This is a genomic window from Anoxybacteroides rupiense (genome assembly GCF_014196195.1).
Classification (GTDB): domain Bacteria; phylum Bacillota; class Bacilli; order Bacillales; family Anoxybacillaceae; genus Anoxybacteroides; species Anoxybacteroides rupiense.
Window position 1 is genome coordinate 115,343 of the sequence record NZ_JACIDF010000008.1, and the last position, 57,671, is coordinate 173,013.

Annotated in this window: 54 protein-coding genes and 1 tRNA gene (1 of these 55 cut by a window edge); 24 read left to right on the top strand and 31 right to left on the bottom strand. The window is 42.3% G+C overall.

Translation table 11 applies throughout. The features are described 5' to 3' along the window. Positions 1 to 1,531 precede the first annotated feature (1,531 nt). From GGQ95_RS13605 to GGQ95_RS13655, 11 genes are all read left to right on the top strand, one after another. Entirely contained in the window at positions 1,532 to 1,741 is a 210-nt protein-coding gene (locus tag GGQ95_RS13605) for a helix-turn-helix domain-containing protein (protein WP_183186948.1), read from the top strand. Between the two features lie 199 nt (positions 1,742 to 1,940). Beyond that, positions 1,941 to 2,774 (top strand): winged helix-turn-helix domain-containing protein, encoded by an 834-nt coding sequence (locus GGQ95_RS13610; protein WP_183186949.1) that lies wholly within the window; start codon positions 1,941 to 1,943, stop codon positions 2,772 to 2,774. An 87-nt stretch (positions 2,775 to 2,861) separates the two neighbouring features. Continuing rightward, positions 2,862 to 3,236 (top strand): hypothetical protein, encoded by a 375-nt coding sequence (locus GGQ95_RS13615; protein ID WP_183186950.1) that lies wholly within the window; start codon positions 2,862 to 2,864, stop codon positions 3,234 to 3,236. A 94-nt stretch (positions 3,237 to 3,330) separates the two neighbouring features. After that, complete coding sequence (locus GGQ95_RS18885; RefSeq protein WP_376768714.1) at positions 3,331 to 3,429, top strand: HNH endonuclease; 99 nt, start codon at positions 3,331 to 3,333, stop codon at positions 3,427 to 3,429. Positions 3,430 to 3,713: 284 nt separating this feature from the next. Continuing rightward, positions 3,714 to 4,355 (top strand): hypothetical protein, encoded by a 642-nt coding sequence (locus tag GGQ95_RS13625; protein WP_183186951.1) that lies wholly within the window; start codon positions 3,714 to 3,716, stop codon positions 4,353 to 4,355. Positions 4,356 to 4,488: 133 nt separating this feature from the next. After that, positions 4,489 to 5,082: a hypothetical protein gene (locus GGQ95_RS13630; protein ID WP_183186952.1), complete on the top strand. Its 594-nt coding sequence runs from the start codon at positions 4,489 to 4,491 to the stop codon at positions 5,080 to 5,082. A gap of 73 nt (positions 5,083 to 5,155) precedes the next feature. After that, the gene (locus tag GGQ95_RS13635) at positions 5,156 to 5,323 is read left to right on the top strand and encodes a hypothetical protein (RefSeq protein WP_183186953.1); all 168 of its coding nucleotides are present in this window, start codon (positions 5,156 to 5,158) and stop codon (positions 5,321 to 5,323) included. Positions 5,324 to 5,345: 22 nt separating this feature from the next. After that, positions 5,346 to 5,735: a hypothetical protein gene (locus GGQ95_RS13640; RefSeq protein WP_183186954.1), complete on the top strand. Its 390-nt coding sequence runs from the start codon at positions 5,346 to 5,348 to the stop codon at positions 5,733 to 5,735. Between the two features lie 14 nt (positions 5,736 to 5,749). Beyond that, entirely contained in the window at positions 5,750 to 5,995 is a 246-nt protein-coding gene (locus GGQ95_RS13645) for a hypothetical protein (protein ID WP_183186955.1), read from the top strand. Further along, on the top strand, positions 5,995 to 6,702 hold the full coding sequence (locus GGQ95_RS13650) for a hypothetical protein (RefSeq protein WP_183186956.1): 708 nt from the start codon (positions 5,995 to 5,997) through the stop codon (positions 6,700 to 6,702). The genes GGQ95_RS13645 and GGQ95_RS13650 overlap by 1 nt, the downstream gene beginning before the upstream one ends. Before the next feature lie 399 nt (positions 6,703 to 7,101). Beyond that, a tRNA-Ala gene (locus tag GGQ95_RS13655) sits at positions 7,102 to 7,174 on the top strand. A gap of 333 nt (positions 7,175 to 7,507) precedes the next feature. Here GGQ95_RS13655 and GGQ95_RS13660 read toward each other — a convergent pair. From GGQ95_RS13660 to ilvD, 4 genes are all read right to left on the bottom strand, one after another. Further along, the gene (locus GGQ95_RS13660) at positions 7,508 to 8,353 is read right to left on the bottom strand and encodes a 5'-3' exonuclease (protein WP_066148554.1); all 846 of its coding nucleotides are present in this window, start codon (positions 8,351 to 8,353) and stop codon (positions 7,508 to 7,510) included. A 159-nt stretch (positions 8,354 to 8,512) separates the two neighbouring features. Continuing rightward, complete coding sequence (locus tag GGQ95_RS13665; protein ID WP_183186957.1) at positions 8,513 to 9,385, bottom strand: Cof-type HAD-IIB family hydrolase; 873 nt, start codon at positions 9,383 to 9,385, stop codon at positions 8,513 to 8,515. 376 nt (positions 9,386 to 9,761) lie between these two features. Then, entirely contained in the window at positions 9,762 to 11,678 is a 1,917-nt protein-coding gene (locus tag GGQ95_RS13670) for a FapA family protein (protein ID WP_183186958.1), read from the bottom strand. Positions 11,679 to 11,875: 197 nt separating this feature from the next. Then, positions 11,876 to 13,552, bottom strand: a complete 1,677-nt coding sequence (gene ilvD / locus GGQ95_RS13675; RefSeq protein ID WP_183186959.1) for a dihydroxy-acid dehydratase — start codon at positions 13,550 to 13,552, stop codon at positions 11,876 to 11,878. 349 nt (positions 13,553 to 13,901) lie between these two features. Here ilvD and GGQ95_RS13680 point away from each other — a divergent pair, with 349 nt between their 5' ends. Both GGQ95_RS13680 and GGQ95_RS13685 read left to right on the top strand, forming a co-directional pair. Further along, a complete protein-coding gene (locus GGQ95_RS13680; RefSeq protein ID WP_080862543.1) occupies positions 13,902 to 14,579 on the top strand; it encodes a DUF421 domain-containing protein in 678 nt (225 codons plus the stop codon). Positions 14,580 to 14,763: 184 nt separating this feature from the next. Then, complete coding sequence (locus tag GGQ95_RS13685; RefSeq protein WP_183186960.1) at positions 14,764 to 15,516, top strand: TatD family hydrolase; 753 nt, start codon at positions 14,764 to 14,766, stop codon at positions 15,514 to 15,516. Positions 15,517 to 15,752: 236 nt separating this feature from the next. Here the strand turns inward: GGQ95_RS13685 and GGQ95_RS13690 are convergent, their stop codons facing one another. The 6 genes from GGQ95_RS13690 to shc all read right to left on the bottom strand — a co-directional run bounded on the left by GGQ95_RS13690 (position 15,753) and on the right by shc (position 25,570). Then, a complete protein-coding gene (locus GGQ95_RS13690; protein WP_080862545.1) occupies positions 15,753 to 16,907 on the bottom strand; it encodes a mannitol-1-phosphate 5-dehydrogenase in 1,155 nt (384 codons plus the stop codon). A gap of 1 nt (position 16,908) precedes the next feature. Continuing rightward, positions 16,909 to 17,346: a PTS mannitol transporter subunit IIA gene (locus GGQ95_RS13695; RefSeq protein WP_183186961.1), complete on the bottom strand. Its 438-nt coding sequence runs from the start codon at positions 17,344 to 17,346 to the stop codon at positions 16,909 to 16,911. After that, entirely contained in the window at positions 17,347 to 19,425 is a 2,079-nt protein-coding gene (locus tag GGQ95_RS13700; RefSeq protein WP_183186962.1) for a BglG family transcription antiterminator, read from the bottom strand. A gap of 176 nt (positions 19,426 to 19,601) precedes the next feature. Then, positions 19,602 to 21,014 carry a PTS mannitol transporter subunit IIBC gene (locus GGQ95_RS13705; RefSeq protein ID WP_080862548.1) on the bottom strand — a complete coding sequence of 471 codons (1,413 nt, stop codon included), beginning with the start codon at positions 21,012 to 21,014 and terminating at the stop codon, positions 19,602 to 19,604. A 1,028-nt stretch (positions 21,015 to 22,042) separates the two neighbouring features. Next, complete coding sequence (locus GGQ95_RS13710; protein ID WP_159719962.1) at positions 22,043 to 23,017, bottom strand: aldo/keto reductase; 975 nt, start codon at positions 23,015 to 23,017, stop codon at positions 22,043 to 22,045. A gap of 678 nt (positions 23,018 to 23,695) precedes the next feature. Continuing rightward, positions 23,696 to 25,570 (bottom strand): squalene--hopene cyclase, encoded by a 1,875-nt coding sequence (gene shc, locus GGQ95_RS13715; protein ID WP_183186963.1) that lies wholly within the window; start codon positions 25,568 to 25,570, stop codon positions 23,696 to 23,698. 93 nt (positions 25,571 to 25,663) lie between these two features. On the opposite strand from shc, the gene GGQ95_RS13720 reads away from it, so the two are divergent. Together GGQ95_RS13720 and GGQ95_RS13725 are read left to right on the top strand one after the other, a co-directional pair. Then, complete coding sequence (locus GGQ95_RS13720; RefSeq protein WP_183186964.1) at positions 25,664 to 26,803, top strand: DUF2515 domain-containing protein; 1,140 nt, start codon at positions 25,664 to 25,666, stop codon at positions 26,801 to 26,803. After that, entirely contained in the window at positions 26,739 to 27,197 is a 459-nt protein-coding gene (locus tag GGQ95_RS13725; protein ID WP_172798629.1) for a CBO0543 family protein, read from the top strand. Before GGQ95_RS13720 ends, GGQ95_RS13725 begins: the two co-directional genes overlap by 65 nt. Positions 27,198 to 27,320: 123 nt before the next feature. Here the strand turns inward: GGQ95_RS13725 and GGQ95_RS13730 are convergent, their stop codons facing one another. Together GGQ95_RS13730 and GGQ95_RS18620 are read right to left on the bottom strand one after the other, a co-directional pair. Next, complete coding sequence (locus GGQ95_RS13730; RefSeq protein ID WP_044746386.1) at positions 27,321 to 27,521, bottom strand: hypothetical protein; 201 nt, start codon at positions 27,519 to 27,521, stop codon at positions 27,321 to 27,323. Between the two features lie 26 nt (positions 27,522 to 27,547). Then, entirely contained in the window at positions 27,548 to 27,679 is a 132-nt protein-coding gene (locus GGQ95_RS18620; RefSeq protein WP_255458134.1) for a hypothetical protein, read from the bottom strand. 773 nt (positions 27,680 to 28,452) lie between these two features. Here GGQ95_RS18620 and GGQ95_RS13735 point away from each other — a divergent pair. Beyond that, the gene (locus tag GGQ95_RS13735) at positions 28,453 to 28,965 is read left to right on the top strand and encodes a DoxX family protein (RefSeq protein WP_159719964.1); all 513 of its coding nucleotides are present in this window, start codon (positions 28,453 to 28,455) and stop codon (positions 28,963 to 28,965) included. A gap of 275 nt (positions 28,966 to 29,240) precedes the next feature. Here GGQ95_RS13735 and GGQ95_RS13740 read toward each other — a convergent pair whose 3' ends face one another. The 4 genes from GGQ95_RS13740 to GGQ95_RS13755 all read right to left on the bottom strand — a co-directional run bounded on the left by GGQ95_RS13740 (position 29,241) and on the right by GGQ95_RS13755 (position 32,870). After that, positions 29,241 to 30,155 (bottom strand): pseudouridine-5'-phosphate glycosidase, encoded by a 915-nt coding sequence (locus tag GGQ95_RS13740; protein WP_044746384.1) that lies wholly within the window; start codon positions 30,153 to 30,155, stop codon positions 29,241 to 29,243. Positions 30,156 to 30,167: 12 nt separating this feature from the next. Beyond that, complete coding sequence (locus GGQ95_RS13745; RefSeq protein ID WP_183186965.1) at positions 30,168 to 31,256, bottom strand: carbohydrate kinase; 1,089 nt, start codon at positions 31,254 to 31,256, stop codon at positions 30,168 to 30,170. 342 nt (positions 31,257 to 31,598) lie between these two features. Then, complete coding sequence (locus tag GGQ95_RS13750; RefSeq protein ID WP_236546264.1) at positions 31,599 to 32,132, bottom strand: PilZ domain-containing protein; 534 nt, start codon at positions 32,130 to 32,132, stop codon at positions 31,599 to 31,601. A 21-nt stretch (positions 32,133 to 32,153) separates the two neighbouring features. Continuing rightward, positions 32,154 to 32,870, bottom strand: a complete 717-nt coding sequence (locus GGQ95_RS13755) for an EAL domain-containing protein (RefSeq protein ID WP_066148520.1) — start codon at positions 32,868 to 32,870, stop codon at positions 32,154 to 32,156. A gap of 222 nt (positions 32,871 to 33,092) precedes the next feature. Between GGQ95_RS13755 and GGQ95_RS13760 the strand changes: the two genes are divergently transcribed. Together GGQ95_RS13760 and GGQ95_RS13765 are read left to right on the top strand one after the other, a co-directional pair. Then, positions 33,093 to 33,431, top strand: a complete 339-nt coding sequence (locus tag GGQ95_RS13760) for a helix-turn-helix domain-containing protein (RefSeq protein ID WP_044746378.1) — start codon at positions 33,093 to 33,095, stop codon at positions 33,429 to 33,431. A 352-nt stretch (positions 33,432 to 33,783) separates the two neighbouring features. After that, entirely contained in the window at positions 33,784 to 34,542 is a 759-nt protein-coding gene (locus tag GGQ95_RS13765; RefSeq protein ID WP_044746376.1) for an SDR family oxidoreductase, read from the top strand. Between the two features lie 167 nt (positions 34,543 to 34,709). On the opposite strand, the gene GGQ95_RS13770 is transcribed toward GGQ95_RS13765, so the two are convergent. The 7 genes from GGQ95_RS13770 to GGQ95_RS13800 all read right to left on the bottom strand — a co-directional run bounded on the left by GGQ95_RS13770 (position 34,710) and on the right by GGQ95_RS13800 (position 42,275). After that, the gene (locus tag GGQ95_RS13770; protein ID WP_183186966.1) at positions 34,710 to 35,915 is read right to left on the bottom strand and encodes a trans-sulfuration enzyme family protein; all 1,206 of its coding nucleotides are present in this window, start codon (positions 35,913 to 35,915) and stop codon (positions 34,710 to 34,712) included. 675 nt (positions 35,916 to 36,590) lie between these two features. Next, entirely contained in the window at positions 36,591 to 37,871 is a 1,281-nt protein-coding gene (locus GGQ95_RS13775) for a TRAP transporter large permease (RefSeq protein ID WP_044746374.1), read from the bottom strand. Continuing rightward, positions 37,868 to 38,374 (bottom strand): TRAP transporter small permease, encoded by a 507-nt coding sequence (locus tag GGQ95_RS13780; protein WP_044746373.1) that lies wholly within the window; start codon positions 38,372 to 38,374, stop codon positions 37,868 to 37,870. The genes GGQ95_RS13775 and GGQ95_RS13780 overlap by 4 nt, the downstream gene beginning before the upstream one ends. A 68-nt stretch (positions 38,375 to 38,442) precedes the next feature. After that, positions 38,443 to 39,480, bottom strand: a complete 1,038-nt coding sequence (locus tag GGQ95_RS13785; protein ID WP_044746372.1) for a TRAP transporter substrate-binding protein — start codon at positions 39,478 to 39,480, stop codon at positions 38,443 to 38,445. Between the two features lie 2 nt (positions 39,481 to 39,482). Beyond that, positions 39,483 to 40,388 (bottom strand): hydroxymethylglutaryl-CoA lyase, encoded by a 906-nt coding sequence (locus GGQ95_RS13790; RefSeq protein WP_139788141.1) that lies wholly within the window; start codon positions 40,386 to 40,388, stop codon positions 39,483 to 39,485. 1 nt (position 40,389) lies between these two features. Beyond that, positions 40,390 to 41,592, bottom strand: a complete 1,203-nt coding sequence (locus GGQ95_RS13795) for a CaiB/BaiF CoA transferase family protein (RefSeq protein ID WP_080862563.1) — start codon at positions 41,590 to 41,592, stop codon at positions 40,390 to 40,392. A gap of 8 nt (positions 41,593 to 41,600) precedes the next feature. Continuing rightward, on the bottom strand, positions 41,601 to 42,275 hold the full coding sequence (locus GGQ95_RS13800; RefSeq protein ID WP_312856947.1) for a GntR family transcriptional regulator: 675 nt from the start codon (positions 42,273 to 42,275) through the stop codon (positions 41,601 to 41,603). 513 nt (positions 42,276 to 42,788) lie between these two features. On the opposite strand from GGQ95_RS13800, the gene GGQ95_RS18735 reads away from it, so the two are divergent. Further along, a complete protein-coding gene (locus GGQ95_RS18735) occupies positions 42,789 to 43,991 on the top strand; it encodes a GGDEF domain-containing protein (protein ID WP_183186968.1) in 1,203 nt (400 codons plus the stop codon). Positions 43,992 to 44,304: 313 nt separating this feature from the next. Continuing rightward, positions 44,305 to 45,204, top strand: coding sequence for an SDR family oxidoreductase (locus GGQ95_RS13810; protein ID WP_183186969.1), 900 nt, complete (start codon positions 44,305 to 44,307; stop codon positions 45,202 to 45,204). A 291-nt stretch (positions 45,205 to 45,495) separates the two neighbouring features. Here GGQ95_RS13810 and GGQ95_RS13815 read toward each other — a convergent pair whose 3' ends face one another. Continuing rightward, positions 45,496 to 45,855 (bottom strand): hypothetical protein, encoded by a 360-nt coding sequence (locus GGQ95_RS13815; RefSeq protein ID WP_080862566.1) that lies wholly within the window; start codon positions 45,853 to 45,855, stop codon positions 45,496 to 45,498. Then, positions 45,852 to 46,061 carry a hypothetical protein gene (locus GGQ95_RS13820; RefSeq protein ID WP_080862567.1) on the bottom strand — a complete coding sequence of 70 codons (210 nt, stop codon included), beginning with the start codon at positions 46,059 to 46,061 and terminating at the stop codon, positions 45,852 to 45,854. Before GGQ95_RS13820 ends, GGQ95_RS13815 begins: the two co-directional genes overlap by 4 nt. Before the next feature lie 270 nt (positions 46,062 to 46,331). Between GGQ95_RS13820 and mscL the strand changes: the two genes are divergently transcribed. Next, positions 46,332 to 46,724, top strand: a complete 393-nt coding sequence (gene mscL, locus GGQ95_RS13825) for a large conductance mechanosensitive channel protein MscL (RefSeq protein WP_183186970.1) — start codon at positions 46,332 to 46,334, stop codon at positions 46,722 to 46,724. Positions 46,725 to 46,831: 107 nt separating this feature from the next. Here the strand turns inward: mscL and GGQ95_RS13830 are convergent, their stop codons facing one another. Beyond that, complete coding sequence (locus GGQ95_RS13830; protein ID WP_183186971.1) at positions 46,832 to 46,969, bottom strand: hypothetical protein; 138 nt, start codon at positions 46,967 to 46,969, stop codon at positions 46,832 to 46,834. 219 nt (positions 46,970 to 47,188) lie between these two features. Next, complete coding sequence (hutG, locus tag GGQ95_RS13835; protein WP_080862569.1) at positions 47,189 to 48,175, bottom strand: formimidoylglutamase; 987 nt, start codon at positions 48,173 to 48,175, stop codon at positions 47,189 to 47,191. 597 nt (positions 48,176 to 48,772) lie between these two features. On the opposite strand from hutG, the gene trhA reads away from it, so the two are divergent. From trhA to GGQ95_RS13850, 3 genes are all read left to right on the top strand, one after another. Then, positions 48,773 to 49,417 carry a PAQR family membrane homeostasis protein TrhA gene (gene trhA / locus GGQ95_RS13840; RefSeq protein ID WP_080862570.1) on the top strand — a complete coding sequence of 215 codons (645 nt, stop codon included), beginning with the start codon at positions 48,773 to 48,775 and terminating at the stop codon, positions 49,415 to 49,417. 103 nt (positions 49,418 to 49,520) lie between these two features. Then, the gene (locus GGQ95_RS13845) at positions 49,521 to 50,348 is read left to right on the top strand and encodes an aldo/keto reductase (RefSeq protein WP_080862571.1); all 828 of its coding nucleotides are present in this window, start codon (positions 49,521 to 49,523) and stop codon (positions 50,346 to 50,348) included. A gap of 937 nt (positions 50,349 to 51,285) precedes the next feature. Continuing rightward, entirely contained in the window at positions 51,286 to 52,062 is a 777-nt protein-coding gene (locus tag GGQ95_RS13850; RefSeq protein WP_044746358.1) for a DeoR/GlpR family DNA-binding transcription regulator, read from the top strand. A gap of 217 nt (positions 52,063 to 52,279) precedes the next feature. Here the strand turns inward: GGQ95_RS13850 and rhaA are convergent, their stop codons facing one another. The 4 genes from rhaA to GGQ95_RS13870 all read right to left on the bottom strand — a co-directional run. Beyond that, a complete protein-coding gene (rhaA, locus tag GGQ95_RS13855) occupies positions 52,280 to 53,530 on the bottom strand; it encodes an L-rhamnose isomerase (protein ID WP_183186972.1) in 1,251 nt (416 codons plus the stop codon). Then, on the bottom strand, positions 53,511 to 54,950 hold the full coding sequence (gene rhaB, locus GGQ95_RS13860) for a rhamnulokinase (protein WP_080862573.1): 1,440 nt from the start codon (positions 54,948 to 54,950) through the stop codon (positions 53,511 to 53,513). Before rhaB ends, rhaA begins: the two co-directional genes overlap by 20 nt. Before the next feature lie 83 nt (positions 54,951 to 55,033). Then, on the bottom strand, positions 55,034 to 57,103 hold the full coding sequence (locus GGQ95_RS13865) for a bifunctional aldolase/short-chain dehydrogenase (RefSeq protein ID WP_080862574.1): 2,070 nt from the start codon (positions 57,101 to 57,103) through the stop codon (positions 55,034 to 55,036). Between the two features lie 305 nt (positions 57,104 to 57,408). Next, positions 57,409 to 57,671, bottom strand: partial view of an autoinducer 2 ABC transporter substrate-binding protein gene (locus GGQ95_RS13870; RefSeq protein WP_080862575.1) — the 3' portion only. It continues 787 nt past the right edge of the window; the window shows 263 of its 1,050 coding nt (coding positions 788–1,050); its start codon lies beyond the right edge, outside the window; it ends in the stop codon at positions 57,409 to 57,411.

A 57,671-nucleotide genomic window follows, 5' to 3' on the forward strand; every position in this document is an offset into this window, starting at 1 on the left:
ACCTCCAGAGATTCACTCCCTCACACCCCCCCCTTTGAGTTGAACTGATAGGGGTTCTTCTTTTTTTGCCACCTCACTAATTTTTAAAAAATTTTTTCTCCAGAACCCGCTTTTGAGAGACCACCTCCAAAACTCCACCTTCTTGCTTTTAATCTTTTTCAAGTGAGTGCTTGTAGCAGTTCTCGCAGATTGCAATTTCTCGTTCTTCCCAAGTTCTCAAGACAGCGTTACATTTCATGCAACGGTCTAAGTGATTCGCTTTCTCGTTTTGTTTAATTAGTTCATCTTTAGCTCTACCCAATGATGTGACCTCCTTTAAGTGATAATCTTTCTAAAAGTTCTACCTTTTAGGTCAAAACTCCTGCAAGAACATCTTTTCATGGTGTCTTTAAAATCGTCTTTCAAATGTCCCCTTTTAAAACAGCCTTCACGCTTACTCCCTCAAGGGATTCATCCATTTTTAACGAGAAGCATTATCTTTACTCTTGTACACTTGAGAGTTACCAGCTCAAAGGGTCACTACCGCTTACTAGCGTGTACTTCAAAATGACGGTTTTAAAATGGAGTTGAGCCTTAGAGTCACAATGGTTTGAGCCACTTCAAGGGTGATTTAATTGTCTTTACTCTTACGCTAACAAAAGAGTGCTGGCTCGTGAGAGTCAGCTTCTTTTCTCCTCCTCAGTTACAATCCATTTTTTCTTTTTGTCCCCTAATCATGATTGAAACAAAAACAAGAAGAAAGTGTCATTTACTTGGTTGTCTGTTAGTGGTCTCCTCTGAGAAGGTAACTCTTTTTTTACTCATGGTTAAAACAAAAACAAAAAAAAATAAGTTGCATTAATGAGGTGGCAATTCATTTCTTTTATGATGTGGATTAAAAAAAGAGATTGTCACCAAGAGATTGAAACCTAAAAACACGCAAGATAGTTAGATAATAAATAAGAAAGTTGCTGGTTTTTAAGTTTCCCCTTGATAAACCACTCTCCAAAGCCCACCTCAACTACTCCTTTTCATAGAACGTCACACCTCAATCACATTGTTGATGAGGAAACTTTTCAAGAAACCCCCAAGTGGTTCTCTAATCTGTTTCACGATATAGCAAGCTCTCCAAAAAATTAATCTCAAAAAAAGTTTAAAAAAAAATTTTCACCCTAGAGCCCCAAGGGGTTTGAGCTCTTTAGCGTCCCCTGAGATAGCAAAAAAAACTGAAGTGTACCCTCCAGAGGGTAAACACAAAGCTGATATATATTAGTGTACAGGGAAAAAAGGTTTAATCATCTCACACCCTCCAAGGTGTGCTCTCTCTTGCTGAACTCTACACTCTTGCCAAGACTTCCTTCATAGGAACGAGCGAGAGGAGAGTTCAGCTTCTAATTAAGTTTTCTCTGTTAATTTTAATCGTGCTTCCATTTCTTGATTTAGTAAAACACTCCTCTTTGAACAGCTTCTCAATGAAGCTTTTTCTTTTGGATTGATTTTACTAACTTCTTAGAAATTGAAGCAATTAACAAAAAGTAAAGGAGGTTAAAACATGATTGGCTACAAGTTAGACTTTTCACTTCAACAAAAACAAAAAGGATGGTCAGATAGTGAGTTGGCTAAAAGATTAAATGTAAGTCGTTCTTCAATTGGCTACCTCAAGGTTAGAAATGGAATTGACTTTGAGACTTTGGCTAAACTTTGTGAAGTCCTTGAGGTTGAACCAAAAGACATTTTAGTGAAGTACGAAATTAAACACTGAGGTGGCTCTCTTTAATGTACAAGAAAGAAGATAATGAAATGACCTTAAAAGTCGCTCAATCCCTTGGGGGAGTAAGCGTTAAGTCACTTTTAATACCCTCGGTTTCGAGGGCTGAGAAGGGTCAATACCCTCGGTTTGGAGTGCTGAAACAAAATTAAACTAACTAAAAAGCTCTAGCTGGAGCAGGGGGAAAAGGACAGTGATTAGAAGCGCTAGAGATTTAACGCCAGAGACGAAGGTTGGTGATTTAGAAGGTTGGCAGTTCATTTCACCAGACCAACAGGAAGCAAGAAAAAAGTTTGGTGAGCAGGAACGCAAGAAACACAAAGAAAAGGAGTTTGTGTTCATGAAGAAGGAGTTTTTCAGTCAAGCAAAACAAGGCTTGAATTTGGGTGAAGTCGGCTTACTACTCTTCTTGGCACGTTACATGAGGTACGGTGATGGAGGAAAGCTCACTCACCAAAAACAGAGATTGACAGTTACTGAGGTTGGAAAACTCATTGGAAGAAAACCAACAGCTGTTAGGAAAGCTCTTGATGAATTGGAAAAACGAAGTTTGATTTACAAGGTCAAAGAAGGAAGAAACGTTTACGTTGAACTTTCAGATGACTTGTTTGTTTGCGGTTCATTGAATTGTGAAAAAGTTGAAACCGTCAAGATTTTCAAAGTCAAGCTTGCTGAGATTGCAAAAAAGCTTTCCCTTAATGAACTTGGACTCTTCATGTTAATGCTGGAAAACATGCACTGGAAAACACACATTCTTTGTGACAACCCAGAGGAGAACGACACCACCAAATTAATTCTCTGGAAGCGTAAGGATTTGTGTGAAGCCACTGGACTTGGTAGGAACTTTGTTAATGCTACCTTGAGAAAGCTGATGGATTTTAGAGCCATTGGAGAAGTGAGAACAGTAAATGAAGGAATTGTCCTTCACCCTAGCATTGTTAGTCGTCAAAGAAGAACTCCTACTTGGGATGAAATTGTTGACGCAATTGACAACGGACTTACAAAAGACAATTACAAGAAGCACTAATTTGGACAAAAAACAATGAGCACTAACACCCCTACTTCACACGAGGAGGGTTTTTAAGCGTGCTCTTAGAAAGGAGGGTTTTGCTAAATGAGGAAACGGAAGAAGCGGAAACTTAAAAGACTTGAGACCATAGAGGGAGCCCAAGAGATTACCCTCCCTCACCTTACAATGATTCTTGACTCTGGCAAGTTACCAGAGAAGCTTAAACTCCAAGGCTGGACTCTGGAGGACATGAAGGAGCTTCAACCGCTCCTAGAACAATTCAGTGTTTGCTCAAGAGTAGATGAGGAGCTTGAGGACTTCTTTCTTGACCTCACAAGAGACCAAGATTGGAGAGAAAACACTGAGAGGGTTAAAGCCTTCAAGGAAAAAGAAAAAGCCAGAGAAGCTAACAACAGAGCCTACAGAGCGGTGTTTAACAAGCTAATGAGTTTTTACTACAAAAAGGAGCTAGTCAAATGACTTACGAGGAAAAAAGGACAGAATTTGCAAAGTTAAAACCTTACTTTTGGAGACAGCTTCCTAAAAAATGTTCTAACTGTGGGGAGTCCAAAGGATTACACCTCCACCACTTGTACCTCTCTCAAGAGGAGGAAATAACGTACTAACAAACATTACTCCTCTTTGCGAAGAGTGTCATTCAAAAGTACATTAACACAAAGCTAAGAGAATTTGGCATTAGTAAGAGTTTAAGTAAACCAGCAAAGGTGAAGTTCGCCAACTGGCTTCATGAGTTTGCTAAGAAGGAGTCTAGCTCATGGGTAAAAGCTAAAGATGTTTACACCAATGAGTTGGAAATTAGTTCAAGAAGTTGGACTGACGTAAAGAAAGACCCAGAGGTTCTAGCTCTAATGTCTGTTCTTGGAATTAGCTTCAAGGGTCAAAAGATTGTTCGTGAAGAAAATTAAAAGCTGTAAGTTCAGCAGGAGAGAAAGGAAAGTGGAAGGCATAAATACTTTGCGCTTAACTCGCTTTATTGTCGTTGATGAAGGTAAAAAGCGCTGTCTCATGATTGTGCAGACTCTTCACCGTGAGAAGCCTTGGAGTAGAGTTGAACCAATGAAAATGCTTTACAAAGTGAAGAAATTCAACAGCTGGATTGATGAGTTGATTGACAAGAAGCTGGTCACCCCAGAGTTTTTCAATGGAAAAGCTGTTATGGTAGCTGACGAGTTCGCTCCATTCAGTTACAAGCAACAAGAGAAAGCCAGAGAGCTAATTTACAAACGACAAGCTGAGCAGGACTGGGAGGAATTTAAGTTCTTGAATTTCTCGAAGGTCGTGTTGTTAGATTACCGCTTTTACCGTGAGTCTGGAAGAGAACTAAAAAAGGAACGTCTCACTCAACTGGTAAAACTGGAGAAGAAAACTGACAGCTACGACTTTAACACACTACTTGTTCTTGAGAAATTCCGTGATGGAAAGATTCAGCTTCCAGAAGTCCCAAAAGGAGTGCATGAGTTGGAGATTACTCTCAAGCTTGAATTTGCTCCAGACTCCAACAAGAACTACGGTCAAGAGATTCCGCTTGAGGACATTTTACTGGCTCAAGAGGGAGTCATTAACGCTAACATTGTTTAAGCTCAGATTTAATTCTGAGACGTTCTTGCATTACTGAAAAGAATTAAACCCCACAGCAAGCCTTGTGAGGTGGCTCAGAAGGTTCTTTGTCGTGGTTAAAAACTAAAACAAAAACATGGAGAGTGATTGAATTATGTTGAACAAAATTTTTGGAACTAAGAAAAAGGATGAATTAACGAAAGTACAAGAGGAGCTTCAGATTGTGAATGGAGCAATTGCAGAAGAGACTCAGACCAAGAACCGACTTGCTGAAGTTACTCGCTTGATTCAGATTGAATTGGAGATTGGTACAGACAATGAACTTGAAAGACGAGCAAAACGGATTCAAACTGCTTCAGAGCAGAACGCTCAGAGAATTGCTGAGTTGCAAACTCGCAAGGCTGAGCTTGAGAACCAGATTCAAGAGCTTAACACCCTCAAACGGAAAGCAGAAATTGAGGAGTTGGCTCAGAAGGACGCTGAAGCCATTCTCAAGCACTACAAAGCTAGAGTGTTGTTAGAGAAGCTTGAAAGAATGAAGTCCACTATTGAGGCAATTGCTACTAATGCTAACCTAGTAAGTCCACTACGCTTGCTCAGACACGCTGGTACAAATTCTCTTGACAAGAACAACCCAGCTCACAGAGAGTTACTTGAGATTCTTGAGAACCTTACTGAGCCAGCTAAGAAGCAAGCTCAGAAGGAAGTTGATGAGCTGTTTGAAGAAATGAAGAAATTCATGGACTAATTCACTTGGGGAGCTGGTCTCCCCTACTTGATTTAATTGAGAGATAGCACACCAAAGCATGGAGGGATGTGGGATGAAAGTAAGAAACCAAAAAGCTGACTACCTGAAGAGAGAACTTTCAGAGTTGAAAACAATGGTAGAACGTGAGAACCACTTCAGAAACAAAATGCTTGAGCTCTCCTTCAAACAGATGGAACTTGACAACAAACTCAGAGAGCTACGCTTTTTAAACGATAAATAACAACTCTAAGAGGTGATGTTAAATGACTGAAAAGCAAAAGAAACGAATTGATGAACTGGCAAACAAAGCTTTGAACGGTGGACTTGAAAAAAAGGAAATTGATGAGCTTCACTCACTCCTCAAGAAAAGTAAAGAGGAGCAAGACAAGGAGAAGAGCTCAAGAGAAAAGCTCAGTGAGAAAATTACCATTGTTCTTGCTGAAGAAGCTCTGAAGGTAGCTCAAAGAAAGTACCATGAGAGCCTTCCTCTGAAGGAACGAGCTAAAATGTTGAACAAGAAATTTGATGAAGCCAACAAGTTCTTTGAGAGAGCCACTAAAGAGTTGGAAGCTGAAGCTGACCGTCTCAAGAAGAAACGTGAGGAGCGGGAGTTTTACGAGAAACACGCTAAGAAGTACGGAAAAACACTTTAACGGAGGAATTTTAAATGAACAACGAATTGAAAATGAAAATTGCTGAAACAATGCAGAAGCTTGAGAAGGCTGTCTTTGAGAAACAGCTCTCTCTGGTGTTCCAACATGAAAAAGAACTAGCTCAGCTAACTTCTCCTGAGATGTCAATTGAAATGCTGTACGACATTGCGAAAGAGAACATTGGAAAAGGAAACCTTGTCATTGACACTTACCTTGTTCCAGTGTTCCAAGAAGCTGGACTAATTGGAGGTGAAAAGTAATGCCACGTTTTAGAGAATTAAGTGATGAGCTTCAACTGAAAGTAAGACAAATGGAACAGATTGCAAACTCAGAAGGTAAAGACTCTCCAGAGTGCAAGAAGCTTTGGAGGGAGCTTGGTAAGAGTGAAGTTGCTTGTTTTGCTCTGTCTCAGAAAGATGGGGTCTACAAGGCTTGCTTACGAGCACCAACAGAGAACAGCTTAGAAATTCACAAGTCCCCTAGATGTGCCACTCATGGTGGTTTGGCTCCTTCTCACGATTCAATTCCAGAGGAGTCAAAGCTTGCTAAGATTAAACACTTGAGACCAAATGCTAACATGATTCATGGATTGTACGCTGAAGAGTCCAATTTCATTCAGTCACTTACTGAAGGTGAGATTCAATTCATGGCTTGGCTTGAAAGTAAAGTCAGAGAGAACTACGAGGTTGAGGAAGGTCTTGGAGACGTTGTTCTTGAAGGTTTGCTCCATGACGCTGTTCTTCACTTCCGCTTGTTGAACACTGGTAGACTTGAACGAGGAAGTAAGCACACAGCTAAGCCACTCATGGACTTGATGAAAGCTTGTAAGGAAATGGGATGGACTAAGAAAGAACAAACTTCTCAGAACCAGACTCAGAGTGTTCTCGACAAGTGGCTTAAGAAGCTTGACACAATGCCAACAAGCAATGAAGAGGACAATGACGAGGAGGACAACTTTTTAAACTAAGCTGAAGAGTGAACCCTTCTTGGCTGGCTCAAACAAAGTGCTGAAAGCCTACTAGCTGGAGCTTTGAGAGTCAGACTCAAATGGTTTACTCTTTTTACTTTTCTTGGAGGTGGTACTTTGAAAGTAACAAGCTCATTTTCACTGGCTCACAAATTAATTGTTTTCATTGACACTGAGGTGAACCCTTCCCCTGCTCTAAGAGCTCTAATCAGGGGTGAACAAAAAAAGTACAAACAAGGCTTCTCTGAGGTTGTTGTCATGGGAGCCAAAAACTCAGTAGTGACGTACCGCACAGCGTAAAACTTGTGAGTTGACAACCTTCTGATGGACACTGTACAATTAAGACTGAAAATTAAACCTGTACGGAGTCCAAAAGAGGTTCGAGCCTTGTAGTTGTACGGGGCATTAGCTCAGTTGGGAGAGCGTCGTGCTGGCAGCGAAGAGGTCATCGGTTCGAATCCGATATGCTCCATATTTAATGATCAAAAAAGCGGTTTATAGGCCGCTTTTTTATTTTTGTGAAACAGCTTTTCATGGTATCGCGAATTTGATCCGTCAGCCACTCCCGATCAAAAGAGAGAGCGAGCGCCGACAACCATCCCGCTTACAGACAAATGGATGATCTGTAAGTGGGATGGTTCGATCACTCAACCGTCAAAATTAAGTTCTCGATCTACCCATTGCCAACGTCCCGACATACAAAAACACGAATCTACTTCATATCGCCAGATGATTACGCCTTCCCTACGTATTAACATCTCTAACGCAGAAAAGAAAATGGTCGCTTCATCATTAAACCTGCTACTTATGCTAACATTTGCTTTACTTTCTCCAAGCCAACAAAATCCCCTGTCCATTTCGCTTCTTCAAGACGCAAAGACAGCGGAATCTCGCAATAGATGGTGGCCAGCTTGCGCGATAAATAAAGCATTTCTAAATTCTCGCTAATCTTTTTCTGCTGAGCTTTCGTCAACTGCTCAAGATTTTCGACTAATCCTTCAATAGAACCATATTGTTGGATTAATTTAAACGCCGTTTTTTCTCCGATGCCGCGCACTCCCGGATAATTGTCGCTTGAATCCCCCATAAGCGCTTTGACATCCACAAGCTGCTGCGGTAAAAGGCCCTTCTCTTCATAAAACCGGTCATCCGTATATACTTCATAATGACCGATGCCTTTAGCCAGCAAATAAACGGACACATTCGGAGAAAGAAGCTGAAATAAATCACGATCTCCAGTCAAAATCGAAATGTTCAGCAAACTCCCGTATTGCTTGACAATCGTGCCAATACAATCATCCGCTTCGGCTCCTAATACTCCGATGTTGGGAATTTCGAGCGCAGCGACGGCTTCTTTCGCCAAATCAAATTGCGGCACAAGCTCCGGCGGCGGGTCGCCACGATTCGCTTTATAGTCGGGAAACCATTCAGTGCGAAAGGTGGTGCTCCCCATATCCCAGCAGCACACGACATGCGTTGGCCGAATGGTTTGCAGTGCTGCTGATAAGTGCCTGATCAGCCCATGAACCGCATTTGTCGGCACACCGCGGCTGTTTCGCATCCACTGTCCACTCGGAGCAGTCGCATAAAAAGAGCGAAACAATAGAGCCATACCGTCGACTAATAATAAATGTGAATGAGTATTTGTCATGCTTTGCTTATTCCTCTCTATGTATCATTTACTTTTAATGAGCCCATCCATCACTTCATCTACCGGAGGAATCCTTCCTACTTTCTTTATCATGATTTTGCCATTATTCCTTCATACACGGCTTCACCATCGTTAACTGCCTTTTTCCTTTTCTTCTCATCAAACAAGCCGTTGGCGCGGTACGTTTCCCTTTTGTACAAGTTCCTCTAAGATCAAAGCGACACCATCTTCATCGTTCGTAGCTGTGATCGAATCGCTTTGCTGCTTCACTGCCTCAGCAGCATTCCCCATCGCGACACGGTATCTCGCAACCGCAAACATCGGCAGATCATTAAGGCTATCACCGACGACCACCGTATCAGACAACTCCATTCCATAATAAGAAGCGAGCTTCTTGATCGCTTCTCCTTTTGTCGCCTGTTGATGATTGATTTCAATATTATTAGGATGCGAAGAAGTAACCGCCACATCCCGCAGCTTCGCAAATTGGAAAGAAGCCTCTTTTAACAAATGGAGATTTAAGGAAAAAATAAGAATCTTATAGACTATTAATGAATCATCATGCCATACTTGGCTAATATCTTCTACATATGTCACACGCGCCTGTTGAAACTGCTTTTGAACAATGCGCTGCAAATCAGGATGCTCTTCCCTTACTTTATAAGCAAGGGCTTCTAGATGTTCGCGATTATGTAAGCCAACGTAGACAGCTGTGTTGGTATAAAGTTCACAATATAAATCCGGCTGTGTTCGCACCCATTCTAATGTGGGGATGAATGCTTGCCGATGCAACGGAACCTCGCTCATCACCGCACCGCTTTCCAATGTAATCATCGCACCATTTAAGCCAATGATCGGACAATGAAGACCAGCCCGCTCCAGCGGAAGGTACGCGTCTTTATACGCTCGTCCTGTGGCAATGGCCACAATATGTCCGGCATCTTGGGCTTTTTTGATCGCATCTTTATTTCTCGGACTAATGTATCCCTCTGAATGAAGCAGTGTTCCATCCATATCTAAAGCAATGAACATCGAGTCATTCCTCCATTTCTTTTTAGCTTCACCACTTGAAAACTCTTTCCCAATTATAATACAAAATCCAAGAAAATGAGAGGAATTGACTCTTGATGAAGAATGAGTTTCGCCTTCCCGCACTGGTTTTCCATAAACCAAAAAAGAAACGGCTGGTTGTTTGGTTTCCGGCCGCAATGGGGCGTGACCGAGACAAGTCACGAACGTGCCTCCGACCGTCGAGACCATCAAATATAGAGCGCTTTCACCAATAGACAACCTCTTAAGCTACTAACAACATTGGAGATGCGGCTAAACATTTTGCAAAGAGGATTTCTATGCGTCCAATGATGGAGAGCAAAAAAACAATCAATTCAGCTTATGCGAAAAAAGCAAGCTACGCTTCGAATTGAATCTCGCCCGCATCTTCATTCCATCTTGCACAAACCGCTTTTTTCTCTTCCATAAATGTATAAGTTTTTTTGCCGATTCGAATGACGGTCCCTTCCCACACATGATCCATTTGAATCGTTTCTCCTTTAGGAACTGATAGGACGGTCTTAATTTCAGATGAAGAACCGACCTCTCTCACATAAATCCCCTTTTGTGCATAAACCTCGCCGCCTCTCAACACCCCATGAATGACCAGTTTTCCTCCTGCATAAATATTGCAGTTATAACATCCTTTTCCCGTTATTACCACATCGCCGCTTCCATGAATGACACTATTCAACGCATATGATAATTCAATCGAATCGGCAGAAAGCTGTTCATTTTGGCTAATCATCTCTTCTAGGTCGCGAAGCAACTTAGCAAAGCTTTCGTATGCTTTTTGTACTAAAATGCACGTATGTAAACGCTCTCCTAGTTGAATCCAAGCTTCGCTTAATTGCTCTCTTTTCGTTTGGCAAACCTCTTGGTACTTTTTCACAGCCGCTTGCAGAGACTGAAATTTTGTTTCGATTAATTTTCCTATCACCCAATTCATGTTTTTACCTTCCACATTGGAGATCACGGTGATCTGCTGAACGGTGACAATCATTCTTTCAAGCTGTTGGCGAATCGTATTCAGTGACTCCATTAATTCTGTAACCGCCATTTTTTGCTCTCCTGAAATAACGGTTCCGCTTATAAGATTTTGATAGATAAAAATGGATTGCTGAGCCTGAATTTTTGCACGGTTGGCATTTTGAAAAATCACAACACTTCCTTCTGCCTCAACCTCCATACCGTCTTGCACATTTCCAATAATTTCGATATCTCCCTTAAAGCGAACATTACCTGTTGAGAGATCGACATCCCCTTGATGGACAAGTTTTGGAATCATGGATACAATAGCCGTACGCCCCTTTTGCACTACTTGAGGCCTTCCAGACTCCACAGCCATTATCTTCACTCCATCTTCTGACATGGCGACACCCTTTCCAAGTTGAACATGAACGGGAAAGGTATCGCGTACAGGAATCACTTCACCGGTTACTCTTTTTCCCGGGATGCCTGGCTGTGCTGGATGAATGACTGCAATCACGTCACCCGCTTGAACGCTCGGAACTCCTTCAATTTCACGATAATCTACTGTACCATCCTGGCGCATCTTCGGTTTTTTCGGCTGGTTCGAGCCCGCTTTTACTTCAACCCAACCGTCCCTTCCTTCCTGAGACGGCGTTCCTTGAGCAATCACCACATGAATTTTCTCCGTTGCTTGGAGCGCTTCGTTGATGTTTTCTTCAAGAATTCCATGCACAGTATGCAACTGCTCTAACCGTTGCTTAATTTCTTCGTACGTAACAACCGGCTTTACTTCAGTAAGTATTTGGACATTTAGTTGCGCATGCTTGGCCGGAGGAAAATCTAAAAGCACGTAGCGTTTGTGTAGTGTCGGCTCGATGAGTAAAGTGGCCTGCATTTTTTGGGAATCCACTGTAATATCCCATGTCCCCTCTATCACTTTTTCTTCCTCTGCATGAACTTCCAATACATCTCCTTGTTTAATGCTAACCACACGGTCTACCTCTTCCCCGTTGCGAAACAGCTTTACTCCTTCCCCAATCGTAATGCTTGGCCCTTCTGAAGAGGAACACTGATAAAACAACCGGCCATCTTCCATCCATACTTTAGCGTCTGGATCGTTTAATTCATCAACAGAAATTTTTGTTATTTTTACGATCGCTTGTTTTGTTGATAATCCAAATAAACGCTTTTTCTCATGCTGAATGATTTCGATAGAAACCTGGTCGCGTGTGGCTTGCAGCTGTTCAAGCCCTAGACGGATCGCTTCATCCAATGTATTTCCTTTTGAAATAATGCTTTCCACACCTGCTTCTCCTCCTTGATGGATACATACTCCTTTATTCTTATAATATATGACATTTATCCTTACGTAGCAGTGCCAAAAGTCGGACAATTGATGATTCTCTCTATATTTTTGTTGTCATCTTTAAACAAAATAGAAGGTGGGATTCCCCTTCTGAGAATTCCCACCTTCTCTTTAGTAATCTATTATTCCGTTTGCTAGATTTTCATAATTCCACCTGTACTTGCTGAGGTGACCAGCTTTGAATAGCGGGCGAGGTATCCCGTTTTCACCTTTGGCTCAAATCCTTTCCAGTTCGCTTTTCGCTTCTCCCACTCTTCTTCAGAAAGCTGAACATCAATCGTTCGCGCAACAATGTCGATCACAATATAATCACCATCTTCTACAAAAGCAAGCGGTCCCCCTTCTGCTGCTTCCGGCGATACGTGTCCAATGGATAACCCGCGAGAAGCTCCGGAAAAACGCCCGTCCGTCACAAGCGCCACTTTCGGTCCAAGCCCCATCCCAACAATTTGTGATGTCGGCGCAAGCATTTCCGGCATTCCAGGACCTCCCTTCGGTCCTTCATAGCGAATAATGACAACATGGCCTGGCTTCACTCGTCCTCCCGCAATCCCTTCAAGTGCTTCCTCTTGGGAGTTAAAAACGATGGCCGGGCCTTCATGACGCGTGATTCCTCCCTGAATGCCCCCTGTTTTTATAATCGCGCCATCTGGAGCAAGATTGCCAAATAAAACAGCCAGTCCACCCGTTTCTGAATGCGGCTGATGAATCGAACGAATGACCTCATGGTTTGTTACTTCACAACCGGAAATATTTTCTCCTAATGTTTTTCCCGATACGGTCAGCGCATCAAGATGAAGCGTTCCTTCTTTTTTCGCTAGCTCGTGAAGCACTGCTGACACTCCGCCTGCTTCATGCAAATCCTCGATATGTATATCAGATGCTGGCGCTAATTTCGCTAAATGCGGCACACGAGCAGCCACTTCGTTGATGCGCTCCAACGGATAATCGATCCCTGCCTCGTTCGCAATCGCGAGTGTGTGTAATACGGTGTTGGTCGAACCGCCAAGCGCCATATCGAGCGCAAATGCATTGTCAATCGCTTTTTCCGTCACAATATCGCGCGGCTTAATGTCATGCTCAATTAAATACATAAGTTGTTGAGCCGAGCGTTTTACGAACTCTTTGCGAGCCGGGTCAACAGCTAGAATCGTTCCGTTTCCTGGAAGCGCCAAACCGAGCGCTTCAGCCAAACAATTCATGGAATTGGCTGTAAACATTCCTGAGCATGATCCACAGGTCGGACAGCCATATTGCTCTAGCTCTTGCAAGCCTTGTTCATCTATTTTTCCTGCTTGATACGCTCCAACCCCTTCAAATACTGAAGAAAGCGAAATTTTCCGGCCGTCGCTCGTCACCCCCGCCTTCATTGGTCCACCGCTCACAAAGATGGTCGGAATATTTAAGCGCATCGCTGCCATCATCATTCCAGGAGTAATTTTGTCGCAGTTCGGAATGCACACCATCCCGTCAAACCAATGCGCCGATACCACCGTTTCAACGGAATCGGCAATGATTTCACGGCTTGGCAGTGAGTAACGCATGCCGATATGTCCCATTGCAATACCGTCATCAACACCGATCGTATTCATTTCAAACGGCACCCCGCCTGCTTCACGAATCGCTTCTTTTACAATTTTTCCAAACTCCTGTAAATGAACATGTCCTGGAATAATATCAATATAGGAGTTCACAACAGCGATAAATGGTTTGTCAAAATCCTCTTCTTTTACTCCGGCTGCCCTTAACAAACTTCGATGTGGAGCACGGTCAAATCCCTTTTTAATCATATTGCTTCTCAATTGCTTCAACTTCAATCCCTCCATATACACCCTTTATATTTTAAGTATTGTATCACTTTTTAGAATAGATTGACAATTATTTGTTTTTCTCATTCAACAACATCATGCTACTGTCAGGCGTTTGGATGAGCCAATAAAAGCCCATACATAGTACTAGAATTCCTCGCTTTTCTGCTGGGGTTTAGGATGCCATTCTGTTTTTAAGTAAAACCGTGCGCTACGATATAGAAATCAGAGTCTGTTGAAAAAATAAAGCAGCTTCTTTTCCATTGAGTAATAAGATAAGCAACATAATTTGCACTCACCTCGCCCATAATGAAAATAGCAAGAATGGACAAGGCGAGGAGGCGCGAACATCATGAAGATTACAGAATTGACATTGGAATTGATCGTCGGATTTATCTTGTTATTTCTTGTCGTAAAAGTGGCTGGAAAAAAGCTGATTCATCAAATTACACCGTTTACCTTTATTTCCGTCATTGTATTAGGAGAATTGCTTGGAAATGCGCTCTATGCTGACCATGTGCATATTTGGTACATTATTTATTCAATCACCTTATGGGGAGCCCTCCTTCTGTTCGTAGAATATATCAACCAAAAATGGCTGGCGTTTCGCCTCATCGCTGAGGGAAAGCCAACGGCATTAATTCGCAATGGAATCATCGACTATGAGGCATTGAAAAAAGCGCGCTTGACCCTTAATCAATTACAAAGCCTGCTGCGTCAAAATGAAACATTTTCGATCAGGGAAGTTGCTTTTTGTTACTTAGAAGCTGATGGATCGCTCAGTATATTAAAAAAATCGTCTTACCAAAAGCCGAAAAAAGAGGATTTTCACTTCCCGCCACAGCCTGTCCACATTCCAACTACAATTATCCGAGACGGACAGCTATTAATGGACGAGCTACGCGAACTAGAAAAAAGCGAAGAATGGCTATTAGAGGAGCTTCGTTCCCGGGAAATAACAGATTACAAACATGTACTGATCGCTGAGTGGCTAGAAGGAGACGGATTATTTGTGCAGACATACCAATGATGCAGCATTGCTTGATCTGTTCATAAACGAACCCCTGATTTTTCTCGCAAAGAGCCAATATCGTTGCCACATATAGTGAACCAGCTGCTCGGCGACCCTTTCTGATGCTTGGTACAATAAATACGTGACGGGTGGAATAGAAACATCTCCTTCGCCAAACTTTTACAGAGGAGTAAGTGTCCCTATGATTGATGCCCATATCCATCTTGATCAATACGATCAAATTGACGAGCGAATAAAAACATGGCAAGAAGCTGGCATCTCAGGAGTTGTTGCAGTCTCGACAGATTTGCCGTCGAGCTACCGGACATTGGAGCTGAAGCAGCGATTTCCAGCGTTCGTATACGCCGCGATTGGCTTTCATCCAGAACAGCCACTTCCTCATCCACAGGACTGGGAAGAATGGGTTCATCTAGTACAAAAAGAACGCCCACAGCTGGGAGCGATCGGGGAAGTCGGGCTCCCTCATTACTCGGCAGACGCGACCACACGTTATCAAAACCATTGCGAGCGTTTCGAGCAAATCGTGCAAATCGCTTCCTCCCTTTCTTTGCCATTGGCTCTTCATGCGGTATATGAAGGCGCCCAAACCGCTCTTTCTATTTTGCAAAAATATGCCGTAAAATACGCTCATTTTCATTGGCTAAAAGCAGAAGTTTCTATTATCAAGCAAATCGTCCGATGCGGCTACTATATTTCCGTCACTCCAGAAGTTTGCTATCGTGAACGCGACCGAAAACTGTTATCCTTTGTACCGATCGAACAGCTGCTTTTAGAAACGGATGGACCTTGGCCATTTGTCGGCCCGTTCAGCGGTATGGAAACATCTCCTTTATTGTTAAAGCATTCGCTGCAAACAGTAGCCGCGTTATACAAGCAAGATGTCGAGACTGTAAAAACCACAATCGTTTCCAACACCAAACGCATTTACCGTTAAATTTCACCGCACAGACCAAGCGGGGTGCTCCCTGCTTATAACGACTCCAGCCATTTATTTGCGGTATACAAAATACAAACGAAAAATAGACCATTCCGCAACATGCGAAATGGTCCGCGATTTTATGATGATAGTTTCCTTTTTTCTCCATCAAGAGAACTCTTTGTTATATTTTCACGCTTTTCAATAGAACTTATGAAACAACGGTCTCATCGCTGATCGTGGAATGTGTCCATTTATTGCTTCGCTAACATAGCCGCTTCTGTCTTAACAGCCGCTATCAACGGATGCCCAAGCTCTAATCCTGCGTAGCGGGACAACGCCCCTTCGATGCCCATTTGTCGAATCGTCTCTTGCAACTCCATCGCTTCGGTATCTTCTTGATAATCAAATTGCAAGAGAGCGGCGATTCCTTTGACGAGCCCTGATGGGATCTCATGAAACAAGTCATAATATTGTTTGGCAGGGCTGATGAGACGATCGTTCGGACCAAGCTTGCGAATCGGCGAGCGCCCTACTCTCGTCACCTCATCCGTAATCGCAGAGTTTGTGAATCTTTGAACAATTTTTTTGATATATATTTGATGTTCATCAGCATTCCATCCATACTTTTGAATGAGTACTCGTCCAGATTCATTGAGCGCCTTCACCACGTCAGCATAAATCTCTTCGTCCTTCATTGCCTCATGAATCGTGAAAAACTTTTTGTAATAGCCTAAATAAGCGACAAGGGCATGCCCTGTATTCACGGTAAACAATTTTCTTTCAATATAAGGAGGCAATTCATCGACGATGCGTACTCCTTCAATTGGCGGAATGGTTCCGATCATTTGCTTCGTTTCAATGACCCACTCAAAAAATGGCTCCACCGTAACAGAAAGCAAGTCCTCATTTTTTTGATTTGGAACGATGCGGTCAACGGCACAGTTCGGGAAACTGCAATATTGGCTGGCCATTGTTTGCTCTTCTTCGGATAATTTTTTCCATACATGCTCTTTTAAAAAGCTGCTGCCACCAATCATATTTTCACAAGCAATGATATGAACAGGAGTTCGATTCACCTCTAAGCGCTTGCGAATCCCTTCAGCGATCACAGGAGCAATCAGCGGCAATACATTCGGCCCGACAGCTGTCGTAACGAAATCTGCTCTGGCGATGTGCTGAAGCACAGCTTCGTGATCCTTCACACTGTGCAGTGCTGTCACATGGTAAACGTGTTGCTCTTCAATTTGTTCGCCGGCAATAATGACCCGATAGTGCCGCTTTTCTTGCAGCTTTTGAACAATTTCCTCGTTAACATCCACAAATACGACTTCATAGCCCGATTGCGAAAGTAGTTGGCCAATAAAACCTCTGCCGATATTTCCAGCACCAAAATGAACGGCTAACACGTTAATTCACCCCGTTTAAAAGCTGAAGAATCTCTTCCTTCTCTGTCGCATGAATCATCTTTTCCACATTTTCTTCCTCTGAGCAAACAATGGCGATTTTCGATAAAATCTCTAAATGCTCATTTTCTTTGCCGGCAATGCCAATTAATAGCTTGACAATGTTTCCTTCTCCAAAATCAACACCATTTGGAACTTGAACAATCGAAAGACCAGGTTGCTTCACTAATTGCTTCGCTTCTTCTGTTCCGTGCGGAATCGCCACAAAATTCCCCATATATGTCGATGTCAGCGCTTCTCTTTCAAACATTTTCTCAATATATACCTCGTCTACATAGCCTTGCTCTACTAAAATCGTTCCGGCTAAACGGATCGCTTCTGTTTTATTTGCTACTTCTGCATTAAGAACCATGTTTTCTTTTTTTAAAATAGTCAATGTCATTCACTCCTTGCGATTTTGAAGATGCTGATAAAAAAAGATTTCTAAATGCTTTCCTAAAAAAGAATGAAGCTGCTCGGCCGTTCCTTTTGAAAACAAACGCACACTTTCTTCATCTTTAATAATGAGAGAGCTGATTTGACTCAATACCGATAATGCTTCTTCTGGAGCATCGCTCGGCGCTAAAAGCAGCAAAAGCCGCTCTACATCCATTGGTTGATGATGCATTCCCATCACGGTTTGCGGATGGGCAAGCTCATACATTGTAAACGAAGGGACAGAGATAGCCAGACTGCGTGTGTGATAAAGCGCTAACGGCGTCCCAGGAATGCCTAATCCGCCCATTTCTTCTCTTCGCATTAATTCTGTTAGGACCTGCTCCGCCTCTTGGATGATTCCTTTCTCTTGCAGGCGGCCACACGCTCTCTCTAACACTTCGTGAACCGAGCGCGCTTGTACAAGCTGTAGCGTAAACCCCTGAAGAAGCTGGACAATCGTTTCGCTCATCGTTTGAATGGCGTTCATTTTTTGAATCGTGTTTCTGGAAACGTCCACCTGTTTTTGACGGCTGACCGCTTTCTTGTTTTTTAAAAATTGCCGAATGGCAACAGCTTCTTCCTCCTGAAGCATAGGACTAACAAGAAAATACGGTTCATTCAATCCCGAAATCGGAATGGTCGACACAATCAAATCGTATTTGCTCATATCAATACGATTTAGCTCAAAAAATGATCGTTGTTCAATCGCTGAAATATCGGGGATTTCTTTTTTTAGGCGCGTCGCTAGTATTTTCGCCGTTCCTAACCCGCTTGAGCAAACGACTAAAGCATTCAGACCTTTCTTTTCCCTGAGCAGTGCAGACGCAAAATGAAGAACCACATAACCAATTTCCTCATCAGGAATGTCCATGTCGAGAAAAATGGCATGCATTCCTTTTTTAACAATTTCAAAAAGCTCGAAATAATCTTGGTGAATTCTCTCAAGCAACGGGTTCGTAATTCCCATATTATGCTGGATGCGGTATAAAGCCGGTTTTAAATGAATGATCAAATCCTCATATAACGGATAATCGCCCGTCAAATCGACACCGACCTCTCGGCCGACAAAACGAATAAGCTCTTGCACTTTTCTGCCGATTTCTAAGCTTCCTTCTTCCAGCATATATCCACGGCGATCGCGAAATTTCGCACCCATTAAATGCATCGTAATATAGCCAATTTCCTGTTCAGGAATCACAAGCTGAAAGGCCGATTCTAAAGATTTGGCTATTTTTTCTGCCATTTCATATTCTTTTGTTGTCCGGATCGTTTCTAGATACTGTTCTTCAAAATTGATTTCTTCTCCTTGCATAATCCGTTCAATCGCTAGTGCAAGATGGATCACTAACGCTACATAGGAACTATCCGCAATCGTAAAGGGGAGAGCGTCCTTCATCATTTCAATTTGCTTTTCAATAGTAAACAGCTTTTTCTTATCAACAAGACCAAGCAGCTTTTCCGTAATGGCGCTTAATGTATCATTTGCTGCGTCTGCCATGGATTCCTTCATAATTGTCAAAAATTCGGATTCATCCAAATGATGCAGCAATAATCGGCTGATCATTTTTCGCTTCGCTGATTCCGATCCGACGATTTCCACACCATATCCTCGTTTACGAATGAGCGAAAGGCCATCTTTTTCAAGCATTCCTTCGATTTTATCCAAATCGTTGCTGATCGTGGCAACGGTGACATTTAAATCATGTGCAAGAGATAAAAGTTTGACAGGTTCAGCATTTTCTAATAAGGCAATTAAAATCATCGTTTGCCGCTCTTCCGGTGTGTATTCAGCATGCGATAAACCAAAAAGGTGGGCCTGCAGTTCTTTTTTGGCATGCTCTTCCCCTATAATTTGGATGCCTACTCCCGCCTTTTTCACCAAGCGCAGCCCGCTTTCAGTTAAAATTTGTTCAACCCCCTTTAAATCTCGATGAATGGTACGGTTGCTGACATCTAACTGTTCCGCAAGCTCGCCTACTGTGATTCCCTTGTCATTAGATAATAAAATATCCAATATTTTTCTTTCTCTTGCCGATATATACACGATAGCCACCTCCCATCTTCAACAACTATTGGAGTATAGAACGCACCAAAAAAATTGTAGACCTTGTTTAAAGAAGCAACAACAAATTGAAAAACTATTTTCGTCCTTGCACTTGTTGCCATTTTTAAAAAACGTGGCAAAAAGATAAGCCTTCCGCTTATCTTTTTGCCCAGTCACTATTTACTTTCTTTTAACATTTGAACAAGTTCATCATATTTCGGGCTGCCAAGGAAATTATCAACAGAGACATGATAGGCATTCGGCAATTTTTCTTTTGCGCGGCTCGTTAAGTTTTGATGTGTAATCACAACATCCGCATCTGATGGAAGCTGGTTGATCGATGTATTCGTCACTTCAATATCGAGTCCCGCTTTTTGCACTTTATTTTTCATAATGGAAGCTCCCATCGCGCTTGAGCCCATTCCTGCGTCGCAAGCAAATACAATTTTTTTCACGTCGCCTAAAGTGGCCGGTTTCGGCTGTGTTTGCAATGCAGCCGCCACTTCACTTTTCTTTCCTTTTAATTGTTGCATTTTTTCAGTCGCTTCATGCAAATCTTCCTGTTCTGCTTTCGCAGACTTTAAGAAAAAGGATGCGACGATGAACGAAACCGCTGTAGCCACTAATACACCAGCTAACACACCGAAATAATTTCCGCGCGGCGTCATGGCAAGCAAAGCAACAATACTACCTGGTGAAGGAACCGCGATCAAGCCCGCATGGAAGATCGTGAAGGTGAGCACCCCGCTCACTCCACCGGCAATGGCTGCTAAAATCAACACCGGGCGCATTAAAATATATGGGAAGTAAATTTCATGAATTCCGCCAAGAAAATGGATAATAGCGGCACCAGGCGCCGATTGTTTCGCTGTCCCTTTTCCGAATAACCAGTACGCTAACAAAATGCCAAACCCTGGGCCCGGATTCGTTTCAAGCAAGAATAAAATCGACTTTCCATCCTTTGCTGCTTGTTCGATACCAAGCGGACTTAAAATTCCGTGATTGATAGCGTTGTTTAAAAATAGTACTTTCGCAGGCTCAATAAAGATATTAGCAAGCGGCAACAGCTTCATATTAATAATAACTTCTACTCCAGCCGCTAATGTTTTGTTTAGTCCTAAAACAATCGGTCCTACTCCTTTAAATGCTAGTAGCGTTAAAGCGCCGCCGATAATCCCGGCTGAAAAGTTGTTGACCAGCATTTCAAAGCCTTGCTTGACTTTTCCTTGAACAAGACCGTCAAATTTCTTAATTAAATAGCCGCCAAGCGGTCCCATAATCATCGCGCCAAGAAACATTGGGATGTCCGCTCCGACGATAACCCCCATGGTCGCTGTCGCACCAACTACTCCGCCGCGAACATCATAAACCATTTTTCCGCCTGTATAACCGATTAATAATGGCAGTAAATACGTAATCATTGGGCTTACGAGTTTCGCTAATGATTCATTTGGAAGCCATCCTGACGGAATAAATAAAGCGGTAATAATTCCCCATGCGATAAATGCGCCGATATTCGGCATAATCATTCCGCTTAAATAGCTACCGAACCGCTGTATTTTGACGCGGAAATTCGCTTGCTGTTCCATACGTTTTTCCTCCTTACTTAAGTTGTATGACTATAGCTCTATGTTAAAGCGCTTACACCTCATATTCAATGTAAAGTAAATATCATTTTGTCTGACACATTCTTGTCAATATTTAAAAACCGCATCCTTCATGGCGTTTGTCCCGCTTTCATATGTTCCAACTACATCTATCGAACCTTCCTCCCGCTTTTCATTTTATTTTCGCCATTCCCCTTTATATCATTAGGCAATAAACGAAAAAGACAAGCCTAAAAGCAGCTAAGGGAGAAATCTGGCGCTGTTCATTGGTTTTTATTAGATAACCAACACGCCTGCTCTATCTTTTTAAATGAAATAACGACGAGACCCGTGTTAGTACGTATAAGTAAAATGCGGGGAGCGATGTTTTACACAAACACGGCGCTAGCAAAACTCCGATAAAAATACACCAATCATCAATAAAACTTGGGGCAAGGCCATAGGGAGAAGAAAAAAAGGGAGCGAAGTCGCCACCTCGATCTCCAATTACAAAGAGGGGCATCGTTCTTTTTGGTCCTTCCGCTTCGTCAAACAGGAAAAACAGCTTATGTGTTTCACTACGAAAAAGCATATATTGTCTTCCGCCCCTGGCCTATTGCTAGATGTAGCTAAACATGAACAAAGAATACAAAAAGGTTATACGCCTTTCGTCGCTGTCGCAGGAGATTCGCTCTTTCCAAAACAAAAGCGATGACAAACGCATACACTATTCTGGTTATAGCCTAAAGGTGCATGTTTGAAGAATCAGAAACCAGTCACTTGCTTTTTTCACGCGAGCGCATAAAAAAACCGAACAACGACGCTTTTAGACTCCTTCCTATGAAGCGGTTCGTTGTTCGGACACCGATCGTTAAAGATCCACCTAATGAACCTCCCGTCTCCACTCCGTTTAGAGGGGGAGATTTCTCGGTAAATGTGTTAAATTACAGCCCACGAACAAAGAGCTTACATAGCACAAAGTGATCTCCTGCCCGTTGTTCGCTTCACTGCTTCATTGATACTCCCCTAAATTAAGGAAGCTCGCGGCCCCTTGAGCTGACATAGAGAGCATACCATTCCTCTCTTGTCAATGTCGTATTGAGGGCCTCCGCGCATGCCCGAATACGGACTGGATTTGCCGTACCAATCACAGGCTGGATTCCTGCCGGATGAGCCATCAGCCATGCTAGCACGATCGCTTCCGGTGTTGTTTGTTTCTGCTTTGCCATTTCTTGAACGAGTTCTGCCGTTTGTTTCATCGACTGAGGTTGTCCTTCTAATGATCGTCCCGAAAATACACCTTGTGCAAGTGATCCCCATGCTTGAATCTGAATATTTTCCAATCGGCAGTATTCAAGGGTGCCTTCAGGAAATACACTTTCTTTCGCAGCTTCTTGATTAACATGAACACCTGTTTCCAGCCAGCCGATTTTCGCTAAACTCATTTCCAGCTGGTTAATGATCAACGGCATATCACAATACGATTGCAGCAAGCGGATCTGTCCAGCGCTCATGTTCGATACGCCAAACCAATGGACTTTTCCAGACGCTTTTAATTCCGTAAACACTTGGGCTACCTCTTCCGGATCCATAAGCGGATCAGGGCGGTGAAGCAGAAGAATGTCGAGATACTCCACTCCAAGCCTTGTTAAAATGCCGTCCACACTACGGCGAATATGTTCCTCTGAGAAATCATACCGTTTCGGAGCACTTGGACTTTCTTTAAAACGAATTCCACATTTGGATTGAATGAATATTTTTTCTCTTAGCTCGGGCTGCTCTTTGAGTACTTCACCAAATACTCTTTCAGCTTTACCTAAGGCATAAATATCAGCGTGATCGAACATGTTGATGCCCACCGAAAGGGCCGATTCGATCGCTTCGTGCGCTTGCTTCACATCCTCTTTTGTAATCGGGTGCTCATTCCATCCACCGCCAAGCCCCATGCAGCCTAATACAAGCCGGCTAGCGGAAAGACCATACTGATGCAACGGCAATGGTTTCATTTTTGTTCCCCCCATCTTCACCATCCATTCCATTTCATACGTCGCCGAATCCGTTCTTCATAGACAGGCGAGCATCCTAATATATAAATGTAGAGTCCAAATGATATATGTAAATAACATTCTCAGCCTACTTATTCTCGTTTTTTTCTGCTGCTATCAACAAAACAAGATACCCCCTATGTTCCTTTACTCTGTATGTCAAAAAGTAGAGAGCGTTGATAACAGCGGCTGTCATCAATCAATCACTTCATGGGAAGTCAAGTATCTTCTGCATGCGAAAAGGGCCCCGTGCTAAGAATTATCACATATCAGACATCACAACGCAAAGATGTTCCAGCGGAAAGCCCCATCAACAAAGTGACAAATAGAGCCGACCAGACCATGAAACGCCATTGCGATTTTAGATATGTTGAATCGCAGCCAATCGAACGAGTTTGTTTTGGGACGTATGAAATCGATTTCAGTTATGCTAGCTTATATCATAGCGGAAAATCCATATTTTTTCTATGTAAAAAGAGCAAAACAGCCGGAAAAAGATCCGTTTTTCTTTCTAATCGTTCAGAGAGCGTATACATGTCCACAGACTCGCCTCCGGCCGTTAGGAGAATCTGTATCTCTCTTTTTATTGCCTGATTTCATTCGCCGCTCGCCTTTCTAGGAATCGAGCACTCTATAATGTTAAGACTTTTGCGAAGTAAACGATCCGTATTTATTCTCGTAATGGCTCAACGCCAAAAGCGGAAAAACGTAACGATAACTGTGATAATGAATATAAAATCCCCCTGCCATCCCTTGACCGGTCGGATAAGAGACCGTCCAATCTTTGCTATTGAGCGATTGTTGCAAAAAACGAAGCGCCGCTTCCATTTCAGGAATAGGCTGATCGAATACGGCAACCAACGCATCAAGAGCCCATGCTGTATGAACCGCCGTGCTAGTCCTTAGCGGTATATACGCTTTAGCGCTGTCACTTTTACAAGATTCTCCCCAACCGCCATCACTGTTCTGAATACTTAACAGCCACTTAATCGCTTTTTGCATCGACGAGTGCGTGGAAGGAACCCCGACAGCAGCCATTCCTGTTATCGCCGCCCATGTGCCGTACAAATAACAAATTCCCCATCTCCCATACCAAGAACCATTTTTTTCTTGATGATCCATTAACCATTCTACCGCATAAGCAACAGTTGGATGATCTTTTGTTAAACGTGCAAATGTACCAAGAAACTCCAAAGTTCTTCCCGTTAAATCGGCCGTTGATGGATCTGACAGCAAAAACTCCGCCCCATCGATTGGCAAATAACGCCATAGTCGACGATCTACATTTTTTTCAAAAGCAGCAAAACCGCCATCATCATTTTGCATAGAGAACAACCAACTGATCCCTCTGTCCCACGCTTGACGAAACGCTCCTTCTTCTGATGCCATTCGGTAAATCGCTCGTAAAGAAGCGGTCGTATCATCAAGATCTGGATTGATCGTATTGATATCAGAAAATCCCCATCCTCCCGGTGGACTGTATGGGTTATGTATCGCCCAATCGCCATATCGATAGTGCTGACGAGAAAGCAGATAGTGATTCGCTTTTTGAATGGCATCATCTGTCGGCGGCACTCCTGCTTCCTGCAATGCATAGCTGGCTAATGCTGTATTCCATACATGTGCCGTCGTATATTGTATGTGCGTCTGTCCATCAATGGTGCAGCGAAAATTTTTTAATCCCTCAATGGCTTGAGCAATCACAGGATGGTCTTTGGAATATCCTTCTGAAAGAAGCGCAAAAATCATTAAAAAAGTGGCGCTGAAATAACTATAAAAAGTTCCATCTGTCTCTAAATGTTTCAACATATACTGAATCGCGCGCTGCTTCGCTGCCGCGCGAATATGCGCAGGCCATCCAAGAATCGATTGTTTCACATAGGAAAGAAACCCGCGGTCTGTACGCATCTCTCGCCAGTCCTCTCCCTCCCCGCGCATTCCCAATAACTCCGAAAGATTGGGGCTTTTGCTCGTTTTCCGGCTGTATTTGTTATCCAACAAAACTAAGAGTGGCGTGAGATTAGCACGCCCGTATACCGAAATATCAAAAAAGTGCAGCGGAAATGAAGGTGGTAAAAGTAAAAATTCTAATGGAAGCGGAAAAAACGGTGGCCAGCGATACTGTCCCGTCAAAGCTAGCATAAATTTCGTAAACATATGAGCATTTTCGATCCCCCCCATTTCTAAAATCCGTCTTCTCGCTGCTCGCAAACGAGGATCGCTTTTTCGCCGGTAACCAGAATAAAGTAACGCATAATAAGCCTCGACTGTTGCGCTTACATTTCCGTCTCCCTCATCATAAAATAGCTTCCACGCCCCATTATTTTCCTGCCTGCTTTCAATTCGTTCCACCAGCGATTGGATAAGTTGTTCATCATTTATTTCTAAAGAACGTAATAAGATGATCATATAAGCATCTGTCGAAATACCTGTTTCAAACGGATGGCCCCATGATCCGTCAGAAGCTTGCGCCCGTTTTAACAAAGCGACCAATCGGTTCCGTTCATCCGGCATTGCCTATCTCCATCCTTTTCCTGTAATCTCACCGCTTTCTCTTTCATACTTATTCGTATAGAAGCCAAATGATTCACAGAAGGAGTGATTCGCATGTGCTGGTTCAAGAAGAAAGCTCCTTCCCTTTCTCCCTTTCTCGCCGCTATTCAAATGGAGTTGAAAAAGAAAAAACGAAGAGGCAATCGCATAACCGAACAAGATTTATCCGCGGAAGAAAGCAGTTTACTACGACAAATTCGCGTCCGCACACAAATAAGCAATGTGAACAATATTACAAGAACCGCTGCCTATCTTGATTTTTATCAGAGGCATCGCGAAATTCATTGGGCATTTTTAGGACATATGGTTTCGCGAAACGGTGGCTGGAATATGACTGACTTAAAAGGAGAATGGCTGCTTGCTTTGTTGACAGAAGAGGAGCAGCAAGCTTTTTTTTCTTTTTTAGAAAGAGGCAACTGGTTGATTTTTCAAGATATTTATCCGCAATTTTTGCTGTATGAAGAAAGTAAAAAACGAGGAATCCCTTTATTTTATCTTTTACCATGTTTTCATGTGTCATTATTTATGGAAACGATTTGGAATCATTTTTGGCGCTACAACGATCCATATATCCTTGCCATCGCCCTCGTCATTAATGAGCAAAACTATTTAGAAAAACGGGTCATTCAGCATCCTGTCTTTCAAAAAAAAGTCTTTGAAGCACTTGAATTTAAAATCCAGGACTTTTTCAGCCTGAATCACATTTTATTTCCGTATGAGGATGAACAAGGTCAGACGGTGCTAATGGGTGAAACGATTCATCACTTTCAGTCGCTACATGAGCGAATCATGCTCGGCAAACGGCTATATGCTCTATTATTCCAAGACAACGATACATTGGAGAGAGCCGTGCGTTGGGCATCGCGCCACCCACACACAGGAACGAGAAAAGACTACTGGCCACATCTCTTTAATGATGTCCGTGAATCGCTGCCTGGCCAGCCATACCGCCGCAGAATAAAAGATTGCCAGATTTCAGAAGGAGAGCCGCGCATTTATAGCCCGCCGCTTTTGTATGTTTGGAAAAATGTCGAGCATCAAGAAGCGGAACAAGGAGATTGGTTCACAGACCCAAGCGTTGTCCATTATTTAGCGAAAAACAGTGAATGGTTGAATGGAGAGATCTCAAATGCCTATTGTAAAACGCTCGAAAAATTGGAGCTGGCAGCAACCGCCAAAAGCCACTTATTCTAGTTTTTTTAGAACCGAAACGAAGCGGGCCTATATCGCTTCTGCCCTTCTTTCATCTTGGCTTGGAACATATTTGGATTTATACTTCACAGGAAAAGGCTGGTATACTTTCCCTCAACGTCCGCTGGCTGCGATTTTTCCTATTCATATTCTCTTTACAACACTAGGACTTTCCGCCTTTTCCCTGCTTTTTCTTTTCATTATGACCAAGCTACAGCCTTGGCAACGAAGTTTATTTGCGGTCGCTCTAAGCTTTTGGATGGCTCTTTTGGAGGCAGGGGCAGAGGCTGCAGGCTGGTTGATTCATACCTCTCAATGGAGCCACACCTATTCTTTTATAGGATATTGGCTATTTATCAACATCGTTTGGCGTTTTTTCCGCTGGATGTGTTTTTAGCGATAGGAAATAACTGGGATTCATGATGTATTCTAACCAACACGAAAAACAGCAGTTTTAAAATTGAAGGAATTTTACGAACGTTGCTTTTTTATGCTCGAACCATGGACAGACAACACCGGCTTAGCGCTTCCTGCGAATAACATGGAGGAGGTAAAACATCTGAGCAATGATAAAGGAAAGCAAAAGCACGATGATCGTCCCAAAAATATAAACAGCCCCTTCTGCCGGGTCTCCTCCATTATCCAACAAACTCCCAAACAACATAAACAAAATGAAGCTCGCACCTACAACAAGAAAAAAAATGCTAATATATTTTGCCATCATTCTCCCCCATATTGTTTATTTTTTCAAACTAAAAAGGGTGCTGATCGGTTTGAAGAGAGATACAACAAAGTATTTTCACCCTCATAACGCTCAAGAAACGGCTCCACATCTTGCTTCAATGCCGCTAAATCTTGATGCTTGCGCCATTCGCTCATCTCTTCCACCTCCACTTTGTGATGAGACAGGAAACTTCTCGATCAATATGTTAAAAAACGAATCAAGAGGGCTCCATTGATGATGTTTACCAAACAGTGAGACTTATTTACAACTTAACTTGAAGATTGAAAAACTCCGCATCTATGCAAATGTTCATACGATACGTTACATCTATTATATATAATTCGGATGAAACAAACGACAGATTGATGGCTGAAAAGAGAAAGCGCTGGCCTCTGCTTTCCAATGACCACGAAAGGCAAGCAAAGGATAGAAACGATGATTCTTCTTTTTTTGGTTCGTTTTCAACCGGCAGCTTTCATTCCTTCAACGAAATAAACGCATCCATAAATGTTCATCCTTTTATCTGTAAAAGCTCTTGACTATGCCAACTATTCCCACTTATGATAAAGCTATTAAGCTATCACAGCTAGAATAACCGATCCTTCATGACGATAAACAACTATCTTTTTATCATAAATGGCATCTGAAGATAGCATAAAGAATTTGTGGAGAACGGACGGCTGAATCAACTCGGCCAACGTGCCATCCTTGCGCATATGGGTGACAAAGACTGAAAAACGGGCCTAAACTTCATATCAATACAAAATCAAAATGTTAAGCTGTATCTGTAATAGTCAAGATAGACCGAACAAAATGATATAAAGGCAGATTGAGCGACTGACCGTCAGCCATCGAATGAAGGTTGGACAAACAATCTGCATTTATATAAATAAAGAAATATAAAAACTTATAGAGGGGGACTATGGGGATGTTTATAAACTGGTTAAGACAGCAGGCCAGCGCAGCCTTCATTCTACTGTTAATACGGCTCTATCTTGGCTATACTTGGCTGACAGCAGGATGGGAAAAGCAAACCGGCGAGTTTGATGCAACCGGCTTTTTAAAAGGAGCGATCGCTAACTCCTCAGGTGAGCATCCAGCCGTCCAAGGATGGTGGGCAGCGTTTTTAAAGCATGTCGCTTTGCCAAATGTCGAATTTTTTAATGTGCTAGTAGTATGGGGAGAAATTCTGGTTGGTGCCGCATTGATCCTTGGCATATTTACAACTTTCTCAGCGCTTATGGGAGCCGTGATGAACTTTGCCTTTATGTTTTCCGGCACAACCAGCACCAATCCGCAGATGGTACTGCTTACCTTCTTTTTGCTCGTTGCCGGCTTTAATGCAGGAAAATGGGGGGTGGATTATTGGGTAATTCCCTATCTTCGTCAGCGTTTCCGCCGCAACCCTTCATACCCAAATCAAACCACGAGACATCTATAGCTCTTTCAAGCGAGCAGCCACAATCGTTTAACAGGCTGTTTTGATGGCCGGACGCCCAAACACCGTTGTTGATCGTCCATTCATCGATCTATCAAGCGGTCGGTCGTTCGGTTTTTTATGTTTTATCGTACAAAGACGCTGCAAACTTTTCTGATCGTTGAGACACTCGCTTTTTGATACTGTTCACTCCTCTTGCGGAAGCTATAAAAAGCGCCCACTGCTATTAAGCAGCAAGCGCTTTTTATATTTGCCGTTATGAATTTCTACCTCATGCTTTATAAGCACAAATGAGCCGCAATTTTCGCCGCCAGTACGGCATTGTTTTTCACTAAGGCGATGTTCGCTTCCAAACTTTTTCCTCCGGTTAATGCTTTAACTTTGTCAAGCAAGAAAGGCGTGGCGGCTTTTCCTGTAATTTGTTTTTCTTCCGCTTCCCTCAATGCGGCGGCAATCATTGAATTAATATATGCTTCTTCCAATTCCGCTTCTTTTGGAATCGGGTTCGCAATCACAAGTCCGCCATTTAAACCAAGTTCCCATTTTGTCTGAATAAACGCAGCGATTTCCTCTGGAGCATCAAGGCGATAATCGACCTTGAACGGACTTGTCCGCGAGTAGAAAGCTGGCAACGTTTCCGTGCCATAACCGATGACCGGTACACCATGCGTTTCTAAATATTCCAGCGTCAATCCCAAATCTAAAATCGATTTCGCTCCAGCGCACACAACCGCTACATTCGTTTGCGCCAATTCCTGCAAATCGGCGGAAATATCCATCGTTTGCTCAGCGCCGCGATGGACGCCGCCAATGCCGCCTGTCGCAAACACTTGAATTCCCGCCATATGCGCGCAAATCATAGTCGCTGCTACTGTCGTCGCTCCGTGCTTTTTCATCGCAATGACGTATGGCAAATCGCGGCGGCTTACTTTTTCAATTTCTTTGCTTGTTCCCAAAAACTCCAATTCTTCATCATTCAAGCCAATTTTAATTTTTCCGTCCAAGATAGCGATCGTTGCTGGCACAGCACCATTTTCCCGAATGAGCTGTTCCACTTCCTTCGCTGTCTGGACATTTTGCGGATATGGCATTCCATGGGAGATAATGGTCGACTCTAAAGCGACAATCGGTCGCTTTTCTTCTATTGCTTTTGCTACTTCTTTTGATAGTACAAGTACATCTTTTCCATTCATTTGTTTGGCCTCCTATGAAAAATAGTGTTGGCATGTTTGGTTCAATACATGTTCATTCAGTCTCGAACAAACCGTTTCCTTCGTCTGCAACGCAATGATGGAGCTGCTCATGCCAAGCCGGCACGCATCAGCAAACGATTTTCCTTGATTCATTCCGTATAAAAATCCGGAAACGAACGCATCGCCCGCTCCTGTTACATCGACAACGTCGACCGACGGCGCAGCGATCGTCCCACTCTCTCCGCGCTGGGTTTTGTACGTAATCCCTTTGGCGCCGCAAGTGATAACGACATGCTCGACGCCAAGAGAAAGAATGTAATCATCTGCCGCTTCTGTTCTTTCTCCTTCCATTCCTGCGAGGGTGAGCGCTTCATCTCGGTTAGCAATCAACCATGTCACACCGCGGAGGTCGCTAGGCAGCTTTTTCATCTTGGGGGCCGACACAGGCGCGACACACAACGGAATCCCTTCCTCGCGACAGCGCTCAATCACAAATGTTAACACCTCGCTCGGAAAATTCGTATCCAATAGCACAATAGAAGCAGAAGAAATATACGGCCATCTTTTTTGAATAAAATCAGTGGTAATCGTGTCATAAATCGCCATATCAGCTAGTGCAATGACCATTTCTCCTTTTTCATCTAAAACAGCCGTGTAGGTGCCAGTATGAGCATTGGTTTGCTTTGCAATCTGGCTCATATCGACATAGGCACCTGTCGTCGCCAGCAGCCACTCTCCTTCCTGATCATCGCCAACAACGGTTAAAAGAGAAACCGATTCGCCCAGCCTTCCTAAATTTTCAGCAATATTTCGCGCGACTCCGCCGCAGCTTTGCGTAACAGTGACTGGATTGGAGGTACCAAACCGAACGGTTGAGAGCGACTGCGCTTTGCGATCGACATTCGCCCCCCCAATGCATACAATCCGCGATGGTTCTGGAAGCACATAGGCCCTGCCAACGATTTTCCCTTGCTTGGTTAACGAAGAGATGTAGCCTGCCACAGCCGAGCGCGAAAGCTTAAGCTGTTCAGCTAATTCTTGTTGTGTAATAAATGGATTTTTGCGAATGAGTGTTAAAATTCGTTGCTCTTTTTCATTCATCTGAATGCACCTCAGCATTCTCAAACATTTGTTTAAATTATAAACAAATGTTTATCGTCTTGTCAATCAATCACAAACATCTCATTCACACTCGTAAATTAGGAAATCTTTTCTGTACATCTGCACTTCGGATCATGGCTGCAGCCTTTGAACATGCCCTCATTTTCTTTTTCAAAAACAAGCAGTATGCCTAATCATGCTGTTTCAAAAAAAGAAGCGTAAATTCGCTTCATCCGTCATTAAATGGTTTTGTTGAAACAGCTTTCACATTCCCAACTTAATAAACTGTATATCAAAATGTTTTTTTGCACGACTTGAAGAAAAACGGACCATAAAGCCCGGTCATTCTGCATTTTTTCTCCTTTCAATTTCTAACCTTTGGATCAATCGATGCAGTTTCTGCTGATCTCTTTGATGCAGATCAACAAATTCTATTCCATAGATTACATGGTTTATCAGCTCTTCCTTCCGCACAATCCTCCCTTTCAGAGAGAAAGGCTCACCATCAATAACAAAATAAATCTGTAAAAAAATTTGTTTTCGGACAGGCAAATCCAACGTACAACTTATTTGTAAACCCGTACGGCTTATATCATTAATTTGTCCTGTTCCCTTTTTATTTTTAAGGTTTCCTAATGGCTGATTTCCAGATTCAAGCAATTCAAAATGACATTCCTGCTCAAACAATTTCACGCGAAAGGCTTTTCTTTTCTCCTTATCTTTTAGCTTGATCTGCAAATCGGTTACCGATTCCTTCAACGTATGAATTTGCTCTTCCTTTTTTCTTAATTGTTGCTTATAAAAGGCATGAAAAAGGATAAGAGAGAAGATAAGTAAAAATAGGCACACGAAAATTGCGCTTATCATTATTTCCATATCAACAAACCCTCCCCTCTTTTAGTTCACCCCGCGAACTGGCGATGGCTTCCCTAATAAATATCCTTGTCCTAAATGAATGCCTAATGCTTTGGCCATCGCTAGATCCTTTGGCTCTTCGATTCCCTCCAAAACAACATATATATTTCTTGGCTGGCAAAACTCCAAAAGCAGTTGGATTTCGTTTTGCTTTTCCTTTGAAACAGATAAATCGACAGCATAGAAACGATCCAGCTTGACGAAATCCGGCTCCAACTCCATGACGGTTCGCATAGACGTCTCCCCTTTGCCGAAATCATCAAGAGCAATGGCATACTTCTTACTCTTTAAAAAACGGATTTTTTCTTTGAGCAAGCCTACATCTGACACCTTTTGCGCCTCATTAATTTCCAATACAATATTGCGATTAGAAAACGAGCAGTTTCTGATTTTTTCAAGAAAATCTGGAAATGAAGGATGAGTGATTGTAGAAGGATACGCATTCACAAACAATTGGGTATGTTCCACATAAAACGATGTCAAAGCACGATCAATGGAACAAATATCCAAATCATACAATTTATCTTCTGCCATGGCCCATTGAAAAAGACATTCTGGATTTTGAAAAAACTCGCAGCGCAGCAAGGCCTCATATCCGAATATTTGCCAATTTTCCAATACATAGAGCGGTTGAAAAACATGACGAAACCTTCTCTCGCGAATAATGTCTTCTAGTATAGCTCCGTTTGTGTTCAACATAGCATATAACCCCCTAATGACTATGCCTTCTGTTTCCCTGTTCCGTCTTTTATAAATGCCCGCTGAACAGGCATTTGCATAGATTAACCAAGCGATCCATTTTTTTCGACATTTTTTGTAAAGCGATAATATCTATAGTATATCACTAATATGATTTTAATATCTATTGTCTCTGGGTAAAATTTAAAGATTAGGGCTACTGTTACCTAGAGAGGTGGTAAAATGAGTGACTTACCGAAGATCATTGGAGAACGTATTCGAAAATTTCGTAAAGAAAAGGGGCTAAGCCAAGAGGAGTTAGCTCATATGGCTAACCTCCACACTACTTATATTGGACAGTTGGAACGCGGAGAAAAGAATGCTACTTTAGGGAGTATAGAAAAGGTGGCTAATGCCCTAGACATTTCGCTGGAAGAACTTTTTCGATCCATTCATTCTCATTCAGATTCTCAAGTGTATACCCTGTCTCAAATCATTACCCACTTGCAAGCAATGAGCGTTAAGGATCAAAAAACCATTCTTAAATTGCTAGAGATATTACTGGAATGGAAAGAGCAGTAAAAGCAGTCGTTTCACAAATAGGTTTAAAATTGAGGCGGAATTTCTATACTCCTCCGCCCCTTTCAACTTCATTGCTCCATATGGATGCATGCTGCTGTCGATTGCAGCCCTCATACGTTCGTCCAAACTCAACATCACATGTGATATGGACAACCATTGAATCCCTCCTGTATTTTTGCATGATAAAAGCAGCCAGCCCACAAACTTTCTCCTTTTAAAAGCGATCATAGAAAAAGCATCCTTCATAGCGAAGAATCATTTACAAGATATTCACAATTATTTCATAACTCATACTTCAAAAATGATACAATACTATTATGGACGTTCTTATTTTTAAGTGGGGGGGATTATAGTGAAGCTACAAAATAAAGTTTCTATTGTTACTGGAGCTGCATCAGGCATGGGGAAAGCGATCGCCGTTTTATTTGCCAAGGAAGGAGCCAAGGTCGTTGTTTCTGATATGAATGAGAAAGGCGCCTATGAAACGGCGGAGGAAATTCGCGCAAACGGCGGAGAAGCAACCGCTGTTACAGTAAATGTTGCCAAGGAAGAAGATGTTCAGCAATTAATTGACACAGCTGTTCAAACATATGGAACGTTAGACATTCTTGTCAATAATGCGGGAATTATGGATAATTTCGTACCAATTGCAGACCTAACAGACGAGCTGTGGGAAAAAGTTTTGGCAGTCAATACGACTGGACCGATGCGAACCATGAGAAGAGCGATGCCGATCTTTTTGAACAAAGGACATGGTGTGATTATTAACATTGCCTCCATCGGAGGGCTATACGGCTCAAGAGCTGGAGCTGCCTATACCGCTTCCAAGCATGCCGTGATTGGCTTAACCAAAAACGTGGGATTTCAATATGCCAATATGGGCATCCGTTGCAACGCGATTGCCCCTGGGGGCGTCAATACGAACATTGGCACAACAATCAATCATCCTAATCCGTTCGGGATGGAACGGGCAACCGCTGGAATGAACGCCAATCCGAGGAGCGGCGAGCCAGAGGAAATTGCCAAAGTCGCTCTATTCCTTGCTTCTGATGATTCAAGCTTCGTCAATGGCACCGTGATTACAGCTGATTCTGGTTGGACCGCTTATTAAATCGTTTCGCTTTAACAGCGTTCCGAAAGAAGTCTCCCATCCTCAAGGAACGGAGCGACAGCACAGTGAGTAGGTGGGAGACTTCTTTCGGAAATTACGTAAAAAAAAGAATACACCTCCCCTACCTACACTCCGTTAAAAAGTGGGGGGCTTCTCGGTCGATCATGTTAAATCGCCTGTAATGCCTTCCATATATCTCTTTTCAAATCATCAATATGCTCAATTCCTACCGAAAACCTTACGAAATTAGCAGGAATTCCGGCTACCTTCATCTGCTCCTCCGACATAACGCCGCTCCACATGGCTGCTGTATGAACCACAAGAGAATCAACTCCTCCTAAGCTTACGGCGTTAAATGGCAATTGCAAAGCAGATACAAAACGTTCCGTTTCTTCATATCCGCCTTTAACAGCGAAAGCAATAACAGCCCCAAATCCACGCATTTGCGATTTAGCTAATTCATGCTGAGGATGGCTTGGGAGGCCAGGATAATACACACGCTCAATCTGCGGTTGCTGCTCTAAAAATGTGGCTAACGCCAATGCATTGGCGTTAATGCGCTCCATTCGCAGCGGGAGCGTACGCAAGCCGCGCAGAAGCAGCCATCCATCCATCGGCGACAGCACAGAACCAATCGAAATATGGGTATGCCAAATTCGTTCAGCCAAGTCTTGGTTTGTACAAATGACGCCAGCTGTCAGATCATGGTGCCCTCCTAAATATTTCGTCGCACTATGAACAACCATATCGATGCCCCAATCATGCGGACGCTGATTGATTGGTGAGGCAAACGTATTATCCGCGATAGTAAGAATGCCGTGCGAACGTGCTAATTTCGCTACCGCTGCTAAATCTGTCAGCATCAGCGTCGGATTGGCCGGCGTCTCCACCATAATCAGCTTTGTATTAGGGCGGATCGCCTGCTCGAAAGCGTGGATATCCGCTTGCTCGACCAACGTCACTTGGACGCCAAACCGCGGCAGCAATTCATCCATAATCTTCGCCGTGCTCATATAGTGACGTGTCTGAGCAATTACATGATCCCCTGCGCCCACTAAAGATAATACAGCTGTCGCAATCGCCCCCATTCCAGATCCCGTAACAAGCGCCGTTTCGGTTCCTTCAAGCTCCGCCATAATTTTCTCCACGCGCCGATGTCCCGGATTTCCGTAACGAGTATAATACTGAGGATGTCTAGGCGTTCCTGCCATTTCGGCAAACTCATCAGAATCCTGAGCACGAAACGTTGCTGTATAATAAATGGGCGGCGCAATGGTATAATCATTCGTTCGATCGTCATCACCGTGAATCACCAGCGTCTCCGTTCTCATTGCCTCTACATTCCCATTCTCGCGATCATGATCTTTCCCCATACTATCTACTCTCCTTTTAAACTGAAATCCTTACATAACAATGTTATCCTGCTGCTGTTCCTATTGTGCACTCTAGCGTTGAAAGATATAGACATGAAACAAAAACGCCATGTTTCCACTAACCAATAGAGCTACGAGTCGATTTTTGACCCTACTTAACCATCAAGTGTTACCTTGCTCTATCGCCTAACAAAACAAAATAAAATTTCTATTTTTCTATCAATTTAATTGGTATTATATAACTTCCTCCATAAAAAGTAAAACTATGGAATTGATCATGTCCAAAAAATGAAAAACATCGCTTATAAACACACAAAGAGAGTTTCACCATCTCTATAAATAATGAACCTATCCCACCTCCACTCCGTGAAGAGGTGGGATAGGTGGATGATGTTAAAATCTAGGTCTATCTTTATCATGTCAACGCATAACAAAAGCCCGACCAACACTGCTTTCAGATCCATTCATCGCTTGGTGAAGCAGTTTGTTGTTCGGGCATCCAACCGTCGAAAGCGGATCATCCCCTGTTCATATAGGGAAGAAATATAGAGGGATCAAGAGATACCATCTATCATCGCTGCATGCCATATGTCCAACCAGCACCACAGGTCTCTATATATCAAATATTAGGAAGCGGACAAAGCTAGTCCCTTACAACGCGCCTTCGCGATGTAGTTATTTCATCCGATCGCTTACTACAAACGTTGCGATTTCCGGGAAAAATGACAAAACGGCTATAAATAAAAGCATGATAATAGCGTATGGGATTACCCCCTTGACAATTTCGGCTATCGTGTTGGTTCGATCTAGCCCTTTCAAAACGAATAAATTCAATCCAACAGGAGGAGTGATCAAAGCTAATTCCATATTTACCACCATCACTACGGCAAACCAGATCGGATCAAATCCTAACGAAGTGATAATTGGATATAAGATTGGCAGCGTAATGACCAGGATGGAGATCGTTTCTAAGAAACAACCTAAAATCAGTAATACGATATTAATTAAAATAAAGATCACCCACGGTGATACATTTTGCGAAATAGCGAATTGCGTGATGGCTTGTGGGATTTGCAGTACGGTCATAATATATCCAAGCAGCATCGCACCGACAATAAGCATTAAAATCATCGCATTTGTTTTAACTGTAGATAATACAATGGTTTTGATATTGGAAATCGTTAAATTTTTATATATAAAAATAGAAATAAGAATACTAAGCATAGCACCAATCGCCGCTGCTTCGGTAGGAGTAAAAATTCCTATATAAATACCACCAATGACCACAATTGGCAAAATCAATCCCCATATAGCGCGCTTCGATGCTTCCTTTCTTTCTTGCCAAGTAGCTGGAGCTTCCTTAATGTGACGCGTTTTCCAAGACGCAAAGATCATAAACGCCATCGTCAGCAATATTCCCGGAACAATACCGGCCATAAATAATTTCCCAATGGATTCGCCGGTTACAGACCCATATATAATCATCGGCACACTGGGCGGGATAAGGATACCTAGCGTTCCGCCAGCTGCTAGCAAGCCAAGCACCATTTTTTTATCGTATCCGCGCTTGGTCATTTCCGGGAGCGCAACCGCTCCAACTGTAACAGCCGTTGCTACACTGGACCCAGATATAGCAGCAAAAATCGCGCAGCAAAATAATGTGGCAATCGCTAACCCGCCCGGAAAATGCCGGAACCATCTGCTTGCCATTTCATACAGATCACGTCCTACACCACTCACAACCAAAACTTGGCTCATCAGCACATACATAGGCAAGGCCGTAAGAGTAAAATCATCTAAAGATTTGTAAGAAATGATCGGAATTTGCAAAAAAGAAAACGTTCCGCCGTTGAACAGATACATTCCACTAATGGCCAATAAGCCAAGGGCAAAGGCAACTGGTAAACCGATCAACAATAACGAAGCCATTCCACCGAGAAAAAAGGCAATATTCATATATGTCCTCCCCCTTTCTGAACGCCGCCATCCATTATTTGAAGAATAAAGGCAATGCAAAGTAATATGCCTCCGATTGGAAGAAGCAGTTCTGGGATATACATAGGTATGCGTAACAACGAGGCAGATGTCGTTCCTAGCTGATATGTGCCAAATACATACTTAAATCCATAAACCGTAAAAATGATGCTAAAAATAAGGCCTAATGCATTAGAGACATAAGCCAATATTTTTTTTATACGATCAGACAATACATTAATGAATAAATCTACTGTAATATGAGAATACGATCGAACAGCATATGCAGAGCCTAAAAAGCAGCTTCCTATAATCGCGTAGATGGACAGCTCGGTAGCCCAAATGGTTGGACGATTAAAGACGGCTCGCGAAATGACATCAAACGTCGTCATACATGTAGTCAATATGATAAGGATGCCTGCCGCTATACCTCCAGCAAAGACTAACTGATCAAACGTTTTATACACCCATGAGAAACGCTTCATCTTCTTCCTCCTTCTGAAAAAAGGAGAAGATCTTTCTCTCCCTTTTTCCATTTAACGTAAAGCTCGCTTTATTGAAGATGCTCGATGCTGTCAAGCAATTCCTTTCCTAAATCTCCCGCTTGTTTGATATAGGCAGCGCGCGCCGGTTCAGCTGCTTTCTTCCATTCCGGCAATTCCGCTTCTGAAATGGCTTCTATCTGCATTCCCTTTTCTTTTAACGCTTTGGCTGTTCTTTCATCTTCCGATTTTGCTTGCGCGCGAATCCATTGTTCCGTTTCTTTAGCCGTTTCGCTTAATAGATTTTTTGTGTTTTCTGGAAGGAGATCCCAAAAGTTTTTGTTCATCGCCAGAATAAATTCTAAATAGGCATAGTTATTAATCGTTAAATATTTAGCTACCTCATCATAATGGCGTTGCAGCATCGCCGTAGTTCCTGATGTGGCTCCGTCTATCGTTTTACGCTGCAAAGCGGTGTACACCTCTCCCGCGCCTAAAAATACTGGGGAAGCACCATAAGCTTTAATCATTTCTGAGGGGATCTCTCCGATACTACGAATCTTAAGTCCTTTAAAATCGGCAGGAGATTTAAGCGGCCGAACATTATTGGCAAATTGCGCATAGCCATAGTCTGCATACATTAACACTTTGGCTCCTTTTTCTTCCATTGCTTGATTTAACTTCTCTCTCATCTCTCCGGATAACGCTTTCCCTGCTTTCTCATAATTTGAGAAGGCATACGGGACATCAAAAATTCCCATAGCCGGAACAACGGAAGACCATAATGTCGACGAATTCACTCCCATTTCCACTCCGCCTGTCAAGATCGCTTGGTTCATTTCTTTATCGCTCAACAGCTGTCCAGCCGGATATACTTGAATTTTGACCTTTCCTCCTGATTTTTCCGTCACCTTCTTAGCAAAATTTTCAATTCCGATGGAAATATGATGATCTTGAGGCAAATTATACGCTAATCGGATTGTAACTGGTTCATATTCATTTTTTCCGCCAGAGCTTGATGCTTGTTTTGTCATCGTGTTGCCGCCGCAACCGCTTAAAATAATAGATAATAAGAAACAGATACTCAGTATAAATGATAACTTTTTCATCCTTACACTCTTCCTTTCCTTATTTTTTCCACATGTCTAACCCTTCCTAAAGCTGGATTTGCGGTCAGGCTAGCAGCAAAGTCGGCGGCTTCTAATAGCTTTTCAAAGTGAATACCAGTATGAATGCCCATTCGTTCGAACATATATACCAAGTCCTCTGTTGCCAAATTGCCAGCAGCTCCCGGAGCAAAGGGACAACCTCCAATTCCGCTCACAGCGGTTTCGAATATCCTGACCCCCATTTCATAAGCAGCATAAGCATTAGCCAGACCCAGTCCTCTTGTATCATGAAAATGAACAGCAACAGGAATATCCCCTGCTATTTTGAATATATCCGCAAGTAATTCTTTCACTTGCTTTGGAGTTGCCACACCAATCGTATCCGCAATGCCGATCCGGTGAACGCCGGCACGGACGGCCCGCTCAACAAGTGATAAGACTTGTTTTGGTGGTACCTCTCCTTCATAAGGACAGCCAAAGCTTACAGCGATTGAAAAGCAGAGCTGAAGATTCTCTTTACCGTTTTCTTCTGCTATTAATTGCTTAAATTTCTCAAAATTCTCTTCCATACTCATACCGATATTTTTTACATTAAATGTATCCGTTGCTGCGGTGATCCAATTGATTTCGGATATATGAGTTCGGACAGCTCGTTGAAATCCTGTAAGATTGGGGACAAGTGCGACAAGCTCTGTATGACTAAACCCTTCACACAGCTGCAGCACATGCTCTGCATCTGCCATTTGTGGAACTTTGCGCGGATGAACAAAGGAGGTGACTTCGATTTTTTTTATGTTCGCTGCTACTAGCATTTCCACTAACTTGACCTTTTTCTCCGTAGGCACAAAATAGCGCTCATTTTGCAAGCCATCTCTAGGGCTTACATCGATCATTTGGACAGTCTCCAATTCAAATGACCCCCTCCTGCTTAAGTTTTTCTAGCTGTTTAACAGAATAACCGAGAATGCCAGCATATATTTCGTCATTGTGTTCTCCTAATTTAGGACCGATCCACTTCATTTCTCCCGGCGTATCTGATAATTTCGGTACAATTCCAGGAAAAAGACATTCCTGCCCATCATCCAATTCGAGCGGCAACAACATCTCTCGCTCTTGATATTGCACATCATGGACAATATCCTGAATACTATAAATAGGACCTGCTGGAATGGAGGAGCGATCGAGCGTTTGTAATACTTCCGTTAAGGTATGCTGTTTTGTCCAGGATTCTATCACGCTATCAATGAACTCAGCATTTTCGGCACGCCCTTGGTTATTCGCATACTTCGGATCATTGGCTAGGTCCTCCCTACCGATCACCTGCATCAATCTTTGAAAGATGTTATTGCTGTTCCCTCCGATCACCACGCGCTTTTCATCTTTACACTTATACGTGTTAGATGGAGCAATTCCGGGCAAGGTACTGCCTGATCGCTCCCGTACTACTCCGGTTAAAATATACTCAGGCAACATCCCTTCAAGCAGACTAAATACGGATTCATATAATGCAACATCCACTAACTGTCCTCGCCTTGCCTCATCCCTCTCCCTTGCATATACTGCCATTAACGTTCCAATAACTGCATATAAACCAGCCGTTAAATCACCGATAGCGACTCCTGTTCTAACGGGAGGACGATCTGGATACCCTGTTAAATATCGCAACCCACCGATGGCTTCCGCAACACTTCCAAATCCGGCTTTATCACGATACGGGCCTGTTTGACCGTATCCGGATATTCTTGTCATGATAATCGATGGGTTTAATTTTTTCATCTCTTCATAGCCAAGCCCCCATTTTTCAAGCGTCCCGGGTTTGAAATTTTCTAATACGATATCTACTTTTTGAACCAACTGCTTGACAATCTTTTGCCCCCTAGCATCTCTTAAATTAAGAGTGATCGATTTTTTATTTCTTGCCTGCACGTACCACCATATGGATGTATCGCCATGCATCAACCTCCAATTTCTTAATGGGTCTCCCGCCTTCGGTTCTTCGACTTTCATCACCTCAGCGCCAAATTCAGCCAATATCTTTCCAGCAAAAGGGGCTGCAACAAAATTTCCCATTTCTAACACTTTCATTCCTTCTAATGGCTGTTTCTTAACCATCCAACCGTTCACTTCCTTTCGCTGTAAAGATGGACATAAAATTTGTAATCGCTTTCAATGTGTTCCCGCATATATCGGCGCGCATCATCTGCACATCCGCTCGCAATCGCTTCAAATATGTTAAAATGCTCTTCGATCGCTAATTCCACTCGCAGATCATTTCTTTTCAGTATCGCCATTCGATACATGCTGTTGATCCCTCTAAGATGACAAATGGTTTTAATTAAGAAAGGATTGCCGCTCGCTTCAACGATTCCTTCATGAAATTTAACGTTCATGTCGTGGATTTTTTTGAGCTCGTATTGTCTGCATATCTCATGTTTCGAGGGCAAATGTTGGCGCAACATCCTGATTTGTTCTTTCGTAATTCGCTGCGCTGCATAATAAGCGGCAGCTGGTTCCAACTCCACTCGGCATTCATAAAGATGTTGAAAATGGCTGATATCTGGATGAAATACCGTCACCCCACCCCTTTTATTCACAATAACAAGACCATCTTTCTCCAGTAAGCGAATGGCTTCTCGAATAGGACTGCGGCTCACCTCAATTTTCTTTGCAATTTTCTCCTCGATTAATCGTTCGCCAGGCGCAATGCGTCCATTCATAATTTCTTCCCGTAAATATTCATACACTTGTTTTTTTAACGTTTCTCTCTTCATCATCTGCGGCTTCAATCTTCTCACCTTCATTTTCGTCGACTGTATACAATCATCATTAAAACGTTTGCAATTAATTTATTACCTTCTTCCTTTACTTATTACTATTTTTTATCCCGTTTCATCACCACTCTCATTAAAAAAGAATCCCCTTTTTCAACTCAGCGAAAATGAGGGGATTACATAGAAAAATATTGGATATTTAAGTGCTCATTTTTATGAAACGGTTTAGTTTATGTCATTTTTTCCATCTGGGCCCACATGAAAGAATTTCATATCCTGTTCATAAAACCATCCTCGATCCCCATCAAAACATGGTATAATAGTACTATTATCTTAATCTAATGAATGATTCACTACTTGGCATCCGACCAGCCAGCATCTAAAGCTTATCTATCAAAAATGATATTGGTTCAGCCTAGCCAAGCGAATCATTGACCTAGTATGCCACCTGTTTTACATTGAACATCCAGGCACATTCCGGAATATAAAACAATTTGATAGTAAAAAAGACCCCAAGACAAAGGGAGGGGATGCTAAGTGAACAACAAAATAAAAAGCAAATTTTTTCAACTGATTAGCTTTGATAGGAAGTTATTAGAAGCAGCCAGTGTGATCAATATTCAACGCATGTATTTATTAAGTTGGATCATGGGAGCCATAAATATCGTGCACATCGCATTTTTTGGACTTAATGTTCCATCAAGTCCTCAGCATGTTGTCCTCTGGTATCACTCTATTATTACTCTTCATTTGACTATGCTGTTGGCAAATATGATTTTGAGCTTGATTGCCTTTAAAATAAAAAAGCAAGAAAAAGAAGGAGAGAAGAAAGCTTACTTGATGCAAACGATGTCTATTTTTTTGAATCTCCTTTTTGGCATTCTGCTTTGTGTAAGTGACCAGCTTGTTACCACTAATATCAACCCTCTACTAACAGCCTGCATAGGAGTCGGTTTGATTTTCTTAATCCCGCCTATCATCGCAGTTGTCGTTTATGCAGCCACTTTCTTTTTATTTTTTTATATGGTTACATGGACACAGCATGTACCCGAATTGTTGATCCATATTCGAATTAACAGCGTAACGGCTACAGGAATGGGATTAGGCATATCGCTGATCCTTTGGAAAAATCATCTGTCTAAGCTGAAGCAAAATCACGTCATCCAAGAGCAACAAAGGAATCTGGAAGAAAAAAACGAGTCGCTGCAATTTTTAGCTACTCGCGATGCTCTGACCGGTCTTTTCAATCGGATGCATTTTATCGAGCTAGCTAATACGGAAGCTATTAAAAATGGGAAGACCAACCAAGAAGCTTGCATTATTATTTTAGATATCGATTTCTTTAAAAAGGTGAATGATGACTTTGGTCATCCTGCAGGCGATCAAATTTTAAAAGAGCTTTCTGACATTATTCAAGCTACGCTGAAGATCACCGATATTTCTGCCCGCCTTGGCGGGGAGGAATTTATCATTTTGCTTCCCCAAACCGGCTTACAGCTTGGCAAAGAAATCGCCGAGCAGCTTCGGCAAACGATCGAAGCCCATTCTTTTTCATATGAAGGAAAAACCATCAAAGTTACCGCAAGCTTCGGTATCGCCAAGCTCAGTCATTCGTTTCACACATGCTATAACGATGCCGATAAAGCGCTTTATATGGCCAAGCAAACGGGACGAAACCGCGTCATGGCAGCAGAGTCCCAATCAGCGAGAAATGGGGCATCAACAACAGAACCGCTGTAGCAAGGAGAGAAAGCAAGCCTTCTATGATTCCAAGTTCACGATGTTTTTTCCATTTATAGTTATAGTCGTTTTATTCATGACAGGTTATAGACAAAGTCCATTTTGATTTTATCCATAACATCAGAATGGCTTGAAAACGCTTGGCAAACAAGGAACGGCGCCAAGTGGAGACGTGAAGCGAACAAAAGAAATTCATGCGGGGGCAATCGAGATCAGCGACCAACGATAAATACGTTCATCAACAGTCTGATGAACCTTTTCATAACCATATGCATACGATGGGTGTTGATGAACGGTAAGGAGGGAAAGAGAAATGATTCCCGTATATCCATATTACAGTTATGAAACGGTCTGCAAACAGAAGCCGATCGCGTTTCCGCCTCAGCATCAGCCAAAACAGCCTGGCTTGGAGTATATCATGAATCCCCGGCCTATTTTTGATCATCCTGGTTATAAAGGAAGCGGTAAACTGCAAAATAAAGTGGCCATTATTACAGGAGGAGACAGCGGAATCGGGCGAGCGGTAGCCATCGCTTTTGCCAAAGAAGGAGCCGATGTGGCCATTGCTTACTTAGATGAGCATGAGGATGCCAAAGAGACGAAAGAATATATAGAAAAATACGGGCGGCGTTGTTTACTGCTTTCTGGCGACCTAAGAGAAGAGCGATTTTGCCATCAGCTTGTTCAAGAAACGATCGATGCTTTTGGCAAGCTGCATATTCTCGTTTTAAATCAAGGGGTGCAATATCCGCAACGAAGTATTCTTAACATTTCAAAAGAACAGTTAGAAAATACATTTCGCACTAATATTTTTCCTATGTTTTTCATCACACAAGCAGCCTTGCCTTATTTAAGGCCGAGCAGCTCTATTATCAGCACAGCCTCTGTTACAGCTTATGAAGGTGAACCGTCATTAGTGGATTATTCGTCAACAAAAGGGGCAGTTGTATCGTTTACTAGATCGTTAGCACTGCAACTAGTAGAAAAAGGCATACGCGTCAATGCGGTGGCACCCGGCCCCATTTGGACCCCGTTAATCGTTTCCTCTTTTTCAGCTGACAGAGTCAAAACCTTCGGCACCGATACACCGATGCGTAGAGCCGGACAGCCGTATGAATTAGCTCCGACATACGTTTATCTTGCTTCCGATGATTCCTCTTATGTCACAGGTCAAGTATTACATGTGAATGGCGGCACCATGACGGAAACATAAGAGGAAATGAGCTAAGCTATGATCTGCTGACCTATTTCCTCTCTATCTATCAAACAAAGCCGCCGCGGAAGGATGAAAATAACGCGCTTTATAGAATGCTTCCCCACTTATACCTTATGCATTGAAGTGGGGTTTTCTTGCTTGAAGATGATAAAACCGGTTCCGTGTATTGACTTTTATCCCTTCTCTATTAACCTACTAGCTAATCACGCAACAAAACCGTCTCCTTCTTTTTTAACATCTCCCCCGAGAAGTCTTCTGCCTCCAAATAGAGTGTAGGCGGGAGAAGTTTCATTGAATCATTTCTGTCTTTTCATAATCTGGATTGTGTATATAATGATAGATTTTGCCTTGTTCAAGATAAACGATGGAGTAGCGCTGAGCTTCGTTTTTGTTATCATAAGTGGCAAATACGACAATCCCATTGTATGTTTTGACGCCATCTACATCGATTTCATCAAGCTCCATCCCGCTTGATCCCTTCGTCGCTTGAAACTGATACGTTTTCGGAAAGCCTATATCGTAACGGCGCATGATGACGCCGCTCCTCTCAGAATCCACCACCCGTACTGCTTGAACCTTTAATAATGCATCCACCGCTTCTTTTGTCATGCTAAGCTGAAGCTGCTTTTTTAGCTCATCTGGAGTCAATGATGGATTCGTTTGTGTGTTTTCGTTGTGGTTCGTGATATGACCATTTTGGACATCTTGCTGGTTGGTTTGCTCTGCTCTGAATCTACTACCGTTTCTCTTGTTTTTGAGCCTCCTGCTCTAGCTTCAGGCCCTGATGGTTCCTTATCCGAACAAGCTCCCAGCAAGAAAACGAATAAAAGAGCAAGCCATTTTTTATTTTTCATCATGTCCCCCCTGTAGTTTCATTGATTAATGGAAACAGCAACATAGGAACAATCCCTTTGTATGGAGATTACAAGATGGCATACACCTTCATCATTTGTAATTATTTTCCACAATCTTATTATAGGTTAGTGTAAATATATGTAAATAGTCATTTTATATTAAATTGCTATTCGTTTACCTCATCACCCCGTTCTTCTTTCTCCCATTCATAAATTTCCTCCTAGAATCTTTTATAAATATGTTATACTTGTTAAAATGAGGTGTTATCTATGTGGAAAGAATTTAAAGAGTTTGCAATGCGTGGAAACATTGTTGATTTAGCGATTGGGGTGATTATCGGCGGCGCCTTTAACAAAATCGTTTCTTCCCTTGTCAACGATATGGTCATGCCGCTGCTCGGTTTACTGCTTGGCGGTCTTGATTTTAGCAGCCTCTCATTTCAATTTGGAAAAGCCAATATAAAATACGGGATGTTTATCCAAACCATCGTTGATTTTCTCATTGTTGCCTTTTCCATCTTTTTGCTTGTAAAAGGATTAAACAAACTGCATCAACGCAAAAAGCAAGAAAAAATAGAAGAACAGCCTGTGTTATCCAAACAAGAGGAGCTGTTGAGCGAAATCCGCGACTTATTGAAGCAACAACAAAGGGAACGAGGATGATCGCAGCCAAAGTCCATTTTGACTTTGGCTGCATCCGCTTTTTCATCCTCCCTTTTTTTCCTAGCAAACACAATTGCGAGGCCACTAGTGCAGCATAAAAGTGGTTGTCAATAGTCTAAAAAGAGACACCCTTTGTTTGCTGCTATCATCCAATGAACATCCCGCTTTTCTGCTGAAGTCGGCAAGCCGATTTGCTTGCCGACTAAGCCCCGCGCAAATAAGGAACGCTTGGTGGGTAAGTTCATTTGCCCACTGGCGTTCCTTGTTTGCGGAGGAGGCAGAAAGCTATACAGATATCAGCACAAATGTACGGTTATAAAAGCCAATAAGCAATAGGAGTGACGATTACAAGAGTAAGAACCGTCCGTTCAACCCAAATGATCAGCAGCTTCGGAATACTAAGCGGAATTTCTGTGGAAAGAATGCATGGGATCACGGCTGAGAAAATGATAAGGTAAAAATCGCTAGTAATTCTGAGCGATTTCTATCGAATTCCTTCGCTCAAACCCCGCAAGCGCCTCAGCGCACAAATAGGCGGCTAATGTAATCGTTTTGCGGTTTTCATCGACAGTCGGATTCACTTCAGAAATATCAAAGCTTGTCGTTTTTGGATGAGCAACAATCTGACGGATCAGAGCACGGGCGATTTTTGGATCTAACCCAAATGGAGATGGCGCGCTTACTCCTGGGGCTGCGCTGGCGCTGATCGCATCCATGCAAAGCGTCAGCATCACGACATCGTATTTTTCGATAAATTGTTCAATCGTCGTATATATTTCTTTGATCCTCTCCCACGTCACCTGTTCCTCTAATACATAAACACACCCATACCGCTGAGCGGTTTCAAACAAGGTAGCTGTATTGCCAAAAGGCTGAATTCCGAGACATAAATATCCAGCTTGGCGGTCTGCATCTAATATTTGGCGAAACATCGTACCTGATGACGCTCCCTGATCGTAGGGCCGCATATCAAAATGAGCATCTATATTAATGATGCCGATGCTCTTTTCCGTTCCAGCCGCTTGGCGTACCCCTAAGTAATGCCCGTACGCCGTTTCATGACCTCCCCCAATAATAATCGGAGTGATATGATGCTGTATGAGATGCTGAACCGCTTCGCCTAGTTGCTGTTGACTTTGTTCCAGATGATGATCTTCACAGCCAACATTGCCAACATCGAAAACGAATGTCTCGTCAGAAAAATGCCATGGCAAATTAGCCAATGCTTTTTTTACTTCCACCGGGCCGTAATAAGCTCCGACGCGCCCCTTATTTCGCTTGACACCTTCATCACATTGAAATCCTAATAAAGCAAATGCTTTTCCACCTGTCATTTTTTCAAGTTCATCTATATTTTTTAGCTGCACACGCTGATGAAATCGAAAGCTGAGCGGATCCGTGCGGCTGTCAATCCTTCCTGTCCATGTGCTGCTTTGCGGCTGATGGTACACTCTCCAACACGTCCTTTCCTAATTAAGGATTTTATCCTCAAAACACTGGAACCTTTTTAGATATATTCTCGATATACAGTGCAGTTCCTTCTATTTTTCAAAGTCCCCTACTTCCCAATGAAAGGCAACTAGCAGAGCTGCGCCAGACAGAGTCGTTCTTCCTGGCGATCATCAGACGGTTATCGCCCGAAAAGTTTCTTGTCTGTTATAAGGCTAACGAATCATTCTTTTCGATCTATCGTTTCTAAAAAAGCTGGCATGAAAGAAAGGCAAGCCGCAGAGACTTGCCTTGAACCGCTGGGAAGCAATACAAATAACATATATGTGCAAACGTTAAATGGTATCTATATAGACGGCTGAACTAAAATTTTGATTTGGCTTTTTTGAGTCGTTAACGCTTCAAACCCTTTTGGTACAATTGCATCTTAATGAATATAGCTTGTTGTAAATTCGAGAAATATTCTGCTTGTTTTTCATCACCATGGCTCTAAACGCTGTTTTCATTTTCCCATTTCAACATACAAGGACTTTACTGGTTCATTCATACAGTTCGTGCTACAATAGAAAAGAATATTTTTATGGAAAGGGATGGACTGTTTGGCTAGTACGCATACATTTACAAAAACAGAGGAATTTGTTCATGCGATTACTCATGGAATTGGAGCGATATTAAGCATCGCCGGACTCGTTATTCTTGTTGTAATGTCCGCTATTTATGGAAATGAGTGGCACGTCATTAGCTTTAGCTTATTTGGCAGCACCATGCTTATCTTATATTTATCCTCCACCATCAGCCACGGATTGCCAGAAGGAAAAGGAAAACAATTATTTCAGATTTTTGACCACTCCTCCATTTACTTTTTCATCGCTGGAACCTATACCCCGTTTCTTTTTTTGGCCGTGAAAGGAACAACAGGATGGATTTTGTTTGGAATCGTCTGGGGGCTTGCGGTTGCAGGCACAGTTTTTAAATGCTTTTTTGTCACTCGTTTTTTATATACTTCCACCCTTCTCTACATTGTAATGGGCTGGCTCATCATCTTTGCTTGGAAGCCCTTGGCGGCCAATCTTAGCTCTGAAGGCCTGTTATTTCTCGTATCTGGGGGAGTTTTGTATACGATTGGCGCTATTTTTTACGTATGGAGAGGGGTAAAATTTCATCACGCCATTTGGCATCTGTTTGTATTGGCCGGTTCAATCGCTCACTTTTTCGCCGTATTATGTCTGCTTCCTACTATTTAAACAGAGCGCTAAAAATTGACCCCATGAATGATGCATATGTTTTGCTTTTTCAAACAAACGCAAAGATAATAAACTTATACAAAATTTGGATAGGGGGATTGCCATGAACAGCATCACAGACAGCGCTTTATTATCAAATGGGGTAAAAATGCCGTGGCTCGGACTTGGAGTTTATAAAGTGTCAAACGGCGATGAGGTTGTCAAAGCAGTGCGGACAGCGCTGGAAATCGGCTATCGCCACATCGATACAGCTTCTTTCTATGAAAATGAAGAAGGGGTCGGCCAAGCGATCAAAGAATCCGGAATACCGCGTGAGCAGCTGTTTATTACAACAAAAGTGTGGAACACAGAACAAGGATATGAAGAAACACTCCAAGCCTTTAAAAGAAGCGCAAACAAACTTGAGCTTGAATACGTGGATTTATACTTAGTGCATTGGCCAGTGAAAGAAACATATAAAGAAACATACAGAGCCTTAGAAAAGCTGTATAAAGAGGGATTTGTTCGCGCGATTGGCGTGAGCAATTTCCACATTCATCATTTAGAGAACTTAATGACCGACTGTGAAATTAAACCAATGGTCAATCAAGTGGAATATCACCCTCGATTGACACAACAAGAGCTTCATGCTTTTTGCCGAAAGCATCAGATTCAGCTGGAAGCATGGTCTCCGCTCATGCGCGGCGTTTTGCTAGAAGAGCCGATTCTGGTCGACATTGCCAATAAATATGGCAAATCACCGGCACAAGTTATTCTGCGCTGGGACTTGCAAAATCAAGTGGTCACAATTCCGAAATCCGTCACACCTCAACGAATAAAAGAAAATGCCGAAATCTTTGATTTCGAACTGACAGCTGAAGAAATGGAACGGATTCACTCACTAAACCAAAACAAACGAATCGGCAAAAACCCAAACGATTTCGACCTTTAAGTCCCCCCTTTAACAACTCTCTCCCACCCGGATTGCAGAGGTGGGAGATTTTTTTGAGCCGTTCAATTCCTTATAGTTAAGATACAAACATCGATGGCCGATGGCGAATTAGAATCGATTCTCGACGTTCAATTCCTCATAGTTAAGATACAAACCCGGATGGAGAGGTTTACCACGAATTAATGACGATGGACGTTCAATTCCTCATAGTTAAGATACAAACCCCAAAAATGATGATGAAATCAGCATTTGGAAAATGGATGCAATGTTATTATAAGCTTGTCTTAAAATTCGAGCAACAATTTCTTTGCTTGATCGCTGTAGGAGTTTTGGCTACTAGAAATATGTCGTCGATCCCCGGGATTTTTGCACAACTGAAGGTCGACGACTTTATTTTTTTGCATGGATGTTGTCGCTACTATATACGAGGAAAATAATCATTTGAAATTGTTTACTCATTTGCTGTAACCGTCAAGTAAAATTGAACAGTTTTCGCTAAATACGAGTGAACACTTTTCTGGAAATTCCAGCGTAATCCCTATTTGACATGGAGCCTCTGCGTACAAGATATTTCCTAAAAAGCGAGCAACAACAAGAATCAGCCGCATGAAACGAGAGGCTATCATGTACGCCACTCTATGTAAAGTGCACGCTTCTAACTGGTTAAAAACTGTTCAATTTAATCAATCGAATTCTGTTCAGTTTTATTTAGCGGTCACATTTGCCTCTGTCCTCACTCTTAAGATGCTGTTCTATTCAACACTTTGGTTTATTTCCTGTTGTATTACAGCCATATGAATCTTATAAACAAAGTTGATTAAACATCCACACAAAAGATATCTGAAATTTCACACACAACAAAAAATATGGTATGATAAAAACAGAAAAACAAACAAAAACGGGCATATAAAAACAGAAATGATGAGGAGAGTCTATAATGTTAGCAGCCGAAAGACAACAAAAAATTGTGGAGATTGTTAACGAGCGATTGAGCATTCGCGTATCAGAACTAAGCAAAATCTTTTCTGTCACTGAAGAAACCATTCGTCGTGATTTAGAAAAGCTGGAAAAAGAACATAAGTTAAAGCGAAGCCACGGAGGGGCCATCAGCATTCGTGAAGAAACGGAAATTGATGTATCTGAGCGCGAAATTACAAATGTCGAAGAGAAAAAAGCGATCGCTCAAGAAGCGATCAAACACATTGAAAGTGGTGATCGCATCATTTTAGATGCCAGCACTACTGCTTGGTATTTAGCGAAAACTCTTCCTGATATCCCTCTAACGGTGATTACCAATTCGATTAAGGTAGCAGTGGAATTAAGCAAAAAAGGAAAGATCCAGGTCATTTCTACCGGCGGAATGCTGCTTCCAAAATCGCTTTCGTACGTTGGTCCCCTAGCAGAACGATCTCTTGATGCCTACCACGTCGATAAGGTTTTTCTTTCCTGTAAAGGCGTTCATTTAGCGAACGGACTAAGTGAATCGAATGAGTGGCAAGCACTTCTAAAAAAACGAATGATGGAGATCGCCGACAAAATTATTTTAATGGCTGATTCTAGCAAATTTGGGATCCGTACCTTTGTTCATATGGCTTCTCTTGCCGATATGGATCATATTATCACTGATGACCAAATTGATCATGAAACCAAATGGGAGCTCGAAGAACAAAATTTATCATTTACAGTTGTTGCTCCACTTTCATTAAAAGCATAATCTTATCTGAAAAATGCACTTCCAAATTTACAGGAAGTGCATTTCTTCTATAAAACTTATGATAGTCGTGCCAAGAAAAAATATTCCTATATCAATGAATTCATATTAAAAGAAAAAACAATGAATCCGCTCGCTTTACTTAACTTATTGCCCTTTCAGTACTGACACTATCTGCTTTGTTTTCTATACTTCCTGATTTATGAATGCTAGCTCTATTTCATCTATTTGCCAATACCTCTTCTTCATATCGCTTCACTTCTTGGAGCCACTCTTCCCTAACAGGTACTCCTCTATCGTCACAATACGCATCCCAAATTACACCAAACGGGTATGTTTTAAATTCTTCCATCAATGCAAGACGTTCGGTAAAGTTTCCCTTTTCCTGAAGCTGTTTTAAGTAGTCATGTGGCAGTAGCATGGCATATAGCAATGCTTTAATCATATTGCGTGTGCCCATCACCCAAGCGGCAATCCGATTAATACTAGCGTCAAAAAAGTCTAGGCCAATCATTACCCGATCTAACGCCTGATTTCGAACAATCTCCAACGCAATCTCTTTGAGTTCGTCATCAAAAATAACCACATGATCACTATCCCAGCGGACCGGCCTTGAAACATGCAAAGCTAACTTATCAAAATAAAGTAACATCGCCGAAATTTTATCAGAAACAGCCTCTGTTGGATGAAAATGGCCTGTATCTAGCAAGCATACTTTATGATTTTGCAGCGCATACCCTAAATAAAACTCATGAGAACCAACCACATACGATTCTGAGCCGATTCCAAATAGCTTGCTTTCTATTGCATCAATATTATAGGCTTCATCGATCGTTTCCTTAAAAATTTGATCTAAGGAATCTTTTAGACGCTGCCGCGGGGTCAGACGGTCACTTGGGATATCTTTGTATCCATCTGGGATCCAAAGATTTGTTAAACATGGGGTACCAAGACGCTTGCCAAAATATTCGCCAATTTTCCGGCAAACCATACAATGACGAATCCAAAACTGCCTGATTTCTTCATTAGGATGAGATAATGTCAGGCCATCCGTCAATTTTTCATGAGAAAAAAGTGTCGGGTTAAAGTCTAGGCCAAGCCCACGCTCTTTTGCCCAATACACCCAGTTGTCAAAATGCTGTGGCTCTAATTCGTCTCTGTCCACCATTTCGCCGTTTGTCTCGGCATACATCGCGTGCAAATTAACGCGATGTGTTCCTGGGATAAGCGATAAAGCTTTCTCAAGATCCTGGCGCAACTCTTCCGGCGTCCCTGCTTTGCCTGGATAATGTCCAGTTACATCAATACCGCCAGATAATTCTCTTCTATTCACTTCAAATCCCGAAACATCGTCTCCTTGCCAGCAATGAATCGATATCGCTATACGCTGTAATTGTTTTAAAACCTCATCAACATGTATTCCCCATTTTTCATACTGCTGCTTGGCTCTGTCAAAGCTTTCTTTCACCATATTTCCTCTCTCCTTCTCTATATGGTACAAACTTTTTTAACGGAAAAGAACGAGCAATCATCGTGCGCGCTTCATTTAATGTACTGATATCACCAAGTGCCATTAATTGAACGACAATATTGCCGATCGCTGTTGCTTCCACCGGCCCAGCGTAAACTTCCTTTCTCGTCGCATGAGCTATCATTTGGTTCAATAGCTCATTTTGGCAGCCTCCCCCAATAATATTGATTTGTTTAAACTTGATTCCAATCACTTCTTCGATCTTTGCAACCGCATGCTGATAACTGACAACTAAGCTATCAAATACGCATTTCGCTATTTGCCCCGGCGTTTGCGGAACCGGTTGATTCGTTTCTAAGCAGCATTTCTGAATCTCATCAACCATGTTAATCGGCTTTAAGAATCTCGTATCATCGACATGGACAATGGCTCGAAAATCTTTTTCTATCTTAGCAAGCTGAACCAGCTGTTCAAAAGAATATTGATGCCGATACACTCGTTTAATCTCTTGAAGCATCCAAAGTCCCATGATATTTTTTAAAAAACGAAATCGATAGTTGAAGCCGCCTTCATTCGTAAAGTTATACCTTAAGGCATGCTCTGTACAAAGAGGGAACTGCAATTCCACCCCAATTAACGACCATGTTCCAGAACTAATATAAATCGTATCGTGTGATTCCGGCACTGCAATTACCGCTGAAGCCGTATCATGGGTGGCTGGCATAATGACCTTCATGTCTAATCCTATTTCTTCAGCTAGCTCTTGTCTCAATTTGCCTAACACGGTTCCAGGTGTATGGATCGTCTGAAAAATAGACTCTGGGATTCCTAGCTTCTCCAACAATTCCTTATCCCATGTTTTCGTAGCAGCATTGACAAGCTGTGTGGTTGTCGCATTTGTATATTCATTCACTTTTTTTCCCGTCAACAGATAATGAAAATAATCCGGAATCATCAAAAATGTCTTCGTCCGTTCCAATATTTCTGGTGCTGTTTGTTTTAGCGCATACAACTGATAGATGGTATTGAACGATTGAAATTGAATGCCGGTCCTGCCGTATAATTCTTCCTTTGAAATCTTCTGAAATACTTGTTCCATCATGCCGATTGTACGCGGATCCCGATAAGCGACAGCTTCCGTTAGGCGCCGATCATCTTCATCCAGCAATACAAAATCAACAGCCCATGTGTCAATTCCAATACTTTTTGGATTCATTCCTTGACCTTTACAAATATGAAGCCCTTTTTTAATTTCCTGAAATAGTTGGTCAATATCCCAACAAATATAGTCTCCTTTTTGTACAAGCTGGTTTTCAAAACGATAAATTTCTTCTATGATTAATTTTTCTTCCAATAAATATCCCGCCACCATCTTGCCGTTTGACGCTCCAATATCAACAGCCAAGCAACATTTTTCCATTTTAATCTCCTCCGAAAGCGCTTCCTTTTTATCTCATCAATACGTGAAGAGAATGAACTCCCTTCACGCCGTCACATCAATGATTATCTCGGGAATGCAGCCGGTACTCCACCATCAACAGTCAGCAGGCAACCGGTTGTTTTTTCCGCTTTTGAAGAAGCAAAAAAGAGGATCGCATCGGCAATATCTTCTGGATATATATTCACTAACAATGCTGTGCGCTTTCGATAGTAGTCTTCAAGCTGGTCAGGTTCAATGCCATAAGCTCTTGCTCGTTCTTCCCGCCATGCAGAATTCCAAATCGCTGATCCTTGAAGAACAGCATCCGGCAGAACCGAATTGACTCGAATGCCATATGCTCCCCCCTCCGCCGCAATGCATCTCGCCAAATGCATTTCTAACGCTTTAGCAGCACTGTACGCGGCCGCATTTTTCCCTGCATAAACCGAATTTTTAGAGCCAACAAACACCATGCTGCCGCCAAGGCCTTGTTTCTTCATTTGTCTAAACGCTTCACGCGCCACAAGAAAATAACCTGTTGCCAATACATTGATATTCAAATTCCACTCCTGTAGTGTTGTTTCATCAAATGGGCTTGATGTAGCCAATCCAGCATTATTGACAATAATATCGATTCCTCCGTAAGTCCGTGCCGCTTCTTCAAATGCCAGCCTTACCTCTTCTTCTTTTGTCACGTCCATTCGTACCGCAATCGCTCTTCCTTCTCCATGCTCTTTATTAATTTCAGTCGCTACCCTCGCCGCTCCCTCTATATTAAGATCAGCCACCACTACATGGGCTCCTTCTAAAGCAAAACGGCGGCACGTTTCGCTGCCGATTCCCCCCGCTCCTCCTGTCACAAACGCAACCTTCCGCGAAAATTCTGCTTCAGGAGGAGCAAGAGTTAGTTTGTATAGCTCCAATGGCCAATACTCCACCTGATAAGATTCTTGTTCATTCAACGAAACAAATCTCCCTAATGATGTAGCTCCTTTCATCACAGCAATCGCTCGATGATACAACGCTCCACTTACCTTCGCCATCGCTAAGCTTTTTCCGGTATTCACCATACCGATACCAGGAATTAAAATCACTCGAGGGACCGGTTCAAACATTTTATCTCCTTCCGTGCGATTTCTTTCAAAATAAGCTTCATATTCCTTTTTAAAACTGGAAATCCCTTCCTTGATTTTTTCGATTAGCTCCTGTACATTACCTGTTTGCGGATCCCAGTCAATATATAAAGGTACACGCTTTGTATGTACCAAATGATCAGGGCAAGCTGCGCCAATTTGTGAAAGCACAGGAGCTTCGTAGCTATTCACAAACTGTAAGACTTGATCTGTATCATCGTATGACACGATCATGCGGTTTGAATGACTTACAAGCCTACGAATGATCGGCATTACTTGAGCTAAAATCGCTTTACGTTCATCTTCTGTTAATGCTTTATGTTTTGGACCTCCAAATACTGTCGCTTCGTTTACACTCCGTTGAATATATTGCTCCGCTTCATTGATAATTGAAATGGTTTTTTCATAGCATTCTTTCGACGTTTCTCCCCAAGTAACAAGACCGTGCTTTTCCATCAATACGAGCTCAGCATTTGCATTCCTTCTTACCCCCTCCGCAATCATTTTCGATAAGGTAAACCCCGGGCGAACATATGGCACCCAAACAAAACGATCTCCATATATCTCTTCGGCAATCTTTTTGCCATTATCAGCGCAGCAAATACTAATAATCGCATCTGGATGTGTATGATCAATATGTTTAAACGGCAAAAACGCATGCAGCAAGGTCTCGATGGATGGCCGAGGATGCTTAGAGTTGATCATACAATGTGATAAATACTCCACCATTTCTTCATCTGACATCTCCTCCCGTTCCATCAACGGGCGAATATCTTCTAATCTTAAACCTGTAAAATGTTGTGCTTTCATTGTCGCTAAATCTGAACCGCTCCCCTTCACCCACATTACTTCCATCTCTCGTCCACGAAAATCTTTCGTGATCGCCTTCATTGATGTATTGCCTCCGCCCCAGTTTGCTACTGAGCGATCCGCTCCAAGCAGATTAGAGCGATACACTAATTTCTCCAGCTCGGTTTGCAACACTGTAAATTCACTATCATTCCATAAATTTCCTACCATAATTCCCCCGCCTTTTGTTTTATTTTTGCTTGCATTGTTTATGATTGTATTTTTTAGCAGATATCATCAACATTAAAAATCATTCTTATTTTTCTTTCTTTTATGAAATGAATTTATGATGTGTACATCCTAAAGGAACCAAAGTTGTGACCTCATCCTTGCTTTCTTTTTTGAAAACAGAACGATAGGTCTTCGAAATATACACTTCCAACTTTATTATTTCTATCACTCATCTTTTTTCTTTAATAACAAAGAGGTTGCTCAATACAGCTTAAAAGGGCTTTGAGACAACCTCCCTCTATTCATTAGAAATCATAGTTGCCGGCATTTTCAGCAGTAAAATCTGTTGGCGGTCCCATAATCACGGTTTTTCCATCCTCTTTGACCTCAATTTTTCCTACATTATCAATATTTTGTCCGTCTTGCGGCTTTTTGCCTTCAACTAAATCCTTAGCCAATGCAACTGTTAAATATCCAAGTTTGTTTGGCTCCCACAAAATTGCAACATCTAATGATTGGTCCTCTAAAAACGGCTTAGAATCCTTAGGTAGAGCTGTTCCCACGACTG

Excerpts from the sequence above, each read along its gene's own strand:
- GGQ95_RS13605 (WP_183186948.1), top strand. The coding sequence starts at position 1,532 with ATGATTGGCTACAAGTTAGACTTTTCACTTCAACAAAAACAAAAAGGA.
- GGQ95_RS13615 (WP_183186950.1), top strand. The coding sequence starts at position 2,862 with ATGAGGAAACGGAAGAAGCGGAAACTTAAAAGACTTGAGACCATAGAG.
- GGQ95_RS13630 (WP_183186952.1), top strand. The coding sequence starts at position 4,489 with ATGTTGAACAAAATTTTTGGAACTAAGAAAAAGGATGAATTAACGAAA.
- GGQ95_RS13635 (WP_183186953.1), top strand. The coding sequence starts at position 5,156 with ATGAAAGTAAGAAACCAAAAAGCTGACTACCTGAAGAGAGAACTTTCA.
- GGQ95_RS13640 (WP_183186954.1), top strand. The coding sequence starts at position 5,346 with ATGACTGAAAAGCAAAAGAAACGAATTGATGAACTGGCAAACAAAGCT.
- GGQ95_RS13645 (WP_183186955.1), top strand. The coding sequence starts at position 5,750 with ATGAACAACGAATTGAAAATGAAAATTGCTGAAACAATGCAGAAGCTT.
- GGQ95_RS13650 (WP_183186956.1), top strand. The coding sequence starts at position 5,995 with ATGCCACGTTTTAGAGAATTAAGTGATGAGCTTCAACTGAAAGTAAGA.
- GGQ95_RS13660 (WP_066148554.1), bottom strand. The coding sequence starts at position 8,353 with ATGACAAATACTCATTCACATTTATTATTAGTCGACGGTATGGCTCTA.
- GGQ95_RS13665 (WP_183186957.1), bottom strand. The coding sequence starts at position 9,385 with ATGTTCATTGCTTTAGATATGGATGGAACACTGCTTCATTCAGAGGGA.
- GGQ95_RS13680 (WP_080862543.1), top strand. The coding sequence starts at position 13,902 with ATGAAGATTACAGAATTGACATTGGAATTGATCGTCGGATTTATCTTG.
- GGQ95_RS13685 (WP_183186960.1), top strand. The coding sequence starts at position 14,764 with ATGATTGATGCCCATATCCATCTTGATCAATACGATCAAATTGACGAG.
- GGQ95_RS13695 (WP_183186961.1), bottom strand. The coding sequence starts at position 17,346 with ATGACATTGACTATTTTAAAAAAAGAAAACATGGTTCTTAATGCAGAA.
- GGQ95_RS13705 (WP_080862548.1), bottom strand. The coding sequence starts at position 21,014 with ATGGAACAGCAAGCGAATTTCCGCGTCAAAATACAGCGGTTCGGTAGC.
- GGQ95_RS13710 (WP_159719962.1), bottom strand. The coding sequence starts at position 23,017 with ATGAAACCATTGCCGTTGCATCAGTATGGTCTTTCCGCTAGCCGGCTT.
- shc (WP_183186963.1), bottom strand. The coding sequence starts at position 25,570 with ATGCCGGATGAACGGAACCGATTGGTCGCTTTGTTAAAACGGGCGCAA.
- GGQ95_RS13720 (WP_183186964.1), top strand. The coding sequence starts at position 25,664 with ATGTGCTGGTTCAAGAAGAAAGCTCCTTCCCTTTCTCCCTTTCTCGCC.
- GGQ95_RS13725 (WP_172798629.1), top strand. The coding sequence starts at position 26,739 with ATGCCTATTGTAAAACGCTCGAAAAATTGGAGCTGGCAGCAACCGCCA.
- GGQ95_RS13730 (WP_044746386.1), bottom strand. The coding sequence starts at position 27,521 with ATGGCAAAATATATTAGCATTTTTTTTCTTGTTGTAGGTGCGAGCTTC.
- GGQ95_RS18620 (WP_255458134.1), bottom strand. The coding sequence starts at position 27,679 with ATGAGCGAATGGCGCAAGCATCAAGATTTAGCGGCATTGAAGCAAGAT.
- GGQ95_RS13735 (WP_159719964.1), top strand. The coding sequence starts at position 28,453 with ATGTTTATAAACTGGTTAAGACAGCAGGCCAGCGCAGCCTTCATTCTA.
- GGQ95_RS13740 (WP_044746384.1), bottom strand. The coding sequence starts at position 30,155 with ATGAATGGAAAAGATGTACTTGTACTATCAAAAGAAGTAGCAAAAGCA.
- GGQ95_RS13745 (WP_183186965.1), bottom strand. The coding sequence starts at position 31,256 with ATGAATGAAAAAGAGCAACGAATTTTAACACTCATTCGCAAAAATCCA.
- GGQ95_RS13750 (WP_236546264.1), bottom strand. The coding sequence starts at position 32,132 with ATGGAAATAATGATAAGCGCAATTTTCGTGTGCCTATTTTTACTTATC.
- GGQ95_RS13755 (WP_066148520.1), bottom strand. The coding sequence starts at position 32,870 with ATGTTGAACACAAACGGAGCTATACTAGAAGACATTATTCGCGAGAGA.
- GGQ95_RS13760 (WP_044746378.1), top strand. The coding sequence starts at position 33,093 with ATGAGTGACTTACCGAAGATCATTGGAGAACGTATTCGAAAATTTCGT.
- GGQ95_RS13770 (WP_183186966.1), bottom strand. The coding sequence starts at position 35,915 with ATGGGGAAAGATCATGATCGCGAGAATGGGAATGTAGAGGCAATGAGA.
- GGQ95_RS13775 (WP_044746374.1), bottom strand. The coding sequence starts at position 37,871 with ATGAATATTGCCTTTTTTCTCGGTGGAATGGCTTCGTTATTGTTGATC.
- GGQ95_RS13780 (WP_044746373.1), bottom strand. The coding sequence starts at position 38,374 with ATGAAGCGTTTCTCATGGGTGTATAAAACGTTTGATCAGTTAGTCTTT.
- GGQ95_RS13785 (WP_044746372.1), bottom strand. The coding sequence starts at position 39,480 with ATGAAAAAGTTATCATTTATACTGAGTATCTGTTTCTTATTATCTATT.
- GGQ95_RS13795 (WP_080862563.1), bottom strand. The coding sequence starts at position 41,592 with ATGGTTAAGAAACAGCCATTAGAAGGAATGAAAGTGTTAGAAATGGGA.
- GGQ95_RS13810 (WP_183186969.1), top strand. The coding sequence starts at position 44,305 with ATGATTCCCGTATATCCATATTACAGTTATGAAACGGTCTGCAAACAG.
- GGQ95_RS13820 (WP_080862567.1), bottom strand. The coding sequence starts at position 46,061 with ATGAAAAATAAAAAATGGCTTGCTCTTTTATTCGTTTTCTTGCTGGGA.
- mscL (WP_183186970.1), top strand. The coding sequence starts at position 46,332 with ATGTGGAAAGAATTTAAAGAGTTTGCAATGCGTGGAAACATTGTTGAT.
- GGQ95_RS13830 (WP_183186971.1), bottom strand. The coding sequence starts at position 46,969 with ATGAACTTACCCACCAAGCGTTCCTTATTTGCGCGGGGCTTAGTCGGC.
- GGQ95_RS13845 (WP_080862571.1), top strand. The coding sequence starts at position 49,521 with ATGAACAGCATCACAGACAGCGCTTTATTATCAAATGGGGTAAAAATG.
- GGQ95_RS13850 (WP_044746358.1), top strand. The coding sequence starts at position 51,286 with ATGTTAGCAGCCGAAAGACAACAAAAAATTGTGGAGATTGTTAACGAG.
- rhaA (WP_183186972.1), bottom strand. The coding sequence starts at position 53,530 with ATGGTGAAAGAAAGCTTTGACAGAGCCAAGCAGCAGTATGAAAAATGG.
- rhaB (WP_080862573.1), bottom strand. The coding sequence starts at position 54,950 with ATGGAAAAATGTTGCTTGGCTGTTGATATTGGAGCGTCAAACGGCAAG.
- GGQ95_RS13865 (WP_080862574.1), bottom strand. The coding sequence starts at position 57,103 with ATGGTAGGAAATTTATGGAATGATAGTGAATTTACAGTGTTGCAAACC.